Source organism: Paenibacillus xylanexedens (genome assembly GCF_007676705.1).
Classification (GTDB): Bacteria; Bacillota; Bacilli; order Paenibacillales; family Paenibacillaceae; genus Paenibacillus; species Paenibacillus xylanexedens_C.
Map to the genome: position 1 here is coordinate 115,344 of NZ_VEBF01000006.1, position 57,671 is coordinate 173,014.

The 57,671-nt window shown below is 47.6% G+C and carries 57 protein-coding genes and 2 riboswitches (2 of these 59 cut by a window edge); of the genes, 12 read left to right on the plus strand and 45 right to left on the minus strand.

All coding sequences use genetic code 11. The features are described 5' to 3' along the window. The 3 genes from FS628_RS24700 to FS628_RS24710 all read right to left on the minus strand — a co-directional run. Positions 1-21: the beginning of a rhamnogalacturonan lyase gene (locus FS628_RS24700; RefSeq protein WP_145325623.1), read on the minus strand. 1,857 nt of this gene lie to the left of the window's left edge; 21 of the gene's 1,878 nt are visible here — the first part of the coding sequence; it begins with the start codon at positions 19-21; the stop codon falls past the left edge of the window. Positions 22-313: 292 nt separating this feature from the next. Continuing rightward, positions 314-1,708, minus strand: a complete 1,395-nt coding sequence (locus FS628_RS24705) for a helix-turn-helix domain-containing protein (RefSeq protein ID WP_260871178.1) — start codon at positions 1,706-1,708, stop codon at positions 314-316. 243 nt (positions 1,709-1,951) lie between these two features. After that, positions 1,952-3,007: a lactonase family protein gene (locus FS628_RS24710; protein WP_145325624.1), complete on the minus strand. Its 1,056-nt coding sequence runs from the start codon at positions 3,005-3,007 to the stop codon at positions 1,952-1,954. A gap of 234 nt (positions 3,008-3,241) precedes the next feature. On the opposite strand from FS628_RS24710, the gene FS628_RS24715 reads away from it, so the two are divergent. Together FS628_RS24715 and FS628_RS24720 are read left to right on the plus strand one after the other, a co-directional pair. Beyond that, positions 3,242-4,102, plus strand: coding sequence for an AraC family transcriptional regulator (locus FS628_RS24715; protein WP_186327955.1), 861 nt, complete (start codon positions 3,242-3,244; stop codon positions 4,100-4,102). Positions 4,103-4,247: 145 nt separating this feature from the next. After that, positions 4,248-4,931, plus strand: a complete 684-nt coding sequence (locus FS628_RS24720) for an S-layer homology domain-containing protein (protein WP_145325626.1) — start codon at positions 4,248-4,250, stop codon at positions 4,929-4,931. A 133-nt stretch (positions 4,932-5,064) separates the two neighbouring features. Here the strand turns inward: FS628_RS24720 and FS628_RS24725 are convergent, their stop codons facing one another. Both FS628_RS24725 and FS628_RS24730 read right to left on the minus strand, forming a co-directional pair. Next, positions 5,065-5,691 (minus strand): nitroreductase family protein, encoded by a 627-nt coding sequence (locus tag FS628_RS24725; protein ID WP_145325627.1) that lies wholly within the window; start codon positions 5,689-5,691, stop codon positions 5,065-5,067. A gap of 279 nt (positions 5,692-5,970) precedes the next feature. Beyond that, complete coding sequence (locus tag FS628_RS24730; protein WP_145325628.1) at positions 5,971-6,435, minus strand: RrF2 family transcriptional regulator; 465 nt, start codon at positions 6,433-6,435, stop codon at positions 5,971-5,973. 430 nt (positions 6,436-6,865) lie between these two features. On the opposite strand from FS628_RS24730, the gene FS628_RS24735 reads away from it, so the two are divergent. Together FS628_RS24735 and FS628_RS24740 are read left to right on the plus strand one after the other, a co-directional pair. Then, entirely contained in the window at positions 6,866-7,597 is a 732-nt protein-coding gene (locus FS628_RS24735) for an MBL fold metallo-hydrolase (protein ID WP_145325629.1), read from the plus strand. After that, positions 7,594-8,166, plus strand: a complete 573-nt coding sequence (locus tag FS628_RS24740) for a TetR/AcrR family transcriptional regulator (protein ID WP_145325630.1) — start codon at positions 7,594-7,596, stop codon at positions 8,164-8,166. The genes FS628_RS24735 and FS628_RS24740 overlap by 4 nt, the downstream gene beginning before the upstream one ends. Before the next feature lie 224 nt (positions 8,167-8,390). On the opposite strand, the gene FS628_RS24745 is transcribed toward FS628_RS24740, so the two are convergent. From FS628_RS24745 to FS628_RS24755, 3 genes are read right to left on the minus strand one after another with little or no spacing between them, the layout of a single operon-like run. Further along, positions 8,391-9,521, minus strand: a complete 1,131-nt coding sequence (locus FS628_RS24745; RefSeq protein ID WP_145325631.1) for a hypothetical protein — start codon at positions 9,519-9,521, stop codon at positions 8,391-8,393. A 54-nt stretch (positions 9,522-9,575) separates the two neighbouring features. Then, positions 9,576-11,027, minus strand: a complete 1,452-nt coding sequence (locus FS628_RS24750; RefSeq protein WP_145325632.1) for a glycosyltransferase family 2 protein — start codon at positions 11,025-11,027, stop codon at positions 9,576-9,578. Then, positions 11,008-12,162 (minus strand): HEAT repeat domain-containing protein, encoded by a 1,155-nt coding sequence (locus FS628_RS24755; protein ID WP_145325633.1) that lies wholly within the window; start codon positions 12,160-12,162, stop codon positions 11,008-11,010. The genes FS628_RS24750 and FS628_RS24755 overlap by 20 nt, the downstream gene beginning before the upstream one ends. A gap of 217 nt (positions 12,163-12,379) precedes the next feature. On the opposite strand from FS628_RS24755, the gene FS628_RS24760 reads away from it, so the two are divergent. Continuing rightward, positions 12,380-12,865, plus strand: coding sequence for a CcdC family protein (locus FS628_RS24760; RefSeq protein WP_176873064.1), 486 nt, complete (start codon positions 12,380-12,382; stop codon positions 12,863-12,865). 125 nt (positions 12,866-12,990) lie between these two features. Here FS628_RS24760 and FS628_RS24765 read toward each other — a convergent pair whose 3' ends face one another. Together FS628_RS24765 and map are read right to left on the minus strand one after the other, a co-directional pair. Further along, entirely contained in the window at positions 12,991-14,004 is a 1,014-nt protein-coding gene (locus tag FS628_RS24765) for an NADP-dependent oxidoreductase (RefSeq protein ID WP_145325634.1), read from the minus strand. Positions 14,005-14,178: 174 nt separating this feature from the next. After that, positions 14,179-14,925, minus strand: coding sequence for a type I methionyl aminopeptidase (gene map, locus FS628_RS24770; protein ID WP_145325635.1), 747 nt, complete (start codon positions 14,923-14,925; stop codon positions 14,179-14,181). Between the two features lie 208 nt (positions 14,926-15,133). Here map and FS628_RS24775 point away from each other — a divergent pair, with 208 nt between their 5' ends. Beyond that, on the plus strand, positions 15,134-15,343 hold the full coding sequence (locus FS628_RS24775) for a hypothetical protein (protein ID WP_145325636.1): 210 nt from the start codon (positions 15,134-15,136) through the stop codon (positions 15,341-15,343). Between the two features lie 136 nt (positions 15,344-15,479). Here the strand turns inward: FS628_RS24775 and FS628_RS24780 are convergent, their stop codons facing one another. Both FS628_RS24780 and FS628_RS24785 read right to left on the minus strand, forming a co-directional pair. Next, positions 15,480-16,316, minus strand: coding sequence for a serine/threonine protein kinase (locus tag FS628_RS24780; protein ID WP_145325637.1), 837 nt, complete (start codon positions 16,314-16,316; stop codon positions 15,480-15,482). A gap of 123 nt (positions 16,317-16,439) precedes the next feature. After that, positions 16,440-17,126, minus strand: a complete 687-nt coding sequence (locus FS628_RS24785) for a hypothetical protein (protein ID WP_222125289.1) — start codon at positions 17,124-17,126, stop codon at positions 16,440-16,442. Between the two features lie 28 nt (positions 17,127-17,154). Between FS628_RS24785 and FS628_RS24790 the strand changes: the two genes are divergently transcribed. After that, a complete protein-coding gene (locus FS628_RS24790) occupies positions 17,155-17,352 on the plus strand; it encodes a hypothetical protein (RefSeq protein WP_145325639.1) in 198 nt (65 codons plus the stop codon). Between the two features lie 271 nt (positions 17,353-17,623). After that, a complete protein-coding gene (locus FS628_RS24795; RefSeq protein ID WP_145325640.1) occupies positions 17,624-18,577 on the plus strand; it encodes an L-lactate dehydrogenase in 954 nt (317 codons plus the stop codon). Between the two features lie 135 nt (positions 18,578-18,712). On the opposite strand, the gene FS628_RS24800 is transcribed toward FS628_RS24795, so the two are convergent. Next, positions 18,713-21,421 (minus strand): PAS domain-containing hybrid sensor histidine kinase/response regulator, encoded by a 2,709-nt coding sequence (locus tag FS628_RS24800; RefSeq protein ID WP_145325641.1) that lies wholly within the window; start codon positions 21,419-21,421, stop codon positions 18,713-18,715. A gap of 299 nt (positions 21,422-21,720) precedes the next feature. Between FS628_RS24800 and FS628_RS24805 the strand changes: the two genes are divergently transcribed. Next, complete coding sequence (locus FS628_RS24805) at positions 21,721-22,281, plus strand: acyltransferase (RefSeq protein ID WP_145325642.1); 561 nt, start codon at positions 21,721-21,723, stop codon at positions 22,279-22,281. Between the two features lie 95 nt (positions 22,282-22,376). Here FS628_RS24805 and FS628_RS24810 read toward each other — a convergent pair whose 3' ends face one another. From FS628_RS24810 to FS628_RS24830, 5 genes are all read right to left on the minus strand, one after another. Further along, a complete protein-coding gene (locus FS628_RS24810; RefSeq protein ID WP_145325643.1) occupies positions 22,377-23,111 on the minus strand; it encodes an ABC transporter permease in 735 nt (244 codons plus the stop codon). 1 nt (position 23,112) lies between these two features. Next, the gene (locus FS628_RS24815; protein WP_145325644.1) at positions 23,113-23,829 is read right to left on the minus strand and encodes an ABC transporter permease; all 717 of its coding nucleotides are present in this window, start codon (positions 23,827-23,829) and stop codon (positions 23,113-23,115) included. Beyond that, on the minus strand, positions 23,826-24,740 hold the full coding sequence (locus FS628_RS24820; RefSeq protein ID WP_145325645.1) for an ABC transporter ATP-binding protein: 915 nt from the start codon (positions 24,738-24,740) through the stop codon (positions 23,826-23,828). Before FS628_RS24820 ends, FS628_RS24815 begins: the two co-directional genes overlap by 4 nt. Before the next feature lie 71 nt (positions 24,741-24,811). Beyond that, on the minus strand, positions 24,812-26,329 hold the full coding sequence (locus FS628_RS24825; protein WP_260871179.1) for a sensor histidine kinase: 1,518 nt from the start codon (positions 26,327-26,329) through the stop codon (positions 24,812-24,814). Positions 26,330-26,373: 44 nt separating this feature from the next. Further along, positions 26,374-27,057 carry a response regulator transcription factor gene (locus tag FS628_RS24830; RefSeq protein ID WP_145325647.1) on the minus strand — a complete coding sequence of 228 codons (684 nt, stop codon included), beginning with the start codon at positions 27,055-27,057 and terminating at the stop codon, positions 26,374-26,376. A gap of 127 nt (positions 27,058-27,184) precedes the next feature. Here FS628_RS24830 and FS628_RS24835 point away from each other — a divergent pair, with 127 nt between their 5' ends. Further along, the gene (locus FS628_RS24835) at positions 27,185-28,951 is read left to right on the plus strand and encodes an alpha-glycosidase (protein ID WP_145325648.1); all 1,767 of its coding nucleotides are present in this window, start codon (positions 27,185-27,187) and stop codon (positions 28,949-28,951) included. 164 nt (positions 28,952-29,115) lie between these two features. On the opposite strand, the gene sdaAA is transcribed toward FS628_RS24835, so the two are convergent. The 27 genes from sdaAA to FS628_RS24970 all read right to left on the minus strand — a co-directional run bounded on the left by sdaAA (position 29,116) and on the right by FS628_RS24970 (position 57,170). Then, on the minus strand, positions 29,116-30,033 hold the full coding sequence (gene sdaAA / locus FS628_RS24840) for an L-serine ammonia-lyase, iron-sulfur-dependent, subunit alpha (protein ID WP_145325649.1): 918 nt from the start codon (positions 30,031-30,033) through the stop codon (positions 29,116-29,118). Beyond that, on the minus strand, positions 30,023-30,712 hold the full coding sequence (sdaAB, locus tag FS628_RS24845) for an L-serine ammonia-lyase, iron-sulfur-dependent subunit beta (RefSeq protein WP_145325650.1): 690 nt from the start codon (positions 30,710-30,712) through the stop codon (positions 30,023-30,025). The genes sdaAA and sdaAB overlap by 11 nt, the downstream gene beginning before the upstream one ends. 112 nt (positions 30,713-30,824) lie before the next feature. Continuing rightward, positions 30,825-30,959, minus strand: a riboswitch (glycine riboswitch). Between the two features lie 4 nt (positions 30,960-30,963). Then, positions 30,964-31,088, minus strand: a riboswitch (glycine riboswitch). Positions 31,089-31,248: 160 nt separating this feature from the next. Continuing rightward, positions 31,249-32,337, minus strand: a complete 1,089-nt coding sequence (locus FS628_RS24850) for a LolA family protein (protein WP_186327956.1) — start codon at positions 32,335-32,337, stop codon at positions 31,249-31,251. Between the two features lie 4 nt (positions 32,338-32,341). After that, complete coding sequence (locus tag FS628_RS24855; RefSeq protein WP_145325652.1) at positions 32,342-33,832, minus strand: sensor histidine kinase; 1,491 nt, start codon at positions 33,830-33,832, stop codon at positions 32,342-32,344. Beyond that, entirely contained in the window at positions 33,829-34,539 is a 711-nt protein-coding gene (locus FS628_RS24860; protein WP_145325653.1) for a response regulator transcription factor, read from the minus strand. The genes FS628_RS24855 and FS628_RS24860 overlap by 4 nt, the downstream gene beginning before the upstream one ends. Positions 34,540-34,731: 192 nt before the next feature. Continuing rightward, entirely contained in the window at positions 34,732-35,787 is a 1,056-nt protein-coding gene (locus FS628_RS24865; protein WP_186327957.1) for a phosphotransferase enzyme family protein, read from the minus strand. A 212-nt stretch (positions 35,788-35,999) separates the two neighbouring features. Beyond that, positions 36,000-36,755, minus strand: a complete 756-nt coding sequence (pstB, locus tag FS628_RS24870; RefSeq protein ID WP_145325655.1) for a phosphate ABC transporter ATP-binding protein PstB — start codon at positions 36,753-36,755, stop codon at positions 36,000-36,002. Positions 36,756-36,767: 12 nt separating this feature from the next. Then, the gene (gene pstA, locus FS628_RS24875; protein ID WP_145325763.1) at positions 36,768-37,655 is read right to left on the minus strand and encodes a phosphate ABC transporter permease PstA; all 888 of its coding nucleotides are present in this window, start codon (positions 37,653-37,655) and stop codon (positions 36,768-36,770) included. Positions 37,656-37,657: 2 nt separating this feature from the next. Next, positions 37,658-38,593, minus strand: a complete 936-nt coding sequence (pstC, locus tag FS628_RS24880; protein WP_017690972.1) for a phosphate ABC transporter permease subunit PstC — start codon at positions 38,591-38,593, stop codon at positions 37,658-37,660. A 115-nt stretch (positions 38,594-38,708) separates the two neighbouring features. Then, the gene (locus FS628_RS24885; protein ID WP_145325656.1) at positions 38,709-39,635 is read right to left on the minus strand and encodes a phosphate ABC transporter substrate-binding protein; all 927 of its coding nucleotides are present in this window, start codon (positions 39,633-39,635) and stop codon (positions 38,709-38,711) included. Positions 39,636-40,200: 565 nt separating this feature from the next. Then, positions 40,201-41,493 carry an arsenic transporter gene (locus FS628_RS24890; RefSeq protein ID WP_145325657.1) on the minus strand — a complete coding sequence of 431 codons (1,293 nt, stop codon included), beginning with the start codon at positions 41,491-41,493 and terminating at the stop codon, positions 40,201-40,203. Positions 41,494-41,669: 176 nt separating this feature from the next. Next, positions 41,670-43,766, minus strand: coding sequence for a methyl-accepting chemotaxis protein (locus FS628_RS24895; RefSeq protein ID WP_145325658.1), 2,097 nt, complete (start codon positions 43,764-43,766; stop codon positions 41,670-41,672). Positions 43,767-43,945: 179 nt separating this feature from the next. After that, a complete protein-coding gene (locus FS628_RS24900) occupies positions 43,946-45,001 on the minus strand; it encodes an EAL domain-containing protein (protein WP_145325659.1) in 1,056 nt (351 codons plus the stop codon). Positions 45,002-45,218: 217 nt separating this feature from the next. Next, positions 45,219-47,468, minus strand: a complete 2,250-nt coding sequence (locus FS628_RS24905; protein WP_145325660.1) for a bifunctional 2',3'-cyclic-nucleotide 2'-phosphodiesterase/3'-nucleotidase — start codon at positions 47,466-47,468, stop codon at positions 45,219-45,221. Between the two features lie 478 nt (positions 47,469-47,946). After that, positions 47,947-48,363, minus strand: a complete 417-nt coding sequence (locus FS628_RS24910; protein ID WP_145325661.1) for a pyridoxamine 5'-phosphate oxidase family protein — start codon at positions 48,361-48,363, stop codon at positions 47,947-47,949. 463 nt (positions 48,364-48,826) lie between these two features. After that, complete coding sequence (locus FS628_RS24915; RefSeq protein WP_145325662.1) at positions 48,827-49,285, minus strand: NUDIX domain-containing protein; 459 nt, start codon at positions 49,283-49,285, stop codon at positions 48,827-48,829. Positions 49,286-49,368: 83 nt separating this feature from the next. After that, on the minus strand, positions 49,369-50,142 hold the full coding sequence (locus FS628_RS24920; protein WP_145325663.1) for a LamB/YcsF family protein: 774 nt from the start codon (positions 50,140-50,142) through the stop codon (positions 49,369-49,371). Next, entirely contained in the window at positions 50,139-51,173 is a 1,035-nt protein-coding gene (locus tag FS628_RS24925; protein WP_145325664.1) for a biotin-dependent carboxyltransferase family protein, read from the minus strand. The genes FS628_RS24920 and FS628_RS24925 overlap by 4 nt, the downstream gene beginning before the upstream one ends. After that, on the minus strand, positions 51,170-51,886 hold the full coding sequence (pxpB, locus tag FS628_RS24930) for a 5-oxoprolinase subunit PxpB (protein ID WP_260871180.1): 717 nt from the start codon (positions 51,884-51,886) through the stop codon (positions 51,170-51,172). The genes FS628_RS24925 and pxpB overlap by 4 nt, the downstream gene beginning before the upstream one ends. A 42-nt stretch (positions 51,887-51,928) precedes the next feature. After that, positions 51,929-52,762 (minus strand): DUF2785 domain-containing protein, encoded by an 834-nt coding sequence (locus FS628_RS24935; protein WP_145325665.1) that lies wholly within the window; start codon positions 52,760-52,762, stop codon positions 51,929-51,931. Further along, positions 52,763-53,356, minus strand: a complete 594-nt coding sequence (locus FS628_RS24940) for a histidine phosphatase family protein (RefSeq protein ID WP_145325666.1) — start codon at positions 53,354-53,356, stop codon at positions 52,763-52,765. Further along, positions 53,353-53,943: a DUF1572 family protein gene (locus FS628_RS24945; RefSeq protein ID WP_145325667.1), complete on the minus strand. Its 591-nt coding sequence runs from the start codon at positions 53,941-53,943 to the stop codon at positions 53,353-53,355. The genes FS628_RS24940 and FS628_RS24945 overlap by 4 nt, the downstream gene beginning before the upstream one ends. A 69-nt stretch (positions 53,944-54,012) precedes the next feature. Next, a complete protein-coding gene (locus FS628_RS24950; protein ID WP_145325668.1) occupies positions 54,013-54,342 on the minus strand; it encodes a DUF952 domain-containing protein in 330 nt (109 codons plus the stop codon). A 51-nt stretch (positions 54,343-54,393) separates the two neighbouring features. Next, the gene (locus FS628_RS24955) at positions 54,394-54,951 is read right to left on the minus strand and encodes a GNAT family N-acetyltransferase (protein WP_145325669.1); all 558 of its coding nucleotides are present in this window, start codon (positions 54,949-54,951) and stop codon (positions 54,394-54,396) included. 31 nt (positions 54,952-54,982) lie between these two features. Further along, complete coding sequence (locus tag FS628_RS24960; RefSeq protein ID WP_145325670.1) at positions 54,983-55,387, minus strand: DUF2809 domain-containing protein; 405 nt, start codon at positions 55,385-55,387, stop codon at positions 54,983-54,985. 4 nt (positions 55,388-55,391) lie between these two features. Further along, on the minus strand, positions 55,392-55,943 hold the full coding sequence (locus FS628_RS24965; protein ID WP_145325671.1) for a GrpB family protein: 552 nt from the start codon (positions 55,941-55,943) through the stop codon (positions 55,392-55,394). 120 nt (positions 55,944-56,063) lie between these two features. Further along, positions 56,064-57,170 (minus strand): Ig-like domain-containing protein, encoded by a 1,107-nt coding sequence (locus FS628_RS24970; protein ID WP_145325672.1) that lies wholly within the window; start codon positions 57,168-57,170, stop codon positions 56,064-56,066. A gap of 180 nt (positions 57,171-57,350) precedes the next feature. Between FS628_RS24970 and FS628_RS24975 the strand changes: the two genes are divergently transcribed. Further along, positions 57,351-57,554 (plus strand): hypothetical protein, encoded by a 204-nt coding sequence (locus tag FS628_RS24975; RefSeq protein ID WP_076253873.1) that lies wholly within the window; start codon positions 57,351-57,353, stop codon positions 57,552-57,554. Positions 57,555-57,570: 16 nt separating this feature from the next. Then, positions 57,571-57,671 carry the beginning of a UbiD family decarboxylase gene (locus tag FS628_RS24980; RefSeq protein ID WP_145325673.1) on the plus strand. The gene runs 517 nt beyond the window's last position, so only the first 101 of its 618 coding nucleotides appear in the window; its start codon is at positions 57,571-57,573; the stop codon falls past the right edge of the window.

A 57,671-nucleotide genomic window follows, 5' to 3' on the forward strand; every position in this document is an offset into this window, starting at 1 on the left:
CAGTGATGATCGATTTCCCATAAACAATTGCCTCCCCAATTGTATTGGTAAGCCCGATGCCTTTTTAGCGCCATCTCTTATGTAAGCGCTTTAATATATTCATTTTAAATTAAACATATAATTCCATCTATAGGTCTAATTTAGTAATTAATGATTAGCACATAAAAAAGCCGAAGGATTTCTCCCTCGGCTCTAACTAACGTATATCATTTAAAACAAGATTGTATTGGTGCATATTTCCATTTCGACTGTTTAGCCTCCACCCCATCCATGTCCCATCAGCACTATAATCTCAGGATTTATGATGATGGAACTACATAGAAATAGAAGTAACGACCATTTTTTCTGCATTGATCCGATGCACCTCACTTGTAAGAGATTTGAATTTCTGTTTTGCAACTGAATCGGCCTGATCCCTGTATTGCTCAAACAAGGTCATACACGTGATGATATTCCGATCACTATTTATTTTAACTGAAAAATGCAAACCTTCCAAAATTAGATTGATTGCATCATGACGATGTTTTGTAAGATTATATACTCCTAAATCACTTAAAAACTGTGCGTAACTCTCACCCATAATTGAATGATTATACTCCCCGAATTCAGTCTTGTATCTACGTAGGGGGATATGATCAGAGAAGCGATCCAAAATGTGATCAATGTTAACGCCAAATTTATTTGCAGCTTGGACTATATATCGAAGGGCGATGAAAATTTCGTCTTTACGTCCCTCAATATAGTCTACATAATCGGGAATGACTTCAACTTCGCCAGACATTAAACGATAGAGATACGTATTAGCCACAGCCCACTCTTCAAACTGCTTCAATATACGACGGGATTCTTCATCATCCTCTTTCACCCATCTTTGTCCGTCAGCATATAATTTCACAAAGTCGAGTGCTCGGACATAGTCCCTGTGTTCCTCATATACAGTGGATTGAATTAACCAGGAGTACAATATATAAAAGTATATTGGTCGCTCTGTTCGTTTCAGCTCCTGATCCTTACGTTTCCGATTTTTAGATGCCTCATACTGTATTTGGGCTATATGAAGCATTTTGTTGGCAAGTTCGTTAACCTTGTTCCACTTATGCGCTGAGCCGAAAGAATGAATCAAATGTTTCAGCGCATCCAGTTGATACGACTCATCCAGTCGATCCACATAGGGCTCGAACAAGATAGCCATCCTTAGATTTTCCTCCAGGTTCTCACCTTGTCCAATTAAAAACATGCGATACTGACACATGGCAAGCCGTTCGGAATGCTGATATTTCTCAACCTCACTCACACTCTTATATAACAATGCCGCGGCAGACCACTGATTTCGTTCAAATAATTGTTCTGCCATCTCAAATAGTTCTGTCGCATAATCCAAGTCGTCCAGTAGCCGATGAAGAATCTGCTCAATGCAGTCCAGCCGATTCAGTTCGGCACTTCGGAGAATGAACGGTCTGATCCGCCGCATGGATACAGAATAAGCGAAACATTCTTCCACATAGTCGGCAAAAAAATGATCCGCTGCCACACCCATTCCTGATGAGATCGCTATTAGCTGGCTCACGGATATGGGACGATTCCCATGTAAAATACGACTAATTGTGCCTGTATTAATGCCAGATACTTCCGAGAATCGGGAGAGCGTCATGCTGTTCTTATCAATAAACTGGGTTAATTGCTCCCGAATTGAATTTGCAGGTTCCAAGGAAAGCACCACCCTTCGTGCAGCATCCAGATTTTAGGTTTCATCACCATATATTCTGATCATAATGAACGTTCGAACGATGGTCAATAAAAAAATGTGATAATTGCCACTATTTTCAAGTTAATGATATAAAAAGACTAAAAAAAAGCTGTAAAACCATGCGTTCCCCATGATTTCACAGCTTATAGATCACTTTTCAGATGTAATATTCTACTTACACTTCTCACTTCACCGTATTACAACTCATACCACAGGCGCAATACATACCGGACGAGGCAGTTCCAGCTTGAACCCGTTATGCGTCAGACGTCCGTCTTCTTCACTGATCTGGAAACCTACGAGGTTATTGCTGTCCTGGTTCGCCACCACCAGAATGCCACCTGGAAGCAGGTTGAAGTTACGCGGTGTCTGCCCAATCGTGGACGTCCATTCCACGGCTTCCAACTTACCGCTCTCCTGATCAATATGATAGAGCACGATGCTGTCAACTCCCCGATTCGATGCATACAGGAAACGACCACATGGAGATACACGGATGTCTGCAGCCGTACCCTCTCCTTTATGCCCTTCTGGAAGTGTCGAGATGTGCTGCAACGTAGTGAACTCACCTCTGCGCTCATCGTAAAGGAATGCGGTAACCGTGTTGTCCAACTCATTGATTACATAAGCCCACTTGGAGTTGGGATGGAACACAAGATGCCTTGGACCAGCCCCTGGCGGCTGATTCGTCTCACGATGCGTGACCAGACGTCCTTCTTCCAAGCGATACACAATAATCTGATCCAGACCGAGGTCACATACGACAGCATATTGTCCGGACGGATCTGGCTGGATGGAGTGTGCATGCGGCCCTTCCTGGCGTTCTTCGTTGGTTCCACTTCCCGTGTGCTCCACCCATGCACTCATCTCTCCGAGCGTCCCTTGATCGCCTACCGGGAATACATTGACACTGCCGCTGCTATAGTTGGATGTGAATACCCATTGACCATCCTTCGAGACAGACACATAACATGGGGAAGCCCCTCTGGTCTGCTTTCGATCCATCAGGTGCAGTTCACTCGTTGCCGCATCTCTCCGATAGACCAACACCTCTCCCTCGTCCGTCTCACTCGCCACATATAGACAGTTTCCATCGGGGCATAGCGCCAGATAAGAAGGATTGCTCACACCCTCCATGTGATTCACGATTCGCATCTCTCCTGTATCCGCATTCAACGCACATAGGAATATGCCTGGTTCTTCCGATGAAGCATACGTACCTGTATAGAAAAACGTTTCCTGAGTTGCGACTGGTTCCATATCTAATCTCTCCCTTATCCTGTATATTCATTGGTCTGATTCTTCCCACTGGTATGTACTTACCCAATTCACGGGCAACTGCTTCACTTCCTGTAACGTGGCTTTCTAAATTAGATCATAATCGGTGAGCGCTCTCTCATTCTGTCATTGACTCCCTTATTCCCTCTCACCATAATACAGAGTATGAGACCTAACAACAGACCACCCATACTTCGTAAATCAGACGGATTTCGTATGCAAAAACTCATTGTGCTTCCGGACCCGCTGCTGCAAGAAGCCGCAGCTTATCCCGTCACGTCCGGGTTATACGTTACGGATATCGGTTACTTTCACGAAGCAGAACATCATTACCGTGACCGTCCCGATGGTTGTGAATCACATATTCTGATGTACTGTGCCCAAGGCACAGGCTGGTATACGATAGATGGCGGCAGAACATATGAAGTCCGCCCGGGAAACCTCATCATATTGCCTGCACATGTTCCTCATATATATGGTGCCAACGCAGCTGAACCATGGAGCATCTTCTGGATTCATCTACGCGGGGAACATGCTTTATCCTACATAGAACCATTGCTAACCCATCATATTTCTAGTATGCCACCAGCCAAGGCTCAGAAATGGCTTGAGCTTTTCCATGAATGTTACGGCGCGTTAGAGACGGGTTACTCCATACAGACGATGACTTATGCCTCCCAGATTATTGGTTATATGCTCGGCATGCTCGCTTATGGGCCAGAAGCGACAGGAACAGATGGCGGGGTCGTCAGTAGCAAACGTGCGGCTGAACAATCTGTCCAGTATATGCTGGAGCATCTGGAGAACGGAATCACCCTCAAGGAACTGGCGGCACACGCGCGGCTGTCTGTCCCTCATTACTCGCAGTTGTTCAAGCAAGCTACCGGGCATTCGCCCATCGATTATTTTCTGCGGCTCAAGATCCAGCATTCCTGCCGCTATCTGGATTTTACCGATTGGACCGTGAAGCAGATCAGTTCCGAGCTTGGTTTCAAGGACCCCTACTACTTCTCCCGTCTGTTCAGCAAAATGATGGGACGTTCACCCACGGATTATCGAAATAAATCCAAAGGTTAGAGGCCATGACTTCACTTAACCCTTTCTGAATGATCATGAATTCAGTTGGAAAATTGCAGCAACCTTTTGTACAGAAAGGTCGTCTATAGGGACAAATAACTTTTATATAAAGGGATTATCCCTGGAAAAGTGAGGCGGACCTATCATGAAAAAAAATATGATTGCTACATTAACTGCGGGAGCTCTGCTCACGCTCTCTCTAAGTGCAGGACCAATGAACGCGGCGCCGGCCCAATTTACGGATATTCAAGGCGTGGCAGGAGCGAATAAAATCGAATCTCTTCATCAGGATGGATTCATCAAAGGCGTGAGCGACAGCTTGTTCAAGCCTGAACAGGAGTTGAATACCGCTCAGGGCATCCAATTGATTGCCGACGGACTGAATCTGAATCTGGACACCATTCGTTTTATCAAACAGCCGCTGCCAAGTGACCACTTCGCCAATGTAAAAGATGGCGTATGGTACAGTGATGCATTTATCCGCGCTCAATATAATGGAATTCAGATGTCACAGGATATTGATCCGTCCAAAGCGCTCACTCGTGAACAGTACACCCTGTTCCTGATGCAAGGCATTGAAGCCAAAGGCGGTCTGCCGATGATTAATATCAAACCTGTGGACATTACCGACGAACAGGAACTTACGCCGGAGTATCAAGGTGCCGTTCAGCGCTCTCTGGTTCTCAAAATCAATGCACTGGATGCCGACGGCAACTTCAATCCCAAACAAACGATTACTCGTGCCGAAGCAGCCGTTATGATGTATAACGCAATCGAGTATCTGGAATCTTTCCATGCACCGCAAATCCCGGAAACACCTGAGAAGTAACATTTCTATGAAAAAGCTGCCTCTTCGGTAGAACCCTCATATGCCAAACAGCCGCATCTTCCTTTAACAGGAATTTGCGGCTGTCTGTATTATACCTATACCACTGATGGAATCATCAGATTAGCTTTTTAACTTAGAAAGATCCTTTAACTACAACTTCGGACAACGGTAAACGTCCTGACGGGCGAGCTGGCTGTGCAGCTTTACCTACAGTAATCAAAAGCGTTGGCACAAATCGTGCAGGAATGTTGAATGTTTCGATCAGTTTTTGTGGATTATATCCACCGATTGGACATGTATCGTAACCCAGGGAGCGTGCAGCAAGCATAATATTTTGGGATGCAAAGGAAGCATTACGGATCGCTTCATCGCGAGCCGTTTGCGGGCTTTGGTAAGCACCGTTGATCTGCCCAACCAAAGCGTCGCGAATCTCAGCAGTCAATGCGCCAGCTTCCACAGCTTGATCATAGATCACCGTGTTACGGTTCGCTTCGAGATCTCCGAGAACAGCAATTGTAACGGAACTGTCTGTGATTTGACTTTGTCCATAAGCAACTGGCAGCAATTTAGCTTTGTCAGCTTCAGATTCAATCACAAGGAATCTCCAATGTTGCAGGTTCCATGAAGACGGTGCTTCCCCAGCCGCTGTCAAGATTGCGTTTAGATCAGCTTCAGGCAATTCAAAACCTTTTTCGTATTTTTTGACCGCATGACGTTCGCTAATAACGCGAAGTGTTTCATTTTTTTCAATGCCTGACATGTGTTCCACTCCCCAGACTCTATTTTGTTTGTTCTTCTTTTTTTACATTCGCAAGGCGATCTTGATACCAACTCTACCAAAGACTTGCCCTCCGAAAATAACATCAGCGCAGACGACCTCTCCTCATCTGTGTTCACGTTATGCCCGGAATCGCTTGAAACCATCAATGGATCTTTCACCGGAGCATACGCCCATTCCATAACCTGTCGATCACGAACCTGTCCACCATGCCTGACTAACCAAGGTCACATCAGAAAGGACCATTGGTTGTGGAATCCGTCAGGACTTCTCTTTGTCAGGCAATCCATCCAGCGACAAGTTACATGCTTTTCCATGACCTATACGCTGCTTCACATCCTCTATGGATATACGATCAAAATAGGCGCTTAGTGCCTCTTCGCCTCCGTCGTAAATGTCCCCCATCACGTCCTGCATATTGGAAGATACCACGCACGATGACCCGGACTCCCCTGAACACCAGTTCGGACCAAGTGAACCGCCAGCAACGAGTCTGTACAGTTCTCCAAGCTTAATCTCCTCACTTGGACGGCTAAGCAAGTACCCGCCATGAGCACCTTCCTTCGTTGTAAGGTAACCATGCTTGCGCAGAACACTAAGTACCTTGCGGACTCTGGCCGGATGCGTACCCACACTCTGGGACAAGTCTTCACTATTGGCCATACACTCATCTCTCATTGAGAGAAAAACAAGACAATGCACCGCAATGGTAAATTCACTGTTCATAACTTACTCCCTTCCCGGCATACTACACCGATGAACTTCAACCCAAGGTAAGTATAACTGTCATTATATGAATAACAGTTATGTTTGTCAACTTTCGCTCAGGATGGAATCGCACGTGTTTTTTCCTGGTATACCAATACTTACAGCCCTCTACAAAATCAAGACAAGATGGCACCTCCTATCGGCATTTCAATCTAAAAAGAACAAAAAAGTGAGCCTTTCGCTACGCGAAGGGCTCCAATAAGATAGACATATGAAAGGGCTTACGTGATTATTATAATCGGTAATCTTCAATTTGAAAACGCTTTTTTTGTAAAGTGCATCATTATTTAAAATTTTTTTTATTCGAACCAAATATATCACAGGTATTGCTAAAACTAATGGCATTAGTTATTATACTAATATCATTAGTTTTAAGGAGGGTTTATCGATGCGCATTACCCGAGAATTTGATGTCATTCAAGTTACATTCCTTCCAAGACTCTTCCCTGTGAACGTATATCTTGTTGAAGAGCAAGATGGATTAACCTTAATTGATGCCGGAATGCCCTTTAGTCTTAAGGGGATATTGGCAACTGCCCAGTCCCTTGGCAAACCCATCACCAAAATCATTCTAACTCACGCTCATGGCGACCATATCGGTGCACTGGACCTTCTCAAAGAGGCTCTCCCCCAAGCGGAAGTCTTCATCTCCGGACGGGATGCCCGGCTACTGGCGGGAGATCCTTCCCTGCTCCCAGGTGAGCCACAGACCCCGGTACGCGGCGGTGTACCCAAACCTCAAGCGGTTCGCACCCAGCCGGACCACTTGCTGGATGACGGCGACCGGATTGGTTCACTGGTTGCCGTTGCCTCACCAGGCCATACGCCGGGGCACATGGCCTTCATGGATACGCGCAGCCGCGTGCTCATCGCTGGCGACGCGTACCAGCTGCAAGGCGGCCTAGCTGTATCCGGCCGCGTGCGCCCGCTCTTCCCGTTCCCCGCGCTGGCGACGTGGAACCGCGAAGCGGCTCTGGCCAGCGCGAAGCGCCTGGCGGAGCTGGAACCGTCCGTGCTGGCTGTAGGCCACGGACGGATGCTGCGCCAGCCCGCGGCCGCCATGCGCGCGGCAGCCGCTGATGCACAGCAGCGGCTCGGCTTTGCCGGGGGGCAACTGTGAGCCCCCGGCAAGGGCTGGATCGCGGCGCTCTGCTCAGCGCCGCCGCCCAGCTTGCTGACAGCGACGGCTTCCAGGCGCTGACACTGGCCGCGTTGGCCCAGCGGCTGGATGTGCGCTCGCCGTCGCTCTACAACCACATCAGCGGACTTCCCGGGCTTCGCCAGGAAATGGCGCTGATGTCCGTGCAGCAGCTCAGCCGCGCATTAACCGCGGCTATTGCTGACCGCACTGGCGATGATGCCATTCAGGCCATCGCTGCGGCATACATTGGCTTCGTCCGCGAGCACCCTGGACTGTACGAAGCCTCATTTCATGCCCCGGACCGCGAGGAGCCACAGCTCGCCGCGGCCAGCACAGCCACGCTGGATTTGCTGCTGCACAGCTTGCAGCCCTACCCACTAACCGAAGCTGAAGCATTGCATGCCGTTCGTGGTTTGCGCAGCCTCTGCCATGGGTTTGCCTCCATTGAGGCACAAGGCGGCTTCGGCATGAACTTTGATCCAGACGAAAGTCTGCATCTGACTGTATCTGCATTCCTGCATGGGCTCCGGCATCTTCACCAGGAATAGCAAGGCATATTGCATCACGAAAAAGGACTGCAGATCCGCTGCAGTCCTTTTTTACTTTGCCATCCCAGATGTTGTATCTTCCTCACATTCAAATTGATATGTGATATCTATTATCCGTTTTCTGTTATTCGTCTTGCGTCTGTCGCCTGCCACTCACAACTACGTGTTTCTCTAATATGTACATCTCCCGTCCCCTCCATCGGAACGGTTTCTCTACAACCACCCTACGGCCATTGCTGCCTACCTTCCTCTACCTCCTGCAAAATATGCTTCATCACTGGCACGTACACCTTCCAGTAAAACATATCAGGAATCTCTTTCTGATCTGGCGTAAGCTTGGCCCGGATGACATCCCATCCTCGGATTCTGCGCCAGAAAGAGTAATGCTTCATCTCTCCGAAGGACCCTGCCATGTAATATGATCGATTATAGTCATCGGATCGGACAAGTGCAGCAACTTCCGCGGGTATCCCTGCATCCCCCAGCTTCTGCTTGCCTGTCTCCGTCAGATCAGTCTTATACCAGGCAAGTATGGAATTCTTCTCTTGCGGCACAATGATATCGAACCAGTCAGTGTAATGAATATCCTGCGTTATGCCGCTCCAATCTCTGCCTTCCGGTGTAAATGCAACCTGTATATTGCCTGTCTTTACATCCGGACCTTTCTCCAGCACCAAGACTCGTCCATCCACATGCGCCAGCAGAATGCCAGCCCCGTGATAAGACCATTTTTTCTTCTCTTGCTGCTCATAGTTCGTCCGAACCCACCGGGGTACTTCGCCCTTACTTTGCAGATTAGATACCGACTTCCCCTGCCATCCACTGCTGTCCACTCCCAAGATGGGATACAGCTGCTCCCTTGTCATCTTGGAAGCTGTATTCGCTAATGCGCTGTATTCGGCGACAACCGTTACACCTTTATAAGCCGCTTCGCGGATCTTCTGCACATCATATATCGTTAATCCTTCATAGATTGCATCCTGTCTCCGTTCATTCTTCGGTGTAAACAGGCTACTTCGATTCGCCGTCAGATAGATCAGATCCGTGTCCGTCACCTCATCAGGCAGCAATCGCTTCATCTGAATAAGTCCATCCTGAATGTCATAGCCGTAATAATCCTCTTCATACGAGTAGTGTTCTCCTGTATGCTGTACGATCTTCTGTTGATTCAGAAGCCAGACCAATCCCTTGTGTCCTTGATAGGACAAGTCCGGTCTGCTCTTGTCAATAATCATGATATTAAGCGGAACCGGGGCCTGGGATTGCCACATAATCCAGGGCACAACCAGCACCACCGATACCACTGTAAAACAAGCCAACGTCCACATCGTGACTGGCCTGTAACTTCTTTTCATGAAGCACCTTCCTCCTTGCTCTGTTCCAAGGTAATGTCAGGATCGGTCGATAGATCAGCCCAATCCATTGCTGCTGTTCTTCTCTTCTTCCTTCCTCAACCCCATAGCCTGTAACATTCCATATATACGGGACAGGTTGTTCAGCGGCCTGAACCAGAACGTCTCCGAACAGGCATACACAAGCAGATGTGTAACCTCTCGGGACGTATGCGACTTTCGTGAACACCACGCTTCCAACATCACTGCCCCTGCAGACAGCAGGGAACCATAAAGTGTCAGCAGCAGAGCGAGTATGATGCACAGGTTCATATCTACCAACTGTAGCCCTATGCCTGCAATGAACAGCAAGATCGCTCCTAGTTCCAGCACAGGTCCCAACAATTCGATAAAAATAAAATACGGGATGGACACCATCCCCATCCAGCCATAGGCCGGATTGAAGATCATGCCCCGTTGGGCCCATAAACTGCTCGCAAGCTGACTGTGCCAACCGATACGCTGTCTGCACAGTTGTCGCCATGTGCCGGGTATTTCTACCCTGCAGATTGGATCAGGTATGTATATAATACGCCCCCGTTCCCGAATCTGCTTCATATGTTTCTGTAACCGCATCACCAGTTCCATGTGAGCGGCCTGGTGATGGCGCTTGTAACCGCCGACTTCCATCACCCGGTTCTTTTTGAATACCCCGAATACTTCGGACGTAAATAACAGCACATTAATATTGTAACGAACGAGTCCCACGCCGCTAATTAGAAAAGCACGTACATATTCAATGGTCTGCATTACATACAACGTTCTGCCCATCCGTTCTGTACGATGGTCGGTAGAGTCCGCAGAATTCTTATGATTCGTATGGTTGGGAGCCGTGAGATCTACTCGTCCACTGCATGCAACGACTTCTTCTCCCGGGAGAGCATCCATAACGGGTTTCATAATCTTCATCAATGCATCCCGTTCCAGAATGGTATGGGGGCCAACGGAGGCGATATAAGGATACTGCGAGATATTCAGACCTACATTCAGGGAGTCCATTCGTCCTCCATACGCCTTGTCGATCACAATCAGACGATCATGCAGCCTGGATTGGTAGATACGTTGGATCTGACCTGTCTCCTGACCAAGTCCCGAATAATGAACTTTACTCTGAATGGGCATCAGATCATAGGTCTCCTTTAGACACCGCATTGTCCCATCCTCTGACCCATCATTAATGATAATGACTTCATAGATTGCATATTGGATATCCAGCAGGATGGCAATTCGATGTATAATCGTATCTTCGTTATTCCGCACTGGAACAAGCAGGGATACCGCCGGAGCCAGTTCTTTATCCAACATCTCATGATAGTGAAGCGGGTCCAGGTCTCTCCTGCGGATCAATGTCCGAGCTGCTGCAACCACCAGCACACTGCACATCATAATTGCTAGCACTAGATAGATAAATATTCCCTCGTAACACGCCAAAACAAAACTCCGCAGCATCTCAATCCATCTCTCGTCCATACTGCATCCTTTCCAGCATTTCTTCCGCTATCTGCCTTGCATATTTATCCGGATGATGTGCAACCGCATCCCGAAGTTCCACATGCCCCTGTTCGTACCGAGAAAGGGAGCTCGCCGCTTCCTGTCTGATCTGAAAAGAAGGATCACCCATCATCACCTTCAGACGGGGAATAAAAGCGTCCGCATGAACGCTGCCCATGAGCTGGGCCACTGTCAATCGTTCAGAGCGCTGCCGTTCCTCACCGTGTTCGTTCCATACCAGCAATAGCCCTCTCAGATGATCCTCATTCCCCCTGCCCACATGAGCCAGGGCCTGATATGAACGAGTACGCAGCTGCGAATCCTCTCCACGAATGAGTTTTTCCAGAAGAATGAACGCTCCATCCGTCTGGTCATCGCGAATACGAATGGCATGGATGATATTAGACTGGACCTGATAAGGTACATCCTTGAAATGATCCTTCAGACGGGCCCATGATGAATCGGTTAGCAACAACAGAATCTGCAGATACTGCGAGTCGGATAATACGTCCTGCTCACGCATCAATTCCTTAACAATTCTGAAATAACCAGTTCTGGCATATATACGCAGAATGATGAATCGTTCAAGTGGCGTACACGAGGTAACCCGCAGCATATCCTCTAATCTGGGCAGAAGCTCCATCATATGAAACTGTTCAATATATAACAAGGTATTAACCCGTTCACTCCACTTTCCCGTCTTCAGAACCGATCGGTATGAACTTCCAAAGACTTGCCAAGATAACAAGCGAATTCGCAGAATCTCATGTTCTTTCGCATCTTGCGCGAGCCGTTGCAACAACAACTGCTGTAACACCATCTGTTGATCTTTACTCATATTCAATAAGTCTACTTTAACTTCTCCTTGGCCCAGATACCGCTGTAGTACCGAATCTGCAGAAAGCATTTCCTGCATCCGTGCCGTTTTAACCTTTTCCCTGCGTCTGCCGCTATATTTCATCCATAAGATATGCCCATAGATAACCAGCAAAAAAATGAGTACACTTGCACATATAAGGCTGACCACATGTACTAACCAATCCGTATTACCCGCAAGCCATCCTCTATGATGTGAACCGATGAGCTTAATGAATATCCACTTTTGTCCAATCATTGCACGATTTCCCCTTAATCGAATAAACGGCCTTACAACGGGCACAATAATACAAAATTTTCAAATACACCCTGTGAATACATATCGGGTATATGATACACTATGCTTTCTATCGGCTTTCTGCGTTTGTGATATAATAGGAACTGAAAATTCCGGCAATTCGTACTGGTTTCCGGATCACCGGATAACATATTATTCCAGAAAGAGGGAGTTCTACGTGGCTCAAATCAGTCCGTACTACCTGCAAATCGGGGCAACCGTAGGTATGCTCGTCATGGCCCTGCTTGCCATCTTCATCCGCATGAAAGCCAGTCACAGACCGGTGACCATTCGCAAAATCCTTATTCCTCCGCTCGGCATGAGCACAGGATTTCTCATGTTTGTTGTACCGGAGACACATGTTCCTTTACTCTGGGCATTCATTGCATTTCTAGTGGGCTGGTTTCTGTTCTCGTATCCCCTCATTCGCAGTACACGGTTTGAACGAGTAGGTGAAGAGATTTTTGCCACGCGTTCCCGCAGCTTTGCTTTCATTCTGCTCGGATTGCTGGCTGTACGCCTGATCCTGCATGAAGTCATTCAGCGATATGTAAGCATTCCGCAAACAGGCGGATTATTCTTCCTGCTGGCCTTCGGCATGATTGTACGCTGGCGTGTATATATGTATAAACACTACAAAGAAGTGCTGGTGGCCGAACACTAGTCACATATACAGACCACGCACAGGTTCACAAAAAAAGACACATTCTGTTACACCATTGGTGTGCAGAACATGTCTTTTTTTGTTTTCAACCCGGTTGGAGATTGGAGATGTAGATCATTCGATATCTATTCAGGATCTGCAACTTTCACCAGCTGCTTGCCCAGGTTATCTCCTGAGAAGAGACCCATGAATGCTTCCGGTGTCTGTTCGAAACCGTCCACAATGTTCTCTTCGTACTGGATAAGACCTTCCTTAATCCATTTCGCCAACTTGGCGCGGCCTTCCTTGAAGGATTTGGTGTAATCACCCAGCAGGAAGCCTTTCATCAATGCTGTATTCGTTAACAGCAACGTCTGTGGACGCATGCCGATATCCGGCTTCTCCAGATTATAGGATGAGATCTGTCCGCATAACGGAATACGTGCATTCCGATTAATGTGGCGCAACACTGCATCTGAGATATCACCGCCCACATTGTCGAAGTAGACGTCCACGCCATCCGGGCAAGCCCGTTCGATAGCCGCTGACATATCCTGCTCCTTCTTGTAGTTCAAGACCACGTCGAAGCCCAGCTTTTCTTTCAGATACGCACACTTCTCGTCAGAGCCGGCAATGCCAACCACGCGTGCTCCTACAATTTTACCAATCTGACCTGCAATCATGCCTACCGCTCCGGCTGCTCCCGATACAACTACCGTTTCGCCGTCCTTGGGTTTGCCGATGTCTTCCATACCAAAATAAGCCGTCAGACCCGTCAGGCCCAGCGCACCCAGGTAAGCCGTGATTGGTGCTTCTTCGGTATCAATCAGCGAAAGATCAGCCGTATTCACTGCGGCATATTGCTGCCAGCCCCACATGCCGGATACGAGATCTCCTTTGCGCAGATTCGGTTCCGAGGATTCCACAACCTGCCCAATGGTCCCACCCTTGATCACTTCATTCAACGCGTACGGTGCAGCGTAAGATTTTGTATCTTTCATGCGGCCCCGCATGTATGGATCGACCGACAAATATAATGTACGTACCAGGACTTGCCCAGCTTCCGGTTCAGGAAGAGGTGTATCAATGAAGTTAAAATTCTCTCTGGTTGGGGCACCTTCGGGACGAGACGCAAGTACGATCTGTTTATTTACAGACACCAAAATTACCTCCTTGTTGCCAAGTGGACGCAAGGTTAACCCTTGTCAGCTGAAATCACTCACCACTGGCTCTGTGTTATCACTTCTTATTAGTTTAAACCGAAACAGGCGGATCACAAACGTGGGCCGCCTTGAAATATGCAAATATCGTCACATTGTAGCTGCTTTTAGCTATTATTGTGCTGTCAAAATCACAGGACCGTCTGCTGTAATCGCAATCGTATGTTCATACTGGGCAGACAGACTTCCATCCATAGTACGCGCAGTCCATCCATCCGAATCAAGCTTGCTGCGGTACGTACCGATATTCAGCATCGGTTCAATGGTAATCACCATGCCTTCCTTGAGACGTGGACCCCGATGTGGTGGACCATAGTGAGGGACTTGTGGTTCCTCATGCATCTTCTCCCCAATGCCGTGTCCAATAAACTCACGTACAACCGACAGACCTTCACCTTCTGCATACACCTGAATGGCATGGGAGATATCACCGATCCGGTTGCCAACCACAGCAAGTTCAATCCCTTTGTACAAGGAGGTTTTGGTCACATCCAACAGATGTTGTGCTTCCGGAGTCACTTCACCTACAGCATAAGACCAAGCCGAATCGGCCAGCCAGCCATTCAGATTAACCACCATGTCGATTGTGACGATATCGCCGTCTTTCAGTGCGTATTTCCCCGGGAACCCGTGACAGATCACATCATTAACCGACGCACATGTCGCATATTGGTATCCGTTGTATCCCTTTTGTTCCGGCGTAGCGCCATTTTTCTTCATAAAAGCCTCTGCAAACTGGTCGATCTCCTGTGTCGTAATACCTGGACGAATCATTTTCGCAATTTCTCTATGGCACGCGGCGAGAATTTCTCCGGCTTTTCTCATATATTCAATCTGTTCTTTGGTCTTCAACGTAATCATTACAACTACTCCTTGTCCGTTAAGATCTTATCCTGTCCTCTATTGTAACGCGAAATGCTCAAAATAAAAAATTCCATGTAATCATCAACATCCTATTATACGCCTGGCTCCTGTCCAATGAATATACTTTTCCATAAAAAACTCGAAACCCCTTCATATCTGGCCGCGTATATGCTTAAAACAGTTGAAATCGAAAGGGTGAAAGCTAATGTTCAAAAAGATTATTGGCAAACTTATTGATTCCAAATCTTCATCTCACCGCAAACGTTATAGCTCCTCAGACAGGCGCTCCTATAAACGTCACAGCAGTTCCTCAGGCAAGCGTTCCTACAAGCGCTATTCGTCTTCGGATGTGAAATATAGAGACAGCCGCAGTGGTTCTGGTTATTACAAAAACAGAAAATATAGCTCCAGCTAAGCTGCTGTCACTACTGTTTTTAATAACTAATGATCGTTCCAGCTCAGTGGAAGCTACCATAAATAAAAATGTAATAAAGGGGTGTTCTGTCAGCCATAAGTACAGCTGGAGAACACCCCTTTTGATTGTTTCTTTATTATGATCTTACTTTCTGCAACACGTAGCCCATCTCTGCCAGTAACTCCGTCGCTCCACCTTTATAACTCGGGCGAAGTCCAAGGAGTCGATCCAGCATGTGGTGTAACTCCGGCGTAAGGTCTAGTTCCTCCTGCCAGCTGGCTGGTTCTCGGCCCTTCTCTGGCTCATAGGCGGAATACAGCATAAAGAGAAGAAAGTGTCCGATGTCCTGCAGATCATGATCCGGTGTAGCCGGTTCATCTTCAGGCTCAGGTACTTCTCGCATACGTCGCTTCAGCTCCGGCAACAACGGCTCCCCCAAGCGTCTTGCCAAGCCAAAGTCAATCAGATGCACCATCCCTTCCCGTAAAATTACATTAGGAATACGCACATCTCCATGAATATATCCCTGCTCATGCACATGAGCCACCGGAGCCAGCAGTTGACCGGCCAGTTCCAGACATTCCCGCTCCGTATATTGGAGACCTTGCTCGAATATGCATTCTTCCAATGTCTGTCCACGAACATACTCGGTAACGATATAACTTCGTCTCCCCGATGTGAACATATCCAACAGATCAGGGATCGCCGGATGGTGCAGACGTTTCATCACGTCCGCCTCCCGCTCCAATAAGTGCGCAGAGAGTCTGCCTTTGCTGGGCTTGGACTCCTTCAACGCCACTTCCCTTCCGGTTCGGACGTCAATACACAGATAGGTTAGCCCATAGCTCCCCATACCCAGCAATTCCTGTATTGTATAACGATCGGCGATGGTCGTCCCTTCCCGCCGAGGACGGTCAGTCCATAGCCCGAGCAATCTTTGCCAACTTCGTCGCAGCTCCACAGATCCTCCCATGCCAGCTTCCTGATCCACTCAGTCTGTTTCTATACCAAGCAATCCGTAGCCAGTCTTCATGTTGTATGAAGCTTATTATATCAGGGCATTGCTGTAAAATCACGAAGGGCAAAAACCTGTCGCTCAAGCTTCCTTGTGTTTCTTGGGCAGAAGTCCGAACAACATGCGCAGTGATACTCCTTTTGGTTTGCGTTTTCTCTCCTGAAAGCTGCGCAGGTTGGTCACAAGTTCGCGATCCCGCTCTTCCTCCAGCTTCTCATTCATCCATAAGCGCTGTTTCTCCATCTGTTCCTGAAGCGCCATATGTGTCTCTGCCAGATGCTGAAGTGTCAGTTCCAGTTCATCGACCCGCTGTTGCAGCAGCTGTACTCGATCATCCTGTTGTTGTTCCACAGCACCATAAGTCACCTCACTTACCAGTTGTCCCAGACCCTCATAGGATCTCAGATTACCTGTTAATTCAGGTTGTTCAGGGAATACTGCTGACATCGATGTTGCTGCACATTCCGACTCTGACATACTCTCGATACTCACCACGGGTACATCTACTACAGGTACATCTACTTCGGGCAGATTTGGAGTCAATACAGTCACTACTGCATCAGCGAGGGGCAGATTATGCTCTCTGAGTTCAGTCATCAGACGTTCAATGCACTCGATATCATCGGATTTGAATAGTCTGGATTTGTTGGCGGACCGTTCAAACCGGTATCCCTGCTCTTCCAGTGCCGCCGCATATTTACGAAGAGTACTGGCACCTATGCCCAGGCTCTTGGCCGTTTCCGTCGTTGCTCCTGCTTCTTCAATCATCATTAATTCCCTCCCGGAATGAAGTCTTTTGAATAAGAACATTATGGCTTCAGCGTTCTTTTGGAACCGTCATCGGATCGGGGCAACCTGTCTCATGGATCAAGTATGCTTATCTTTTGCTTGTCCGTATGTATTCGTCAGCTTCTCGGCAGATCCCTTTGGCGGTTTTGTTCTGTTTCTGCGGATTCCTAAGAACTTTTGTCAGGTATATGATTCGCACAAATAACCCTTGATCCGACAATGAGCATGAATGCTGTCATGTCGAATGATACAGGTGCAAACGCCGTCAAATCATAGATTATGAATTATTCATGTCAATTTTGTTAACTCCATTGCTCCAATACGCTCCCGCGATAACGGAAATCATTGCTGTATAGCTTTTTCTTGTGTTATCTTATGTAACGTAGAAGTACATTCGAGCATAAAATAAAGGACTATACTTAACATAGGACGCTTAAGTAACGGATAAATATCTATGTAATGGGGGCTGAACAGCAGTGTTAGGCAAATCAGGTAAAGTAGCGGTGATTGGGGCGGGTCTTGTCGGTTCGAGTTGCGCGTATTCCATGATTAATCAATCGATATGCAGGGAAATTATGATGGTGGACCGGACGTATGACCGTGCTGTAGCACAGGCATTGGATTTTTCCCATTGTATGGACTTCACACATAACCGCACCAAGGTATATGCAGGCACGTACGCCGATTGCGGCAATATGGATGTTATTATCTTAACTGCCGGGGCGAATCCCAAGCCAGGACAGACACGGCTGGATATTCTGGAGGAAGCGGAATCGATTGCCAAAGACATCGTGGTCCCGATCATGAACAGTGGATTTAACGGGATTTTTGTCGTCGCTGCCAATCCGGTTGACATAGTAACTTATATGGTATGGAAATTATCTGGTCTTCCGCGTGAGCATGTCATCGGCACAGGGACGTCCATTGACTCTTCAAGGCTCAAAACGCTGCTGTCTGAAGTCTTCTCCATCGATCCACGCAGTGTGCACGGTTATGCTCTCGGGGAGCATGGAGAATCCCAGTTCGTGGCCTGGTCGCATGTGACCATCGGCGGTAAACCGATTATGCACATTATGGATCAGCACAAGGAGCGCTTCAAACATCTGGATCTGGACGATATTGCACGCAAAACAAAGGATGCCGGATGGGAGATCTTTACCCGTAAAGGTTCTACCCAATTCGGAATCGGCAATGCCCTCGCGCATATTACCCGCTCCATCCTCAATGACGAACACAAGATCATCGCTGTATCGGCTATTCTGGACGGAGAGTACGAGCAACACAACGTCTGCGTCGGTGTTCCCGCAATCATCGGTGGAAATGGCATTCAAGAGATTATCGAATTGAATCTGGATGCAACGGAACGTGAGAAGTTCAACAATTCCTGTGAAATCCTATCAGGTAACATCAATCGTCTGACACTGGCTTAACCCATTCGTATACAGCTCTCAACTTTATAGACTTCAGCTACTTCAATCCGTTCAACGCAAACACGCCAATAACACTCCATCTGGGGAGGGTTATTGGCGTGTTTGCACTTATATTTTTCACAGTTAGTCTGTTGTTCAACTCGGGGCAAGCTGGGGTTCATCCGTTGGTCCCCACTGCTGTAACACCCGCTTCAATTCACTCAGCATAACCGGTTTGCTAATAAAGTCACGCATGCCTATCTCCAAACAGGCTTCCTTTTCTTCACGTTTGGCATTGCCTGTCACTGCGATGATGGGCGGTATGCGATCCTGAGGAATTAGTCGGTGTAACAAGTCAGTCGCCTTAAGACCGTCCATGACAGGCATATGGATGTCCATCAGCACAATATCATAAGCATTCTGAGAGATGGCATCAATAGCTTCCACGCCGTTGGTACATACATCTGCATGGTAACCGAGCTTCTCCAGATATTCTCGCAGGATCTTCCGATTCACCGGATGATCCTCAGCCACGAGAATCCGCATGGCTACCTTGTCACTTTGGCGTGTACGATCATGATGGAATTGACTTGCTGTCTGTTCTGCCGAAGCGTCTACACTTGTCGCAGGAACAGCAAACCGGAAGGTGGAACCTTCTCCTTCCGTGCTCTCGACACTGATACTGCCACCCATAATTTCAACAAGTCGTTTCGAGATGACCAATCCCAAGCCTGTACCTCCATACTTGCGGTTAATCACCGGATGCAGCTGAGAGAACGACTGGAACAACTGATCCAGCTTGTCAGCCGGAATGCCGATGCCTGTATCTTGCACAGCAAAATCAAGCACGCTGTCTTCAGGCTTCCTGCCCTTGATGATATCCACGTTCACATCAATGCTTCCCCGGTCGGTGAACTTCAGCGCATTCCCAACCAGATTCACCAGAATCTGCCGGATACGCATGGAGTCCCCCACCATGAATTCAGGGATGCTTGGATTGAGACGAAATCGGATCTCCAGCTGTTTCTCATCTGCACGAGGTTTGAACAGTTCGGCAACCTGTTCCAGCATCTTGCGTAATGCAAATGGTTCGTAAGCCAGCGCCATTTTACCGGATTCCAGCTTACTAAAGTCCAAAATATCATTAAGGATGTTCAGCAGTGCATCGCCGCTGTCTTGAATAATCTCGGCATACTCACGCTGTTCTTCTGATAAATCAGTACCAATCAACAGCTCTGTCATACCCACGATCCCGTTCATCGGTGTCCGGATCTCATGGCTGACCATCGATAGAAACTCTGACTTGGCCTGAGCTGCCAGCTCAGCTGTCTCTTTGGCACGTACAATTTCACGTTCGCCAGTCATGTCATTGAATACGACTACCGCGCCCTGAATCTGTTCCTGTTCAATAATCGGCGTCACCTGATACTGCACCAGAAAACTGCTGCCATCTTTACGCCAGAACACATCTTCCTTGATTGACCGTCTCTGTCCATCCAACACGGTCAAGTGGATGGGGCACTCTTCTTTTGGGAAATGACTTCCGTCTGCACGGGTGTGATGGATAATGGGATGTGAGTTTTTGCCGATGAATTCTTTCGCCTCATAACCGAACATCGATGCTGCTGCAGGATTCATAAACATCGTGATTCCATCCGCATCCAAACCATATATTCCTTCCGTAACTGTGTTGAGAATCAGCTCATGTTGCTTGCTAAGCTCCTGAATCCGTTCCGTATATTCCTTACGCTCGGTAATATCGGACACGATTCCATAGACACCTACCACTTCTTTATCCACAATAATGGGCACATTCGTAACCGACACTTCGATCTTCCGACCACTTGAATTCACAATACGAGTCTCATAATATTGCGGATCGCCTTGCTTAACCTTGTCAAAATTCGTTTTACCGTACTGAACTTCACATTTATCCAGATTGGACAAAAACGATTTGCCAATAAGCTTATTGCGTGGAACATCCAGCATTTGGACCAGCTTGCTGTTCACCGCACTATATTCGCCCTCCAAATTCAATGAATACACGGCTGCCGGATTATGTTCGAACAGCGATCTGTATCGCTGACGACTTTCTCGAAGTCGTCTATCTGCATCTTTGTGCTGAGTAATATCCCTGCTGATGCTGACGATCTGCGTACTCTTGCCCCGTTCTCCAGCCACGGGCTTCGCCAATGTCTCCATCCAGATGTAGTGTCCCTTTTTGTGTAAGACACGCATCTTGCAACCATTACCAATCTTCGAAAGTTCCATAGGATCAGGATAATCTCCGGGATAACAATAATCCTTGAAGGACTTTCCTGTGACTTCCTCCGGCTTGTAACCAAGCAAGGTGTATACGGAAGGTGAGACGTATAACAGCACGCCATCCGTTGTACAAGTCGTAATGAGATCTTGCGCATGGTCAGCGAGTACCTGATATTTCTCCCGAGTCTCCTGCAGCTCACGTTCCACTTTCAAGATATCGGTAACATCTTTGGCAATGCCGTAGATACCGACAACTTCATTGTCCGCTGTAATTGGTATATAGGTAATCTGTGCCTGTTTCAGGGAACCATCTTTATGATAAAAAGTAATGGAATTACTGACTGAACGTCCAGCCAGTACCTCTTTAATATATTCTTTGCGTGAATTTTCACTGTCCGGAGGACAGATCTGATTAAGACTCATACGAATCAAATCATCCAGTGTATGCCCTGATATCCGCTCTACTGAGGGATTAGCATCCATATAGTTTCCATGGATGTCCATCACATATATGGCATCCGGGTGGTTGAAAAACAATGATTGGTAAGAACTTCCCTCAGAAATAATGCGTTTCAGGGTTTCCGTTTTATTAACATCCAAGGCTTACCCCTCTTTTCTCAGCCAACATCTTCTTCTAACAACAGAAATTAATCATTATCTGTAAAATAGGCCTACCTTCGAATAACCATGTAAGCCTGCCTAGAAACAGCTTTTTTTATTTTACCAGATTCTCGTCTCATTTTGCTTCCAATCGATGATTAAATTCACATAATGGTGATGAAATAGTTGGAATTTGAATTACGAATTAATATATTTCAGAAAATTAACGATACATTTTGTATCGAAAAGGCTATAATCGTTAAAAAGTGTTGTTGAACTAGGGAAAGGACGGATGAATCATGCTGCCCAACAGAGTTAAGGTTGCTTACGGCAAACTAAGAGGCTTGGCCGTTTTTGGTAAGATCCAGCCATCCATGGGTTTACTGCCACGAATCAGGGGTAAGGTGTATCTGAATAAATTTGGTGATTTGCAAGTGGGGAAGAGGCTTAACATCATAGGTAAACCTTGGGGAACCCAGCTAACTGTGATTAAGGGCGCACGATTAACCATTGGCGATGACGTCATGATCAATGCTGGTGTAGGAATTGCGGCTAACGTAGAGGTGACGATTGGCAATAACGTTATGATCGGCCCGCGAACAAGCATATTCGACAGTGCCTATCACCGGATCGACTCGCTGGACGACGGAAGTCAGACCGCCAAGCGGATTGTAATTCAGGATAATGCCTGGATTGGTACAGGGGCGCTCATACTTCCCGGCGTCACCATCGGCAGAAATGCAGTCGTGGCTGCAGGAAGCACAGTAACCAAAGATGTCCCCGAGAATACGCTTGTAGCTGGAGCACCAGCCAAGATCATTCGGGAGCTGACCATTCATGATGGGTGGGTCAGACATTAGTAAAAATCCTCCTGAAGCATACATACAATAGAGCTTTGCATGTTTTGCCTAAGAAGGATCTTGATCTTAAGATAAGCCGGTGTATAACCAATTATTCAAATTTCTTTTTTCGCAAAATACATCATCCCGATTCCAATGAAAATGACAGCACTGCCTCCAACGACCGCCAGCATCGTCATCAGTGGCACGTTGTAGGCTCCGAAGCCCCCGCCGTCCACGGGTGTCATCAGAATCATCGGTTGTGCCCATGGATAATACGGTCCATATGTCGCCGAGTTCACGATGAGAATATTCGGTACGGTCAGGGCAAAATTCAGTGCGAGCGGTGCAGCAAAACTGCTCCACACCAATGATACGAACATCTGCAGGGCAGCAAGTGGTACACAGGCCAATAATCCAAGCAGTAATTTGCCTGCCAAGAATCCCCAAGGGATTGGCTCCGTGATGCCATGAATCAACCCTGCCAGCAGAATGGACATTAATAACAATGCCTGCGTACCTGCCAGAAGCATAAGTACAATCGTCAGTTTGCCTGCATACACGCCTGAACGTGTGAGTGGCAACACCAGCATCTGCTTCCACCCTCCACCAGCATGCTCGAAACGACAGACAAAAGACGTGAACACGCCGGTCAGCATCGGCAACAAGAGCAATCCATGCAGGAAGACCATGGTGGTCATTAATACCTGCCAATTCCCCGACGGAGTGGACAACAGTCCGATCAGCAGCGCAATGAGTGGACTCAGCAGGATCAGGAGCCATATGGGGGATTTGCCCATTTTCAACCGTTCAGCGGACAGAATTCGGAAATACGTTGTCGCAAAACTCATATCAGGCCACATCCTTCCGGCTGAAATGCACCATACCCAGCAACAGAATCAAGAGTCCCAGACCTGCACCCATGCCTGCATACAGGTATGGATTGGGTCCATTCCAAGCCATCTGTGGCCAAGCTAGCGGAAAGTTCGGCGAGATACTGAGTGCGAACATGCCCGTTATTGCGAGAACGATGCCCAGTGTCACGGGAAGTGCCTGATTCTTGTTTACCATGGTGAGCCATAACTCCAGTGACAACACCGGAAGCGCACCAGCCAAAGGTAGCAACCCCAGCTTGATCGCATGCGTCCAAGGGATCTCACTGGCATGGAATCCGAGGATCAGACCCAGACCTATAATCCCTGCAGTTAGCAGCAAACAGGAGATCACCAGTAACAGACAGGCAAGCAGAAACTTGGCTAAATACACGGCTGGTCTGGGAATCGGCATCGCGAGCAGCTGTTTCCATGATCCCTGTTCATGCTCGACATTAGCGATCATGGAGCTGAGAATGGTTGCTCCCAGCATCAGTGACAACGGCACAAAGACAACCACATTGCCGAGCAATCCGCCCCACAGGTTATCTGCGTACTGCTCTTTCAGATAGTCCAGACGCAAACCGAAGTTAAGCGCCTGCATCGCGATCAATCCAAGAGGAGCCAGGAAAACGAGAAACCAGATTCCCTTCCCTCGAATCTTGAGCCAATCCGAAGACAATGCACGTCCCGTCATATGGATGCCCCCTCGCCAATGACCCGCATGAACAGATCTTCCAGAGACTGACGCTGTTCCTCTACACGATACACATCATGATCCTGCTCAATCAATCGGCGCACAAGCAGTGCAACCGAAGGGTTATCCATATAGGGGAATGTTAACGCAGAACCTTGTCGCTGACCGAATTGACCCTGCTCTCTGGCCAGCTTCATGGCCTCTTCCGGCTCGGAAACCGTTAACCGAATCGAGCTGCCCGTCTGACTATGCAGACTCGCAATAGTATCCTGAAGTACCATCTTGCCTTCACGGATAATGCCGACGCGGCTTGCCATCTGTTCGACCTCGCTCAGCAAATGGCTGGAAACGAGTACGGTAATCCCATGTTCCAGAGGCATACGCTTGATCAATTCCCGAATCTCCTGAATGCCCGCAGGATCAAGCCCATTCGTCGGCTCGTCCAGAATGAGCAGCTCCGGTTCACCCAGCAAGGCGCTGGCTATACCAAGGCGCTGCTTCATCCCAAGGGAGTATCCCTTTACCGAACGTTTGGCATCCTTGGTCAGATCTACAATGGACAGCACTTCAGCAATTCTCGATTTCGGTACATTGATAATCCGGCGCAGTGTTTCCAGGTTCTCCACCGCATTTAGATGTCCATAATAGGACGGATATTCGACCAGTGAACCAACACGGCGCAGAATGTCCATGCGATCCTTGCGGATGTCCTTGTCGAAGACACGGATCACGCCTTTGGTTGGTTTAATCAAGCCGAGAAGCATGCGAATCGTTGTGGTTTTACCGGCACCATTGGGACCGAGGAAGCCGTAGATATCTCCCTTTTTAATATGCAGATCAAGTTCACGTACCGCTGCACGGTCCCGGTATGTTTTCCATAGATTAGCCGTTTGAATAATATTTTCACTCACTGTATGATCACCTCAGAACTATCGTAACCGTCCAAGGTTAAAGCCAAGGTAGTCTCCAGTTTAAGTTAAGTTTAAAAAAACCACTCCCCTGGTTTGTGGCTTCCCGCACCACTGTAGATATATGTTCGGACACCCGCATCGGAACTGTCTACCCGCTTGCGCAGTCCCATCTCACGAATCAGCAGATCTACAATGGATAAGCCAAGACCTGTGCCTTTCGTGTCAGAATCCTGTTGCAGTCCAGGACCCCGATCCTGAACAACAATGGCCGTCTCGCCCTGAATCTCCTGTGTTGTTATGCCGATATACTTCCCGCTCGCGGCATGACGGATCACGTTCTGAAACAGATTATCGAGAATACGCCGCATACCCTGTTCATCCATTTGCCATATCAAAGGTTTCTCCGGCAGGTCGATATCAATCTCGAATTGTTCTTTCTCCCAGACGGGATACCATGAGGCCGCCGTCTCTCTGACAATACGAAGCATATCTTTCTCTTCCAGCTTCAGTGTATATTTCCCGCTCGTAAGCAAATTATAGGATAACATGTTGTCAATGAGGCCGCCGAGATCCTCCATCTTCGCTTCCATGCGCTGTAATGAGTGGATGCCTTGTTCGCTGAGGTCTTCTTTATGCAGTGCATGCATATGCCCTCGAATTACCGTTAACGGCGTGCGAAGGTCATGGGAAAGCCCGGCAATGAGACGTTTGCGCAATAGTTCTTCCTCACGTTCCCGGTGATGACTGTCAGTGAGTTGATGCACCATCTGATTGAATGAATCCTCCAGCTGACCAATCTCATCCGACTGACGAATGTCAACCGGAAGTGGAATGCCTACCTTGCCCGGGGTCATCATTGCCGTCTGCAACCGAATAAGCCTTTTGCGAATACGTGCGAAGAAGAGAATCGACATGATAATGAAGATCAGAAAGATGATGGTCATTACGATACCGAGATACAAGAGTTCCATCGGCCAGTTACTCTGTCTCATTTGTAAAAGCGACCGCGGAACTTCAATGATCATGAATCCCTGTCCTTTGTCCTGCTCATCTCCGCCAATATAGGCAACGACGGTCAGTGGATCGCGAAAGGAAGCTTCTTTCATGAATTGCACCGTATTGTTCACATTCCACAAGGCTGGAATATGAGTCTCGGTCGTTTGCCCGGAATCCAGTGACCATCTCAATGTCGTGTCTGTCAGGCCATCCGGCGATGTGGATTTCAGAAGCGTTACATCTTCACCCCCAAGAATAAAGACGGTTTCGCCGCTCGTATTCACACGATACATGGAAGATTTGGGATACGTGCCATGTAATTGATCCAATCGGGCCCTAATCTCTTCATCCGAAGCACCATCCAGGTTCTTCGCTTCACGCGACCAAAGGTTACTGATTCGGGTAACGTCACCGTAAGGTGCCTCTCGGTCGGTGTTCGTATTATTCACTACGACAATATAGATAACGGATATGATTGGAAGGACAACAGGCACAAATAATACAGCCGCCAGGATCAGGATGATGTATCGGGACATCAAAGACCGTCCAAATCGAAGCTTTCCCTGCCCGGTTTGCTTATAATTATGATCCATGCGCTGTTCTCCTTTCTTGATCTTCCGTGCTCTGAACCAGTGGATCATGGCTTCTTCACACGATATCCAACACCCCGAACTGTCTGAATAATAACAGGATTAGCCGGATCAAGCTCCAGCTTTTCGCGCAGATGTCGAATATGTACCATTAAGGTCTTGTCCCCATCCAGATATGGCTCGTTCCATACGGCTTCATAGATCTGCTCTTTGGTTCGAATCATGCCCATATGTCGTAACAGGTAGGCGAAGATATGGAATTGTTTGCCCGATAAAATAACCTCATCCCCCGTCTCCTCATTAACGATCCGGTTATCTTTCTCATAGATTGAGAGATGATCCAGCTTCAAGGCCGCATCGGATGAGATCGCAGTTCCTGCCTTCCGCAGCTGAACTTCAATTCGGGCAGCCAGTTCATCGGGGTGAAACGGCTTGGTCACGTAGTCATCGGCAAAATCAAGACCATGCAGCTTATCGTCAATAGACGTTCTCGCCGATAACATGACAATAGGAATAGCCGGATGTTCTTTTTTGAGTCGCTGTCCGACCGTGAATCCATCCAGCCCTGGCAGCATGACATCCAGAATAATCAATGAGCAGCCAACAGCAGCTTCAGCTGCACCTTCACCACTTCCGAGCCAGATCACCTCATAACCGCGCTCCTCCAGATCAGCCCTTACCCATGTTGCAATTTCCGTGTCATCTTCAATGTATAACAGTTTGGTTTTCATTCGCGCATTCGTTTCCTTTCTACACCAGTTGGGTTAATTATATCTTAATCATTAGCTTGCGTGATGTCATGTCATACCAGTCCACGAAGTACATAACATGTTTATATATAACGGGAGGGAACTTAATATGCTGCTCGAAGCCATCTATCATCAACCGAAGCGGAACTGGGCCTATGCCTACGATCAGGATACAATTCGCCTGCGTCTTCGTTCCAAAAAGAATGATCTGACCGAGGTATACGCACTGACCGGGGATAAGTATGCATGGGATGAAACCAAAGCCCTGGTTCCTTTAATCAAGTTTACGACAGACTCCATGTTCGATTATTACGAAGGTGAAGTGAAGCCTCCTTACCATCGACTGAAGTACTCTTTTCTATTAAAAGACGGAGACGAGCAGATCTGGATGACCGAGACGGACTTCCAGGAAGAAGAGCCTGACGATCCAGGTCGCATGTTCCAATTCCCCTACATACATGCCGGGGCCGTATTCACACCCCCTGAATGGGTGAAGGATGCGATATTCTATCAAATTTTCCCGGAACGATTTGCCAACGGCAACCCGGATATCAATCCGGACAATGTAGAACCCTGGGGCGGCGAGCCAACACCGTTCAATTTCTTCGGTGGTGATCTTCAAGGCGTAATCGACCATCTCGATTATCTCAGTGAGCTCGGCATCAATGCGATCTACTTCACCCCCATCTTCGAGGCAACAACCAACCATAAATATGATACAGAAGATTATCTGCGGGTAGATCGTCACTTTGGAGACGCAGATACCGTCAAACGACTGGTTGAGCTATGCCATGCGCGTAGAATTCGTGTACTGCTCGACGCCGTGTTCAACCATTCCGGGAAGACCTTCGCACCATTCGTCGATGTGCAGAAGAACGGAGAACAATCCAAATACAAGGACTGGTTCCATGTACACGAATTCCCGCTGGATGTGAAGGATGGCATTCCTACGTATGAGACATTCGGATTTGAAGCGCACATGCCGAAGCTGAATACGGAGAATTCCGAGGTGAAGGCCTATCTGCTGGAGGTTGCCGAGTACTGGATCAAGGAAGTGGGTGCGGACGGATGGCGGCTGGATGTTGCGGACGAAGTGGATGATGCATTCTGGCGTGAATTCCGTCGTGTAGTCAAAGCCGCTAATCCGGAAGCCTATATTCTGGGTGAAGTCTGGAATGAGTCCTCTGCCTGGCTGCAGGGCGATCAGTTCGATGCTTCCATGAACTATCCGTTTACCGATGCCGTGAATGCCTTTTTTGTGAAAAATACGATGCAGGCCGAACAGTTCGCGAACTCCATCGGGCGGCAGTTATCCCGCTATCCGCTTCAGGCCAGCGAAGTAGCATTCAACTTGCTGGACAGCCACGATACCCCGCGTCTGCTCACCCTGTGTGAGGGCGATCAGCGCAAGATGAAGCTGGCTGCGTTATTCCAGTTCAGTTATATGGGTGCTCCGTGCATCTATTACGGAGACGAGATTGGAATGGACGGCGAACACGATCCGGGTTGCCGGAAATGCATGGAATGGGACGAAGCGAAGCAGGACCGGGAGTTGCTCGACTTTTATCAGAAACTGATCTCACTACGTCATGCTCATCCCGCCCTGCGTGCGGAAGGCACCATTCGTTTCCTGCAGGCTCGCCCCGATGGCAGCCAACTGGTACTCGAACGGAAAGACGATGAGGAACGCATCCTGATCTTGTTCAATCGTTCAGAGGAGACAGCCATTGTCGAACTGGACGCAGGCGACGGGGAATGGACAGAGCTATTCGGCGGAAACCATCGTACTGCCAAGGATGATGGCGTGCTTGCCATTGAATTGCCTGCGTATGGATATGCTGTACTAAGTACGGCTGTGAGTCAGAGATCATCTTAATACACATACAACTATCAACACATTTTATGAAATACATCCTAGCTTCACCTCATCCCAAAACAAGCGTCCTGCATGACCTGGATTCAGGTTTGCGGACGCTTGTTTTGGGATTAGCCGTTATGCATATATCGCAGATTATTCTCTCGGCATAGCCTGTTGTCAGATTAAACCTGAGAATCAGGTGTTTCCGGCTCTGCACGCTTTGCCTTCGGTTTGGCCAGCTTTTGCATCATTTTGCGGCCCGTTGGTGTCTGGGCCAATCCGCCTTGGGCTGTCTCCCGGTGTCGACTCGGCATCGCACTGCCTACTTCCAGCATGACGTCGATGACTTCGTCTGACGGAATGGCACTACGCACACCGGCCAATGCCATGTCGGCCGCAGCCAATGCTGTGACGGCACCCAGTCCGTTACGGACGATGCACGGAATTTCGACGAGGCCTGCGACTGGATCGCAGATAAGGCCCAGTGTATTTTTTAACGCCAAGCCAACGGCATGAACGACCTGCTCCGGTGTACCTCCACGCAGTTCAACCATGGCACCCGCAGCCATACCAATCGCAGAACCGACTTCCGCCTGACAACCACCCTCAGCACCAGAGATAAATGAATTGTTCGCAATAACATAACCGATTGCCCCAGCACAGAACAACCCGTTAACCAAGTGTTCGTCCGTCCAGCCAAACCGCTCCTGTGAACTGATAAACACACCGGGAATAATGCCGCAGGAACCGGCTGTTGGTGTTGCCACGATGCGGCCCATGGAAGCATTCACTTCGGATACACACAGGGCATACGCCATCGCAAGTGCAGAAGCATCACCAGAGCAAGTCTCACCTTTGCGAATATACTCGGCCATTTTCTTACCGTCTCCACCCGTTAACCCACTGCGTGATGTGGTATCTTCTGTTAATCCCTTCTGTACCGCTTCCTTCATCACTTGATAATAGTCTGACATCTGCTGCACAACGTCCGCTTCGGGCGTATTCGTTTCTTGGACCTGCTCCTCAATCATCAGCTGAGCAATGGTTTTGGATTCCGCTGTACAGATCGTATTCAGTTCGTGCAAATGTTTAAACCGCATCCGAATCAACTCCTCTCTTCAAATCAATGACACGAATGTCCAGTACATGATCGAGCGAACGCAGACGCTTCAACATATCCGGATTAGGCACGCCGTCCATCTCCATTGCCGTCAGCGCTTCACCATCCCGAGCTTTCCGATCCACCTGCATATAACCGATGTTAACTCCCGATGAACTGATCGTAGATGTCACTGACGCAAGTACGCCTGCTTTGTCAGCATGCCGCAGAACGAGTGTAGGGAATTCACCACTGATCTGGACGCGAAAATCATTCATCGCATGTACCGATACGCTGCCGCCGCCAATGGAAGCCCCGATCAAGGAGCAGGCACGTTCTCCATGCCATAACTCAATTTTGACCGTGTTCGGATGAGGAGCAGGCAGGCCGCTTGTATAAAACTCAACCTCCATGCCCGCTTCTTCTGCGTATTGCTCTGCATCCGGGATACGCGGATCGTCTGTGACATAGTCCAGCAGACCGCCGATCAGTGCCAGATCCGTGCCGTGGCCCTGATACGTATCTGCAAATGAACCGTACAGCGTCAGTCGTGCCCGATCCGGCGTACAACCGAGCCACTGGCGAGCAATTCTCCCTAACCTTGCTGCTCCAGCTGTATGTGAACTTGAAGGCCCCGTCATCGACGGGCCAATAATTGAAAAAACATCTTTAAATCGCACCTTATAACCCTCCAATTGTATTCGTCATTTGCATCCAGATTCCATGCCACAATGTTCCTTTTTTACTGAATGATGACATCAAAAAGGGACAGAAGAAGGCCCCAGGCCCTCTCTCTGTCCTCGATACCTGAGAGTTTCATGATCAGCAGTGTCCAAGGACAAGGTGAATGCCTGCGATTACAGGCAAGGTCACCGGGCTAACTGATCATATACCCCTTGGGTGGCGCAGTTCGCGCACTCTCCAGAGTTGCGTCCAACGATGGTACATTTACCTGAGAGATTAACCACTGCGCCGGGTGCGCAGCAGCTTGCTCCTTCGGTGCCTGAACTCTAGCCATTTTACTCGGCTAACCCAGGTCTCTCCCGCTCGTTATCATCCGCTTATATTCACTTCCTCGTTCAACTCACATCGAACGTGTGTCTTATATATCAATTGGATCATACCTGGATCATATCTGGTACATATACTTACAGATTAATATGCTACATATTATATGTCAATAAAAGTGACGTATAATTATCATCTTTATCACTCATTAGGAATGATTAGGCAGCTTCAATCCCTTTATCCAAGCTTGAAGCTTCTCTTTCGTCCATCCTTCGTTTTCACCCATGATGGAGTACCGCAAGCCATTCTCACTCCATGATATGTTCCGAATGCTCTTCATATATGAACCCTCGGTGTTACGAACCTTAATCTTGGCTTCATCCGGCATTAGTGTATCGTCCACGTTTTCTTCCGGCATCTTGAATACCGTCAGGCTGACTTCTACCTTGTCGTCACGTACATAATACAAGGTTACTTCATCTCTGCTCAGCTCACCGCCCAATGTAGACATTTCGATCCGTGATAGTTCGAATTCTCCACTCATATCCTGTAGGAACGGCTGTTCTAACGCTTTTTCCGCTTCCTCTAGGGTCACTTCGGAATTCTGCATCATATCGTTCAAGTCCTTCACATCGACCTCCTTAGGGATGTCAATTACGAAAGTATCCTTTGTGAATTCAGGGTCATACTGAATCGGATCATAGACCATTTCTGATTTTCCATCCCCATACGCGCTGTTTACTTTGACAATCATCCACGTTTTGGGATCTACCCAATACTCTGAAGATATGGAGAATGCGCCTTCTTCTTTTGGTGTCAATTCAATATGAATGACGTCCTGTCCATGAAGTTTCTCCTGTCCCATCATATTCACATCATGCGTAGTACGTAACCGCTCTAGTTGATCGACCAATATTTGCTTCTGGGTTTGATTAGGTTGTTGTGACACGGATGATGCATCCATGGAATATGCTGCCCCTGTTTCTTTTTCATAAAGGATGATCTCCTTTCCGTTATTAACTGCGTAACTGACATTGCCATTCTCGGATGTTTCCGTGCGCTTTCGTCCAGTTTCACCATCTACCCATTCCTTAATTTGCATGGTGTTAGTCAGCTTGTCGTCCGCCCATATCTTCATGACACCTTCCGCATAATAGGAGGCAGGTTCTGTTTCTGCTGAGACAACCTTCTCGATCATCTGATCTCCTGACATAGCCAGCATATCCTTCTCCGCGCAACCTCCAAGCAGGGCGCCTGCAAGTAAAGCAGTTCCCAGCATCATCCATCCTTTTTTCATCATCTTACCCATCCTCTCTGCGTTTACATTCTCCATGTTCAGGCAATCGGCAAGCTGCCAGCGTTCCATATCCTTCGTATGACCACATGCGCATATCCCCCCCGTGCTTTATTGCAACTCGTTTGGCTATACTCAATCCCAATCCCGAACCACCTGCATACGTCTTCTCCTCCTGATTCTGGTGTTGAACATAGGGTTCGAAGATACGAATGAGCTGTTCTTCAGGAATAGCAGGACCTTCATTTTGTACTATGATCAATGTTGCCCCCGCCCTGTAGTTATCCAATTCATCTCCAAGCGAGGGAATAATCCATTCTGGGAGCTCCCCATCTGAAGCAATAACCCCTAGTCCCATTACACCGTTCGTTCTTGTGTGGCGCAGTGCATTATTTATCAGATTATCTGTCAGGCGCATCAGTTGTTCCGGATGAACTCGGTACAGTTGATCTGTGCGGACATCCATCTTCACGTCAATCTGACCACGCTCGGCAAGTCCCTCATAGCTCCCAAGCAGCATATCAAAAAACTCTTCACCTTCCACCTCAACCATGGCCATCTCCGATTCACTGGAACCAAGCGCCGTATACATCTCAAGTTCACTAATCATCTGTTTCATCCGCTCCACATTTCCGAGCAGCACATCCTGATATTCCTGCCTTTCAAGGCGTTTCAGTTGACGATCACCGTTAAGTACTTCCGTATAGGCACTAATGGACATCAACGGTGTTTTCAGATCATGGGATAACGAGGCGATCATGAGCTCTTTTTCTTTTTGCTCCCTTTCCACATCGGCCTGAGTATGTCTGATCTTGTCTTGCATTGCATCAAACTGTTGGAGCAAGATGCCCATTTCATCATGACGAACAGGTACCACATCCGTAGCAGCCTCTCCCCGTGCAAAAGCATCCATTCGTTCTATGAGATATTTCATCGGCCGAAAGAGCTTTCTGGATAGCAGCCACAGCACTGTTCCGTATAACAGGATAAAGAAAGCAGCAGCGAGACTCATGACCCAGGTTGTCCGCAAGGATATGCCTTCCAGCCATTCTCCACGCAGCATGACGATTTCGTAAATACCAACCAACTCACCTTTTTCCCATACGGGTTTTTTCAGTGAGAATGTGCGATGACGAATCTGTAAGTTGTACAAATTACGATACAGCTCTGCACCCCCAACGGTGTAAGCTCCAGTAGACCATGTACTCCCCCCTGATGTGTACACCCGAATCCCTGTTGGTAAATACAGATCAAAGTTCACCCGACCATTCTCCAATTCGGAGAGTGCAGCGAAAGCATCAGGCGATTGCAGCTGGTACAGTCCCGGGTCAGATAAAGCTAGTTCAATAGGAGCCAATTGTCCGGACAACTCTACATATTCCGTTACGGCACGCTGATCATTGTAATAGTTATACAGGGAGTACAGCGCCCACCCAGCAACGACAGGCAGCAGCATTACAATGAGGAAGGCAAGCATTAACCAGTACTTCAACTTCATTCCTCAGGCTCCCCCACGAACCGGTAGCCACTGCCCCACACCGTCTGAATCCAGCGTGGATGATGGGGCTCGTCACCAAGCTTGGCCCGAAGGCTCTTCACATGAACTGTGACTGTACTCGAGTTCCCCGCCTCTGGCTGACTCCAGACATGTTCATACAGTTCCGCCTTGGTAAACACCCGGCCCGGATGAGAAGCAAGCAGTATGAGCAAAGCCCATTCCTTGTTGGTTAGTGCCACATGTTCTCCATGAAGCTGTGCGCGCTGATTCAAATAATCAATCGATAACCCATCGTTATACTGCCGATCTGTCGAATCCGGCTCTACGCCCTGATATCTGCGGTACCTATTCAGATGAGATTTAATGCGAGCTGTAAGTTCCGTTAGACTGAAGGGCTTCGTAATATAATCGTCAGCACCCAGCCCAAGCCCCCTGACTTTGCTCTCTTCCTCGATTCGAGCACTCATCATGAGCAGCGGAACATCGCTGATCAGTCTAATGTTTTTGCATACCGTGAACCCATCCATTTCCGGCAGCATCAGATCCAACAAGACTAATTGATAGGTTCCCTCCCTAAAGTCTTCCCAGCTCTCCAAACCGCTTGATGCCCAAGTTACCCCATAACCCTCATGACGTAGATGATCTCTCAAAATACGGGCAATCTCCGGATCATCCTCCACCAGCAATATATTCTCGCTGTCTCTCATCGCTGCTTCATCCTCCCATGAATATATTGTAGCTAAGAAAAGTTGACTCTCCTCAGAGTTTATACTTTCTTCATAAATGTCCATTACGATCGTTATCTAATGCATGCAAAAAGAGCACCCCGATTGTTCAGGACGCCCAGGTAATATTCACAATCTTAATCCTAAGTTATAGCTCCTAGAAAAGGAAACACCTCATAACTCATAGAAGATGCTCTCGTTCTGAACATAGGGTCTACAATACTTGCTGCACAGCTTCGGCATGCGGTCTTTCATCCATTCGTGTCTCGATTCATTTGCCATCTGAAAGGCATAATAACCCAGTGTAAAAATCAACATGAATCCTTCCATTAACCGGATATCCCGATCCGTTAGCGGTGCACTCTGCTTCGTGTAACCAGATAGAAACTGTTCACGCTCTTCCCGATTGAACATAAGTGCTGCCCCTCCGGCATCAAAAAGATAATAACCATACCCGTATAGACAAAAATCAATCATAGATATGCCCTGATCTGTTATCAGCAGATTATTGCGGGTAATATCCCCATGAATGACTCCCCATGTCTCCGCATGCTGCGGGTACGTTGCCAGTTGTTCATTAATGTTCTCGAACGTTTCTCGAAGCAGATCAAAGTCTTCCGTTGTAAAAATCCCCAGTCTGACGCCTTCCTTCAGTTGCTCCAGCATCACATTATTTTCTTGGATGCTTCCGTAGGCTGGGCGAACAGCCATCTGAGCTGTTTGCCTTTGCCCGCTGTCCCCTTGATGAACTCCACTACTCATCCCGGCGCTTTCATCCGTACCCCTGGCCTCTTCAGATGTTTCTATTACACGACCCAATTGATGAAGCGTCTGCAGTTGAACACCCAGGTCATATATCTGCTCTGTTGTCAGGCGCTCTCCCTGCTGGATGTCCCTGCCCTCAATCCACTCCAGTACCGTACAACAGATCTCTTTCCCTTCCTCACTTCTCCATACCGTGACCCATTCACCTGATACATTGCGTACCGGATGTTGCACGCGTAATGCTGTCGTTGCGTTTAATTCGTAGAGCAGGTCCATCTCTGCTTCCAGTGCAGGAAGCGTATGTTGAATCCCAGACATACTTGCATATGCGGCTTGATGTATACGCAGCAGATACTTCTGCCCGCTTGCTTCATCCACGACATGGTACGTCAGATTCTCGTTGTGACGAATATAGGAAACGACAGGTTTTTCAATTGTGTAGTTTTGTATGATATCAGCTGCCATGTGGTCGTAAGACATCTTATCCGTAGTGATTATTAACATCTCCTTCGAAGTTATGTAAACGTTCTCTTCATACTAAATATCGTAGCATAATGTTTAACCCGCATACAGAAAATTCCACTAAATAAATTAAAAAAAGCACAACCCCCGAACAACTGTCCAGGCATTGTGCTTTCTTTTATCTCTATTACTCTATGTTACACTCCATGATCCAATTAACCGAAACGTCCCATAATGTATTCTTGCGTTAGGCGATTGTCCGGGTTTGTGAAAATGTGCTCTGTATCCCCGTGCTCAACCATGCTTCCCAGATAGAAATAAGCCGTGTAATCCGAGATGCGTGCCGCTTGCTGCATGTTATGGGTAACAATGACGATCCGCAGATCTTTCTTAAGCTCGGTAATCAATTCCTCAACCTTACCCGTGGATACTGGATCAAGGGCAGATGCCGGCTCATCGAGCAGCAGAATCTGCGGTTCAACAGACAAAGCGCGAGCGATACATAGACGCTGCTGTTGACCGCCAGAGAGAGACAGAGCAGACTCATGCAGTCTGTCTTTCACTTCATCCCAGAGCGCAGCACGGCGCAAGCTTTTTTCCACAATTTCATCCAGTGCCTTCTTACTCTTCGTACCGCGGTAGCGGGGGCCAAACGCGATATTGTTGTAGATGGACTTATGAAAAGGATTCGGCTTCTGCCACACCATGCCAATCTTCTGGCGAAGCTTGATTACATCGGTTCCAGGCTCATTCAGATCGTTACCGTCCATCCAGATATGTCCCTCTGTGCGGGAACCGGCAATCTCGTCGTTCATCCGGTTAAGTGACCGGAGGAACGTGGATTTACCGCAACCAGACGGCCCAATAAGAGCTGTTACGCTTGCTTCAGGAAACGTCAGACTGATCTGTTTGACCGCCTGGAAATGTCCATAATATATGCTTAACTGTTCCGTACCAAAAGGTATGGCCATGTTGGTTCCTCCTTATTTCGAAGCTGTCATGCGGCGGAATACAACCCGACCGATCCAGCGTGCACTTAGATTGAACGCTAGCACGAGAATGACAAGCACGGCGGATGCCCCTGCTGCCACTTCTTTGGAATCTGGCCCAATGCCTTCACTATTTACTTTCCAGATATGGACAGCAAGTGTCTCTGCCGGACGGAAAGGATTAAGCGGTGATCTTGGACTCGTCGGATTCCAATCCGTGAAGTCCAATGGTGGACTACTCATACCTGCGGTGAACATCAGCGCGGCTGCTTCACCGAAGATCCGGCCGGAAGCCAGGATCGTACCCGTGATCAAGCTCGGCAATGCTACAGGCAGCAGAATGGAAGTGATAATCTTCCATTTGGACAGTCCAAGCGCCAGACCTGCTTCCTTCTGTTCCTTCGGAACGGCCCGGAAAGCCTGCTCCGTTGTCCTTACCATCAGTGGCAGGTTAAAGATCGCCAGAGCCAAGGCACCCGAGATCAGGGAGAAACCAAGACCAAATGTATTTACAAGCAATAAGAGACCAAACAAACCGATAACAATGGAAGGGAATGATGACAATACTTCAACGACCAGACGAATGAAGCTGGTAATCTTGCCTGGTTTGGCGTATTCCGCCATGTAAATCCCGCCGCCCCATCCGAGTGGAATGGTAACAATCAAGGTCAGGATTAGCAAGAATACGGAGTTGAAGAGCTGCGGACCAATCCCGCCGCCACCCTTAAGCAACTGTGGTGCGCTTGTCAGGAAGTTCCAGCTAATATGCCCAATGCCTCTATACATGATGAATCCAAGCAGACCGAGCAATAGAATAACAATGAACAGGGCCAATACAACGATGACGGATGTTGCAATTTTATCTACCGTTTTCGCCTTCATTTTCATACCCGGTTTCTCCTTTCAAGCAGGCGAACCAGAATGACGAAGACAAATGTCATCACCAACAGGACAAGCGCCATACTCCACAGTGCATTGTTATGAACAGAACCCATCGTGGTGTTACCCATGCTGAGTGTAATTACACTCGTTAATGTTGAAGCCGATTCGAGCAAGGATGTAGGAACATGCGGCGCATTACCGATAACCATCTGCACAGCAAGAGCCTCACCAAATGCACGTGCCATACCCAAAACGACACCTGTCAACAGAGCTGGCAAAGTTGTTGGAATAATGACACGGTAGATGGTTTGCCAGCGAGTGGCACCCAGTGCGTACGAGGATTCACGTAATCCTTTTGGCAACGCGGACAATGCATCTGCCATAATACTTGTCACCGTAGGCAGAATCATTACAGCGAGAACAAGACATCCGGCTGCAATCCCGACACCTGTTCCACCAAAGATACTGCGCAGCAAGGGTACGATGACACTCAGACCGATAAACCCGTACACAACGGACGGAATTCCAGACAAGAGCTCAATCGCAGGTTGCAATATCTTTTTGCCTTTACCCGGAACAATCTCTGTCATGAATAGTGCTGCACACAAGCCAAGTGGACTTGCGATCAATGCTGCAAGCAAGGTTGTAATGAAAGAACCTGTAATGAACGGCAATGCCCCATAAAAAGCAGGCTCTCCAGTTGGATTCCACGTTTTTCCACCAAGAAATTCACTTATGCTTATTCCATTTTGGAAAAATGTTGATAGTCCCTTGGATGCTACAAAATAAACAATGGAAAACATGACAACGATCAGGAAAACGACACAAATCGACGTATAGATCCGTCCCGTCCACTCTTCCCAATAATGTTTCTCTTTTAAGGGCCGGCGCGGTTTCAACTTGTTATTCATTACCGTTCCCCCTTCGGTCTGTTCCATAACAACCATCCTTCTATAGTAGAATTAATGCAAAATATGGGATTATTTTAGAGCAAACCGCGTAAAGAGGCGGGACCTAAGTCCGCCTCTTTCGCCGTATGCGCAAGTTCAAAGATTACTCAACCACATTACCTGCTGCATCGCGTTTTACTTTCATACCTGACATTGGAATGTATCCAAGTTCTGTCACGTCATTTTGTTGAATTTCGTCACTCAAGATGTAGTCCAGGAATGCTTGTGTTGCTGCATCTGGCTTACCTTTCGTGTACATGTGCTCGTAAGCCCATACTGGATAAGTTCCTGCTTCTACGTTCTCAACCGTTGCTTCTACACCTTCGTATTTCAACACTTGCAAGCTGTCATCCAAGTAAGACAAGGCAAGGTAACCAATAGCACCTGGCGTTTCAGCTACCAGTTTTTTTACGTTACCAGAAGAATCTTCTTGAATCGAACCTTGGATATCATCCATTTTTGCACCCAATGCATACTTCTCGAAAGTTGCACGAGTACCTGAACTACTTGGACGGTTTACAATAACGATTTCTTGATCCGCACCACCAACGTCTTTCCAGTTCGTTACTTTACCGGAGAAGATGTCGACCAGTTGTTGCTTCGTCAAATCTTCTACACCTGCATCTTTGTTGCTAACTGGCGCCATAGCTACTACTGCTACCTGATGGTCAACCAATTCTTTTACTTTGGCTTCGTCCTCCAGTTTCTCTTCTGCGAATACATCAGAGTTACCGATTGTAGCTTGTCCGTCAGATACTTGTGTCAAACCAGTACCACTACCGCCACCTTGAACTTGAACCGTTACGTTCTTATATTCATCAACTGCCATAAATTTCTGTCCAGCTTGTTCTACCAGAGGTAGCAATGCTGTCGATCCGACTGCCAGAATGTTACCGCTAAGCTCAGTAGCAGCTTCTCCTGATCCATTGCTTGCGGCACCCTCTGTACCAGCGTCATTTTTCGATCCGCATGCTGCGAGTACCAGTACGAACGTTAAGGTCATCAAAATAAACGGCAACTTTTTAAACATGTTTTGTTTTCCTCCCCCAATGTAGTGATGGCGTTTTGTGAATTTGTTTGTTCACCATCAACTCTTTACTCATTGTAGTTTCAGTATGTCATCTTAAAATCAGTGTTTTGTAAACGCAATGTTAAAAATGTCGGCAGCATATTGAAATATTTGGAATTTTCTTGGCGCTGAAGTGGCCGCTTCGGGTACGGACGTTGTTTCAATCGCTGTTATCCCCGGATCTATATGATTTACTATTCCCAAGGAATACATCCGGGGATAAAGGCGAACGCTTCGCTTTTCCACAATCGTTCCGTTCCCTTCGCTGTGTCAGCGCTCGTTGGATCTCAGGCATTTCAATCTCCTGCCTGGGAAGTAGGCAAAGAAGGCCAGCCCTACAATGGGCTGGCCTTATGTAAATGCTTAGGTGCTTAATAGAGAAACAGAATTCATTTCTTCTATATAAGGTACAAAATTAAGAAACAAAAAAACTGCCTCGCTGCCAGTGCTTAGCACCAGCTGTGAGAGCAGCCTTTTTACAATACATTGAATGTTTAAGATGTTCCTAATGTAAAATCTAATTTTACTAACCCAGAATCCATAACCACAATGCCAATCCAGCCAGGGTAATTAACAATGTAGGAATCGTCAGGATGATACCTGCCTTGAAATAATATCCCCATGTTATCTTCACACCTTTGCGGGACAACACATGTAGCCACAACAATGTGGCAAGTGATCCAATCGGGGTCATTTTGGGACCCAGATCGGAACCAATGACATTGGCATAGATCAATGCCTCTTGAACGATACCTTCGGCGTGCGCACCCTGGATGGCTAGCAAGTTAATCAACACGGTCGGCAGGTTGTTCATCACCGATGACAATACGGCAGCGATGATGCCCATCCCGAGCGAAGCAGCCAGCAGACCATGCTCCGCTATGGCATCCAGCCAGCGGCTCAGATGATCTGTTAACCCTGCATTACGCAGTCCATATACGACGATGTACATGCCGACTGAGAACACTACAATTGACCATGGCGCTTCCTTGATTACCCGTTTCAGATCAACAGCCTCACTCTTGCGTGCCAGTAAGGCGAACAGCAACGCAACGGAGCCAACGATAACCGACACGGGAATCGGCAGAAACTCACTGGATGCATAGGCCACCAGTAACAGCCCCAACATGAACCAGGCGATCCGGAACATCCGCGGATCACGTATTGCTTCCTTCGGGTCACGCGCCGCAGAGATATCGTAACGACGAGGAATGCTTTTGCGATAGAACAAGAACAGCATTCCCGTACTCGCTACGATCGAGAATAGATTCGGAACAACCATGCGCACCGCATATTCCACAAAGGTAATACCAAAGAAATCAGCAGACACAATGTTAACCAGATTGCTGACCACCAGCGGCAACGATGTAGTATCTGCGATAAATCCACTCGCCATCACAAAAGCCAGCACCATACGCTCATCAAACTTCAATGCACGCACCATCGCGAGCACAATTGGCGTCAGAATCAGTGCTGCACCGTCATTTGCGAATAAGGCAGACACTGCGGCCCCTAGCAAAATGGAGTAGAAGAACAGTATGCGACCATCTCCTCCAGCCAGTCTCGCCATGTGAAGGGCAGCCCATTCGAAGAAACCTGTCTCGTCAAGAATAAGAGAAATCATAATAATGCCGACAAAGGCCAGCGTAGCATTCCATACAATGGATGCCACATCCGAGGCATCGTTCAAGCTCACGACTCCACACAGCAGGGCAAGCAATGCCCCACCCGAGGCAGTCCAACCGATACCCAACCCTCGAGGTTGCCAGATCACCAAGGTGATCGTTACTGCAAAAATCAATATTGCTACGTATACCATAGAGCCTCCTGCTGTACCCTGTCTCAATATATTCTGTCGTTCATTCAATCATTATATTGAAAGATTACACCCCACGATGTGCGGAAGAACCAGACGATATATTTATACAGGGCTGCAGGAGCAATGTCTATCTTTATTTTTTTATATAAACTGTAGTAGGTTTCGCTGTCCCCATATCAGGATTTATCGCTACCCTTATCCTTCGGTGTATCCTCTACCATCTTGAACATGCCGAGCAGTCCTTGTAATTGTTCTGCCATGCTGTTCAGATGTGCTGAGGATGATGCAATCTCTTCTACCGATGCCAGTTGTTCTTGCGAAGATGCAGACACGGATTCTGTATTCGCAGCCGATTCCTGGGTCACATTGGAAATGTCGCTCATCGCCTTGGCAACGTGGGATGCACCGTTCTCCAGCTGCTTCGTTGTTTCGGACAAATCATCCAATGTATGAACAGCATCTTCCACCGCCTCCCGAATCTGGGCAAACGATTGTCCTGATGTATTCACAGCCTCAATGCCTTCTCCCACCCGAGTCTGAGCCGCGTTCATGGCGATAAGAGCAGCATCCATGTCCTGACGGATATTGTGTACCAGCTCACCGATCTGCCCTGCCGAGCTACCGGATTCTTCTGCAAGTTTACGCACTTCTCCAGCAACGACAGCAAACCCACGACCCGCATCCCCCGCTCTTGCCGCTTCAATGGAAGCATTCAATGCGAGCAAGTTGGTTTGTTTGGAGATTGATGCGATAACATCAACCATACTGCCAATCTCAACCGAACGAGCATTTAGAGACTGGACTACCCTTCCGAGCTGTTCCACCGTTTCCTGAATACTGTTCATCTGCACAACTGCCTGTCCTGCTGCCTCATTCCCCGAAAAAGCCGCTCCGGACGTATTACGCATATTCGCTGTGATCGATTGCACACGCTCCGACATCATCCGAACATCTTCTGCCATTCGGCTCATCTGTCCAGATCCGTCTCTCACACTATTCACCTGCTGCTCTGCACCTTCAGCCAGTTCCTGAATGGCTAGCGTTGAATGTTCAATCGCTTTGGTCGTTTGTTCTGCACTAGCAGTCAATTCTTGTGAAGAAGCAGATACTTGCTCTGTCGTCTCCTGTACACCGAGAATCATCATCCGCAGGTTATCAACCATACGCTCGAAATACTTCGCCAGATCACCGACTTCATCTTTACGACCCGTTTCCATTTTCACGGTCAGATCACCTTTACTTACAGCTCTGGCTGATTCCTGCAGACGCTTGATTGGACGCAGCATGGAACGTGTGAACCAGATAATAAAGATGAGCGTAAGGAACGTGGCCGCAAGAATAACTATAAATGTAGCCATCCGAATATCCTTACTCGCATCAGTTATTTCACTCTTGAACATCGTGCCGGCAATTTTCCAGCCTGTTGCTTCATTTGTTGAGAAAATCACCATCTTCGGCTGATCGTCGAACACGTAATCGAATTGACCTTCTGGACCTTCATACATCTCATCCAGCAAGCCACTCGTTTCCGGCGTACCTGCATCTACTACAGGGGATACGACATAATTTTTGTTCGCATCCATAATAATGACGTAGCCTTCTTTACCCACCTTAATGGATGCCTGCTCTTGCAGTTCTGTCAGATCCAGAGACAAACCGACCACACCGGATTGGTCCTTTAATGTTTTGGAGATAAATACAACGGCAACGCCGTCCGTATTAACGGATACAGCTGACACGACGGGTGCACCTGGCTTCTCCATCGCAAGTTTGTACCACTCCCGCTCCCTTGGATCATAATTGGCCTCTTGAGCATTTCCAGTCTTGGCCTTACCACGCACCATAACTCCCTCTTGGGTTCCTACAAAGATGTTCAGAGCATCGGAATGCAAGCCCAGATATTGCTCCAGTTTCACCTGAACCTCAGGACTATCGTTCTCTCCTTTAATGAGGGTTGAATCAATAGCATCCGCAAAATAGTTAATGTCATGGATCTTGTAATTCACTTGGCTTTCTACAATGGTATTGGCCGTGTTCACACTTTGCTGGGCGCTGTCTACTAATTGTCCTTGTACGCCATCTTCAGCCATCGTTAGTGTGATCAAGCCTATGGCCAGACTTGGCAGGAGCAGAACTGCCAGGAAAGAGACCAATAGTTTGTTCCTTATATTCCAGACGAAACCTTTCTTTTTATTCTTCTTTTTATTTTTATTTTGTTTGGGTTTGGCGGGTTTTGCTGATTTCACTATTTTATTATCCTGAGCTTCACTCATTGCTTTCTCCCCCTCTAAATGTAAAAATGGCCTCTTTCTTTGTATGTATGGATCAATCTACAAGGCTTATCTTATATATCGGCTAATGGAGAGTATTTATTTGAGAGAAAAAAGTGCAGACACACCAAACAAGCCACTTCTGATCAGAAGTGACTTGTACACTGTACAGGTTGCTGTTTTTATTCAATGAAACTAGGCAGAGTGTTGGAATGCGGGCCATCTGGGGGTTGTGCCGAAGGTTTACCGAAATAGTAGCCTTGTGCAAGCTCAATACCTATAGAACGGCAGAATTCAAACTCTTCCATTCGCTCGATCCCCTCTGCAAGTACTTGACCTCCAAATCGACTCGACATCTCAACAATATGAAGAATTTTCTGTTGTTTGGTCGAATCCTGATCGCAACGGTCAATAAGACTTCGATCTATTTTGACAAAATCCGGCTCTAACCGATTCATCAACTCTATTGTCGAATATCCAGCACCTACATCATCCAGTGCAACGGACATTCCACGGGATCGATACACCTCAAAGATATGCTGCAAGATGGACATATGCTGAATCTGCTCTGTTTCCACGACTTCAAACACAAAATCTTTAGGGTCAAGCGAAAGACGTTCAATCGCTTCAAACGTATGTGTCAGACAATATTCGGGGTTATATATGGAGGAAGGCAGGAAATTCACGAAGCGTTTAACACCTTGCGGCAGAAAATGGGCACTGGTCTCAATGGCAGTAATACGCGCAGTTCGATCCAGAAAAGAATGTAACCCAGTCGCTCGCGCAACTTCAAATAATTCATAGGAACTGAAGGATTTTCCATGATCAGACGGACGAAGTAAAAACTCATAGCCAATAATTTGCTCCGATGCATCAACGATGGGCTGCATATGACTGCTGAATTGATGCTCCAAAATAACGGTAACCAAATCGGCATGTTTGAAACGAGATTGCTGCATGCTTAGACTGATCCAGCTTTCATTGCTGGCCTTTTCGTATAAAGGCATAATCTGAACGGTTAGGGAGTGAGTTAACGTTGGCTCCATTTGCACAATCTCCTCGATCAAGCTCTGAACCGCCTCAAGATTCGAGAAATGCATCCACATCATGTCATCCGATGTTTCGATATGTCTTCCCGGCGTTTGCAGCGCTTCCAGCAAAGCGGGGGAATTGGGACGCAGGTACAAGGTACCTTGACCCTCTATAGGATAGATTGGACTGCAGCCACTGCAATTCATGTAGGACCCCCCTTGCCAATTTATGATTCCACGTTCATTAATGTTCACTTGTATATACCCAAAGTTTGTAAATATTATATCATGGGTCTTGAAATTAATCTCTACTGTTTTGATGACTTCCTCTATGACGGTTATTTGGAACAGATATATTCAAATTTGCAGAAAAAAAGACCGACAGTCTGATGACTGTCGGTCTCCTCTTCACCGCTTATTAAACTTATGAAGCGGGAATCACGATTTTCTGTCCAACTTTCAGGTTGTGCACATTTGAGATTTGGTTAGCTGTCGCTAGCTTACGCCAGTCCACACCATATTTCAAACCGATGCGGTACAGGTTATCTCCTTTTTTCACTACGTATACAACCTTGTTGTTGGTTGCCGGTTTCTCAGGTTGTGGCTTAGGTGTCGGCGTTGGCGTTGGTTTAGGCGTTGGAGCTGGCTCCGTACCAGTTTCAGGTGTTGTCGTTGCTTCACCTGTCAATTTCAAGCCATACTCCGCAAATCCTTCTTTGTTCGTACCGATGAACGACATCGCTGGATTCGCTTCAACCAGCTCTTTCGCATCCGGGGAAGAAGCAAACACAACTTCAAGATCGTTTAGCGCTGCTGCAGTTACACCAGCAGATGGTTTGATTGGTGCCAGGGACCAGTTGCCGTCCGCTGCTGGATTAATCGTTTTATTCTCACGAATGTAGTCGATGATCACTTGACGGTTCTCATCCGGTGCAGCCAGAACGATTCGTTTGCCGTCCGGGTTAGCCAGTTTGGATGAAGAAGCACGGTAGTTATTCGTCGCTACAATGAATTTTTGTGCCGGGTCAACCGGTTTGCCGTTAAAGCTCAGATCCTTGATCCGACTTGCGGATGCATTAACGATCACAGCCTTGCTATCGTATTTGGCTGGCTGGGTTACATCAATCTGATACGTTACGCCATCGATAACATCGAAGTTGTACGTTGGGAAATCATTGTTGATCAGTTGTTGTTGTCCACCTTTAGCCGGGTCGATCTGATTAAATTGGCCTGCAGACCATTCCAGCCATTCTTTCAGTTCTGCGCCATTAACCATTACAGCATGTACCGTATTTGGATACACGTACAGGTCTGCTACGTTTTTGATCGCAATGGTTCCTGTAGGAATATTCGTGTAATACGAAGCGCCTGAACGTCCACCTGCTTTGAATGGAGCACCTGCGGATAATACAGGAATTTTCTCATATTCCGTACCTTGCATATGTTTTTCAACATACCATTTCTGTGCATTCGTTACGATCTGAATGGATGGATCATCCTGAACCAGCGCGAAGAAGCTGTTGATTGGTGCAGTCGTTTCGCCCACCGGACCACGTACATACTCCAATGTGCCTTCATGCTCTTCGTGAACCGCATCAATGATGTCCTGATCCGCTTCTACCAGTGGCTTTTTGCCTTCTGTGTCATAGATTGGGCGTGCTTCCGTTTTGGAATCCACCACTTTCCATTTACCATCCACTTGTTCTAGATCCAGATCAATAATTCCCAGGTGATCCCCCCAGAATCCTGGCTCTACAGCAGGAACGCCATTAATGGTGCCCTTCTCCAGGTCTACCCCTTTTTTGCCGGCAAAATCAGCACTTGGGAACACTTTGTGGGCATGTCCAAACAAAATTGCATTAATGCCTTCAACTTGGCTCAGATACAATACGGAGTTCTCCATCAGATCCGTTTGAGGAATTTCCTCAAATCCGGAGTGAGGAATAGCTACAATAATGTCTGCACCTTTTGCTTTCATCTCAGGAATGAATTTTTTCGCAGTAGCGATAATATCTTTGGCGATTACTTTGCTTTCAAGATTAGCGCTGTCCCACTGCATGATTTGTGGCGGCACGAATCCGATCACACCCACTTTGATCGTATGTTCCTTGCCAGTCTCATCCGTTACTTTTTTGTCCAAAATCTCATAAGGTGTGAAATAGTTCTTGTCGTTCGTCTCATCATCATCACCATCGTCTACATAGACATTGGCATTAATGTAAGGGAAGTTCGCTCCCTCCAGCGTCATGTCCAGGAAGTCCAGACCATAGTTGAATTCATGGTTACCGATGTTACCTGCATCATAATCGAGCAGATTCATCGCTTTATATACAGGGTGAGTCTCACCCTTTTTCAGTGGATCAATCTTCGCAGAGTAGTCTCCCAGCGGATTTCCCTGAATCAGATCCCCGTTATCAAACAGCAGGCTGTTCTTCGCCTCGTCACGGGCTTTCTTAATCAGTGTAGCTGTTTTGGCGAGTCCATACTGGTCTGTCTCTTTGTCGGAATAGTAGTCATAGTTAACCAGGTTGGTATGAATGTCTGTGGTTTCCATGATCCGCAGCTTCACTTTGGCAGCATCCGCAGCCGATACAGGTACCGGAAATACCGCAAGCACGTTTAATGCAACCAAAGCGGCAGTCAGGCTTGATAATACTTTTTTACTCGTTTTCAAAATAACCCCTCCCGGTTATGTACATTGAATCATGCATGAATGGGCAAACGAACAGGCGCAGAAAAAAGATAGATTTCATGGGTTGTGCGTACTGATGCTCAGATGACATGCATCGGAACTCCAGGTAAGTTTATCTCACATGAACATCTATTTATGTCTGTGCTTGTCGTTTACATTCCAAATCATAACGCAATGTTAGGCCATTGAAAAGCATTATTTTTTACATTACCCGCACATACCGGGCCGAGTTTACAATATCATGCGTGATTTCGACAATTTCTTCAATATTTTAGTAGGTATATAGTGCTTATTTGTTTCAAAATACGTATATTACATACGCCTTACATCGATGTCCAATTCAGTATTATTCATCCATAACAAAAACCGTGAAGCCTTCATGGCTTTCACGGTTGGATTGAACTCTGCGCGTAGTTACGCATACGGACGCTACTTCGCAAAGGTTATTTTCATATTCGAATTATTGTTCCCACACGAGGTGCTCGTGGTCTTTCCCTGTGTATTCAATACGAGCCGGTGTGATGTCCAGAATGACATAGTTCGGATCGTTAGGTCCATCGAACCATGCCTTCAGTTCGTCGTTCCATACTTGCTCACGCAAGCCCTCGTTCTTCGTCACTTCACAGGTTCCTTCGATCTCAACTACTTCCTTGGAGCCACCAGCCTCATAACCGAGCAGAAGGCTAACATTCGGATTATTCTCCAGCTCTTCTACTTTGTGTGTGCGGCGGTTCGTTGCCAGATGAATGTTCAGTCCATCGTTGAAAAGCGCCATATAACGGGATTTTGGTTTACCGTTCTCCACAGTGGAGAAGCTGCAAAAAGGGTTGTTTTCCAATGCTTTTACAATGTTTTGTTCCAATTCAGTCTGGTTCATGGGAAGTGCTCCTTTCGGTTTTTGGGGGAATGTTGGAAGGACTGTGTAGGCGGCCGTTCCGGGTACGGATCGTTCTTTGGATCGCTGTTATCCCCAGATTTTTTTGATTCCCTTTTCTCAAAGGGAAAATCCGGTGATAAAGGCGAACGCTTCGCTTCCTCAGAATCGATTCCGTCCCCTCCACTACGTCTACCGTTCTTCCAATTTGAGGAGTGGGTAAGCTAAAGTTCAAACAGAAACCTGTACTTAACTTTGCAGGTTTCGCTTCTTTAGGTTTTATCCGCTCCGTTGCTGTGTATAAGTACAGTCAACTTACGTTAGGTGTAATAAGCCTGTACTTATAGTGTACCCACCTCACCTATGGTGAATCCATGAACCGATACGCAAACGTGACAATATTGGAAAAGCTGATTATAAAAATGTTTACATAAAGAAGTTAGCACGATATTTCTTCTTGGCTGATTTAATTCAGATCTCCCAGATAGATTGAGGAAGTGCCCGATGTAAGCAGCAACTCACCAATGGTTTTTGGATATAAACGAATCTGGGACAGCTCTCCAAGTGCAATCCATTCCACGGCGACTTGGTTGTCGTCTGGATTAGAGCCTTCAAAAATAGTTGCCTCCGGATCCTTCAGGCTGCATGCAAAATAAAATTCAACCTGGTGGATATCTGCATCCCACTCGGCGAATTCATGATTTTTTCCGATATATTCACGGATATGTAACAGCTCTCCTACGTTCACGGCCTGACCAATCTCCTCCAGACATTCACGCGCGACCGCATCCTTGAGTTCTTCACCCTTCTCCTGCCCCCCACCTGGGAACACATAAGCGGTACCATATTGATCTTCCAGCCGGATGACCAGCAATCGTGCATCCTGCACAATGACGGCCTTCGCCGAGTTGCGTATGGGTTTCATTCTGTTCTTCACTCCTTGTCATTCCAAGTTTCACAGTTCAATTTAACAAAACAATCTGTAAGCTGTCGTTCTGCTGTAGAGGTTTATCCAGCTGTTTGCGCGGACAGCCTAACCCCTTCCGATTCCAGTACCCGACGAATCTCTTGCGCAAATGCGAGAGCGTTCGAACCGTCACCGTGGATACATACCGTCTCTGCCTTAATGGGAACCAGTGTACCATCCGTGGATACAACCACGCCTTCTTTCACCATCCGAAGCACTTGAGCAATCGCTTGTCCCGATTCTTCAATGAGGGCTCCGGCATGGCTGCGAGGAGTTAACTTTCCATCCGCCCCATAGGTTCGATCTGCGAACACTTCACTCACACTACGCAGACCGATGCGATTCGCAGCGTTAATCAGCTCACTACCCGCGAGGCCATACAGATACAGTTCGGGCTGTACTTGATAGATCGCCTCCGCGATGGCTTCAGCAAGCTTCGCATCTTCTGCGGCCATATTGTATAAGGCACCGTGCGGTTTCACGTGATGCATGCGCCCTCCACTTGCACGGACAAAGGCATCCAGCGCACCCATCTGATATACCACCATGTCATATGCTTCCCTTGGCGTAATCTCCATTCGTCTTCTGCCAAACCCTTGCAAATCCGGCAACCCGGGATGGGCTCCAATCGCAACCTGATGCAACAACGCCCTCTCCACGGTCAGCCGCATCGTGGCCGGGTCTCCTGCATGAAACCCGCAGGCAATATTGGCTGACGTAATCAAGGGTAGAATAGCCTCATCCGATAGAGTGCGATATATACCATAACTTTCGCCCAGATCACAATTGATATCCAAGGTATTCGAGGTATTCATTGAGCGCTCTCCATTTCTGCGATTCTTCTGCGTATCAGCTTGTCGATGAGCTGCATGTTGCATTCCTGTTCGTTATACAACTGCCGGGCTTGATCATACGTAATCTGTTTAAAAGCAATTCGTGTTCCTGGCTTGGCTTGAGCCAGGATTGGCATATCCACCCGTGCTACCTGTGCAATCACAGGATAACCTCCAATCGTCTGATGGTCTGCCATCAAGATGATTGGCTGTCCATCCGGCGGCACCTGCACCGTGCCATAGGTAACAGCTTCAGACAACCGCTCCAGTGGTTGATCCAGCGCCAGCCTTGAGCCTTGCAATCGATAACCCATCCGATCCGATTGCGGAGAAATGACGTATTTTTCGCCATAGAATTGCTCCAGACTTTCTTGGCTGAACAGCAAACTGTCCTTGCTCTGCATTAAGCGAATAACAGATCTGCCATCATAGTCAGGTCTTTCCCGCTCAGACAAGAACCACGCAGGCACCAATATTCGGTGGTCCCGTTCATTCTCCTCTGCCTTCTTCTCCATACGCTGCATCCATACTCGCGCTTCAACAGAAGGTTCCCCCGTAGGCAACAAATCCCCCACGCATAAGGCTCGTCCCTCCACACCGCCAAGACCTGTCTTGAGATCTGTACTTCGACTACCCATGACTTCTGGTACAGCTATTCCGCCCGCAATCGCCAGATAACCGCGCAAGCCATGACGACATTGGCCAAACTTCAGTACGCTTCCTGCCCGCACCAGCACAGGACGCCATAACGGTACAGGCTGATGATCCACGGTTGCCGTCAGATCGGCCCCACATAATGAGATAAGCCGACTCTCATGAAACCGAAGCCTAGGCCCCGTCATCGTCATCTCCAGCACTGCCGCATGACGGGAGTTGCCCACAAGCATATTGGCTGCTCTGGCTGCAAAGGTGTCCATGACCCCGCCAGGATGAATACCATACCGGCGATAGCCAGTTCTGCCTTCATCCTGAACGGTAGATAACAGACCAGGGCGAATCACTTCAATACTCATCCTTCGCCCTCCTTCCGCTTCAACGCCAGATAGTCCTGCATCGTAATCTGTTCAAATCGAACCCGATCACCTGCTGCCAGCAAACTCGGCACATGCTCATCCGGACGAAACAACCGGAGTGGCGTTCTTCCAATACATTGCCATCCACCGGGTGTATCCACCGGATAGATTCCCGTCTGTTTGCCACCAATACCTACTGTACCGGCCTCTACCCGAAGCCTTGGCGTTGCCCGTCTGGGTGTAGCAATCCGATCGGATAACCCGCCGAGATAAGGAAAACCCGGTGCGAATCCAATCATGTGTACCAGATAGTCCCCGGATGTATGAATCGCAATAACTTCCTCTGCGGTCAGTCCATGTTCACTCGCAACATAGTCCAGATCAGGCCCCCAGTCGCCACCGTAACATACGGGAATTGTGACCGTTCTGGGCTTGTCTTGTACGGATTCCTTCATTTGATTCAACTGTTGAAGTAGAATCTGGCATAACTGAGGGTAAGAGGAGATAAACGGATCATAAAACAGCGTGACTGACGTGTATGAAGGTACCCATTCGATCATCGCAGGCAACGTGGACTTTTCCAACAAAGCACATACGGACATCACCCTGTGGTGTACAACTTCAGACAAGTCATCCCCGCAATCGATAATAATGGCTGTTTCACCCAGCGGGGATAGCATATGCTTCGTCCATGAATACGACTGTTTGGTCACGTCATCTCCCCCTTTTCCCACATCCACATATCTAATGTCCCATTACTTCTCTCTTTCTAATACCTTCAATATCGTAGACCGAACTGCTGGAAACGGCTCAGCTACTTCCCTCCGGATCGCAAAATAGAGTGTCTGCAAAAACAGACGCACATTCAGGCTCATCTGACTGCTTTCCAGAAGTGATCTGTTCTCTGCCTTATCTCCTGGATGAAGGGAATCGATCCACACCGTAATATCCTTTTGCTCCAACAGATTGCGACGAAGAATGGTAATTACAGCATGCGCTATTCGCTGATCCTCATCATGGATGTAAACCACAGTGGATTCCGTTATTTTTACAGCGAATGCATGCAGAAGTTCCAGCAGATCCGTTCGCTCCAGAAATGGCGATTGTGCCAGATCTTCAACTGCATCAGCCGCGTGTGCCGGAGCATGCGCCCAACCCTTATCATCGACGTAGCCGCGAACATCTTTTTCATGTTCCAGATATGTAGTCAAACGATGGTGAATCCCCCCGATATCCTCCTTGTTCAGGAAGGGTCGCTGACGATCCACATTCAGAATTGGAGGCAGTAACAACACGGAGAACGTCCGTGTAAACACACTGTCTGTTCCCTGCTCTCCGATCCCGTAGAAAAGGTGTTGATCGTCCAGCGCCAACTGCAACACATGCCGGAGCTGGTCTTCCGAAAATACACCCTGTCCAATCCAGGTCGCAAACGTAACATAAATCAATTCATCTCGCAGAACAGGGTCAGGACTGCCAATATGATTCATCATATGCAGCGCCATTTCGTAAGGCTGTTCCTCGTTATCAATGGAATGATTAGCCGACTGGATATGCTGTAATTTTTGCTTTAATGTCGGAGCATTCATCTATCGTGACTCCCCAGACGAATCCAAGTGCGTGCTGCAATTGTACAGTTCGCATTGCCAGACATTCTCTTTCTTGGCGATCCGGGTAATGGATGTGTTGGACAGCTTCACGCTGATATCCAGTTCAGGCACCAGACCTCGCAGTGTATTCCGCAGGACAGCTCCGTGACTGACAACGATCACTCTACCATCGGGGTGCTGCTGTACAATATCCTCAAGCACCGCACTGCCTCGAACAGTCCCTGCATCCGCAAGCTCCCGTCCCAGATCCAGGGTACTCCAGTCCACTCCCCACTTGGCTATACGTTCTGCTTCCGTCGTTCCTTCGACCTGACCCCCGTCCATCTCGCGAAGCCTAGGGTCCAGATGAATCTCCTGAATGCCCAAGCGGTCACCGATGATGCGAGCCGTCTCACTTGCACGCTCCAAGTCACTTGCATAGATGGCATCCCAGGATTCCTCGGCCAGTCTCGCAGCAAGTAATACCGCCTGTTCCCTTCCATCCTGATCCAGCGGATTATCCGTCTGGCCCTGAGATCGTTTTTCCTTATTCCACGCCGTGCTTCCATGGCGAATCAATGCGATTTGGGTCATTGTAATTCCTCACCTTTTTCTATATGAAGTACATCTTCTGTAAAATGTTTTCGTGCTTTCGGTTTGGCAAATTTGCCACCATTATATTGAGCAGACCCGTTCCTCGGAATCGAAAGACTGTCCCACGCTGTTTCTTTAAGCATTTTGGCGGCAAATACAATCTGTCCTATGTGATACGGATAATGTGCCAATTGCCGAATAATAGCCTCCATGACGGTGTGTCCTTCATTGCGAATGTATATGATATGAGACAATTGTTCCGGGGTAAACGAACGAATGGCTTCGAGTAGACAATTCCAGCCTTCTTCCCATTTGGAGAGCAACTCTTCCCGGGAAGAAATATCATTCACGAATTCGGCATCCCGTTCACGCCATGGTTTCTCTCCATCTGTTGTCAGTACATCCGTCCAGCGGGACAACATATTGCCCCATAAATGTTTTACGATAACAGCAATGCTGTTCGCGTCTTCATTCCAGGATTGAAACAACTGCTCGGGCTCCAGTTGTGCCATGGCTTTTTCTCCGAGCTGCTTATAATACAAAAATTGTTTCTCGGCTGTCTCCAGAAAAACCTCATTCATATCCATCCGTTAACCGCCCTTCGGAAAAGTATGATAACCCCTGATCACGTTCAGACAGATACGTCACATGTTACTTTATTCCGGGAATGAGAACGTACCGTCTGCATTCGGTTCAAATGGAATGACTTTACGCACCGCATCCAGATTGAGCTCTCCATAGATATGTGGGTATAGTTCATTCAATTCGTAGAGATCCTCATATACCAGTTCTGGCTTCAACGCCTTCTCATCAATACTGAGCAATAACAGATCTGTGCGACCTGCATAATATTGCCCGGCTACCCATGGAATCTGTTCTTTGGTGGAACAATGAATGAATCCGTCCGTCTCCAGGCTATCTGGTGCATACTCACTCCCCTTTGATACTTGCTCCCACAAAGAACGGGAAATAATACTGTAGATCATGGTTCCGCCTCCTTCAATTTCTGCGATGTACCCTATGCGTCATTGGAAGTATTATAGATCATCCCGGATACGGGAGTACACTTTTTGATCCGTAAATACACCTTTGATCTTCAACTGTTTGCGTAGCAAACCTTCGTACGACATGCCCAGCTTCTCCATGACACGTGCAGAGCCTATGTTGCCTGCATTACATTTCCCCTCCAGCCGATTGCAGTCCAGTTCCTGTAAGCAATAATCCACGATGGGTTGCATCGCTTCTGCTGCCAGACCCTTGCCCCAGTGACTGCTGGCTATTGCGTACCCCAGTTCAGCACTCTGCATGGGTTCGTTGAGATGAAAAATGCCACCTCTCCCGATCAAGGTCCCTGTTTCCTTCAAAACAAAAGCCCAGATATGTATCGTTTTCCGTTCATAATTATCCAGTACCCGCTGAATATATTGAATTGAATCCTCCACCGTCTCATGGCAGTTCCACAAGCTTTGCTGACTCACTCGCGGATCAGAGGCAAACGCATAATATTCATCAAGATCATCCATCGCAAGGCGTCTCAGCTTTAACCGCTGTGTTTCGAATTGTGGCGATTCAGCAAAAAGTTTTTCTACATTCATTCAGAGTACCTCCCTGATTCACTTGAGTTCATCATCCATCCATCTTATTTCTCAGGAAATAACGATCTATTACAACCATGCACAGAATACCGACCGTATATCGAATCAGATCGATCACCAGAAAACCATGTCCTAAAACAAGAGCACCCCATACGGTTGAACGTATCTCAATCAGCCAAGGCGTCTGAAACAATTGCGAGAACTCAATCAGCCAGCTGAACACACAGCTAAAACACATCGCCCATACCAAGCTGCGATGAGGCCACACCATGCGTACTCCGAAATAAATCATGCCCGCCCATAATGCATCTCCGAAATGTTCATGCACCCAATCCGGCAATCGTTCACCCAAGTGTCTGGATGCGAGTCCTGCCGCCATGGTCATCATGACTGCGAAGAAATAGATCAGCCTGTCTCTGATAAGTACGCTTTTCAATCAATCACACGCCTTCATCAAGCACTTGTAAAATAAATTGCGTTTTGGCAGCAGTATACGATTCCCTGTCTTCCTTATTCTCGTCAGCCAGCTTCGCCTTCAGGACAGCGTAAGCTTCCACCAGATCTGGACGTTTTCTCAGCACATCCCGAAAGCGGATTTGGCGATCCCAACGTTCCTCTCCCGGGCGCATCAGATGAAGGTGTGCAGCTCTCTTCCCATCCTTAACCCTGACCCAAAATCGTCTATATTCCCGGCCATCCAATTCAGGCGGAACATAGTTCCAGCCTAACGGATTCAGCTGATCCGCAATCAGATCCATGTCATCCCAAGACTGTACCTCTGCCATTAGATCAATAATGGGTTTGGCGGGTAACCCTGGAATGGATGTGCTTCCGATATGTTCGAATTGATGGATATTAAACTGCTGTAAAAGGTGTTTGAGTTGCTGAATTTCTTCCCGAGCCTGCGTACTCCAATTGGGGTTAGCCGGAGCAATCTCTACCTGCTCTGTGGCCCAGGCAGGCCAGTTTTCCGGTTGCAATGGATCTGTCATTCCCAAGCTCACTCCTTGATGTTCGTTGGATTTCTATATCCAAAAAGGAGCGTATATCTACGCCCCTAGTTGTCTGTTACCTTGATGATATTGATGATTTTAACGGTGTCTTGCACTGATTTATTTTACTGTAACAGGGATCGTCACTTTTTTGTTGCCCCATTTGGCCGTTATGGATGTTTTACCTTTGCCTACAGCCACAATCTTGCCATTCGTTACTGTGGCTACGCCTGGCTTCGTGCTACTCCACACCGCACTGTTGGTCACAACAGTGGTCTTGCCTGTATCATACTGGGCCATCACACTCAGCGTTGTACTTCCCTGCGGGGACAAGACCAATTTTTTCTGGCCTGTAATCAACTTTTTGAGCAAAGGCACAACGGTAACCTCTGCCTTTATTGTCTGATTTTGATAAGTTCCTGTCAAGGTCGCTTGTCCTTCCGTCAGCGTCTTAACGGCTCCATTTTTCACGATAGCTACATTCGTGTTGGAAGAGGTCCATATGATTTGTTTCGAAAGGTTGATCGTTTTGCCATTCGCGTAGGTCCCGATGACCTTCAACGCTTTGGACTTCTTAATATTCAGCTGCATAGTTGCAGGGGTAACCTCTACTTTGGTGATCACATCCGTTACGGCAACAGGAACTTTCACTGTCTCTGAGCCGTATTTGCCTTGCAGCATTACTCTGCCTGGTGTGTTGCCCTTAATTTTCCCATTTTCCAACACAGCCGAGTTACTTGATACCGACCACACAATCTCAGACGTCACATCCTCTTCCTTGCCGTTCGCACGGACAATGCTTACTTTGGGAAGAGTACTTTCGCTACCTTTAACAAAACTATAGGATTTCGGTGAAGCTTTGATGCTTTTGATCTTCTCCTGCACCTGGACAACCAACTGGGCTTTTGCCCCGTCTACCTGTGCAAAAATGGTTGCTTCGCCCGCGGCCACAGCCTTGACTTTACCTTTTACCATCGTCGCAACTGCTGCATTGCTGGTGGACCATGTGACACCTTCGGTAACATCCTGTTTGTTATCAAAACCTTCTACGGTTGCCATCACCTGAAGCCTAGCTGTCTCGGATACACTCAACTTCTGCGGGCTACTATTGGTAATTTCAATCGATGTCACATCACCCGTTGCCGCCAAGGCTAACGAAGGAACCATTACGGCTAACGCGATTATTAGAGCAAGCGTGCCTCGAAGAGCCAGTTTGATTCTACTCATTTCTATCCCCATCTCCCATAATCCAATATTTTACTTCTATTATATTATATCGGATACGCATTGCACAAAGTTGAATAACGTAAGTGGGAGTCTTGGAACAATTCATAAATTTCATTGTATAATATGGGAAGGTCGCGTAATACTGTTTTAATAAACCTAAAAGATGGGGGTGGGATATGTATGATCGAAAAGAATTTGCTTGATATGGTTTCACCTAAAAATAACCGTAAACGTATGAAAGCTATCGTCACTTCGACATCCACCAAGATTCGTCCTGAAGACGAAATGGTTCTATTGATGAAAACAGCCCGCAATCGCTTCAAAAAAGCCCTTGAATCTGGACAAATCGAAATCATTAACGAGCGTGAATGGAAGCTGCGTTAAAGAATATAGGTGAACCATGGAACGTATTCAAACACCAGAAATGCAGGAAAGAATTAAATGGGCTAAACGAAAATTGAAGGAACTTGCAGCTGATGTGACCAAAAGTGATTTAAAAGA

Excerpts from the sequence above, each read along its gene's own strand:
- FS628_RS24710 (WP_145325624.1), bottom strand. The coding sequence starts at position 3,007 with ATGGAACCAGTCGCAACTCAGGAAACGTTTTTCTATACAGGTACGTAT.
- FS628_RS24715 (WP_186327955.1), top strand. The coding sequence starts at position 3,242 with ATGCAAAAACTCATTGTGCTTCCGGACCCGCTGCTGCAAGAAGCCGCA.
- FS628_RS24720 (WP_145325626.1), top strand. The coding sequence starts at position 4,248 with ATGAAAAAAAATATGATTGCTACATTAACTGCGGGAGCTCTGCTCACG.
- FS628_RS24725 (WP_145325627.1), bottom strand. The coding sequence starts at position 5,691 with ATGTCAGGCATTGAAAAAAATGAAACACTTCGCGTTATTAGCGAACGT.
- FS628_RS24730 (WP_145325628.1), bottom strand. The coding sequence starts at position 6,435 with ATGAACAGTGAATTTACCATTGCGGTGCATTGTCTTGTTTTTCTCTCA.
- FS628_RS24735 (WP_145325629.1), top strand. The coding sequence starts at position 6,866 with ATGCGCATTACCCGAGAATTTGATGTCATTCAAGTTACATTCCTTCCA.
- FS628_RS24745 (WP_145325631.1), bottom strand. The coding sequence starts at position 9,521 with ATGAAAAGAAGTTACAGGCCAGTCACGATGTGGACGTTGGCTTGTTTT.
- FS628_RS24750 (WP_145325632.1), bottom strand. The coding sequence starts at position 11,027 with ATGGACGAGAGATGGATTGAGATGCTGCGGAGTTTTGTTTTGGCGTGT.
- FS628_RS24755 (WP_145325633.1), bottom strand. The coding sequence starts at position 12,162 with ATGATTGGACAAAAGTGGATATTCATTAAGCTCATCGGTTCACATCAT.
- map (WP_145325635.1), bottom strand. The coding sequence starts at position 14,925 with ATGATTACGTTGAAGACCAAAGAACAGATTGAATATATGAGAAAAGCC.
- FS628_RS24775 (WP_145325636.1), top strand. The coding sequence starts at position 15,134 with ATGTTCAAAAAGATTATTGGCAAACTTATTGATTCCAAATCTTCATCT.
- FS628_RS24780 (WP_145325637.1), bottom strand. The coding sequence starts at position 16,316 with ATGGGAGGATCTGTGGAGCTGCGACGAAGTTGGCAAAGATTGCTCGGG.
- FS628_RS24785 (WP_222125289.1), bottom strand. The coding sequence starts at position 17,126 with ATGATTGAAGAAGCAGGAGCAACGACGGAAACGGCCAAGAGCCTGGGC.
- FS628_RS24805 (WP_145325642.1), top strand. The coding sequence starts at position 21,721 with ATGCTGCCCAACAGAGTTAAGGTTGCTTACGGCAAACTAAGAGGCTTG.
- FS628_RS24810 (WP_145325643.1), bottom strand. The coding sequence starts at position 23,111 with ATGAGTTTTGCGACAACGTATTTCCGAATTCTGTCCGCTGAACGGTTG.
- FS628_RS24815 (WP_145325644.1), bottom strand. The coding sequence starts at position 23,829 with ATGACGGGACGTGCATTGTCTTCGGATTGGCTCAAGATTCGAGGGAAG.
- FS628_RS24825 (WP_260871179.1), bottom strand. The coding sequence starts at position 26,329 with ATGGATCATAATTATAAGCAAACCGGGCAGGGAAAGCTTCGATTTGGA.
- FS628_RS24830 (WP_145325647.1), bottom strand. The coding sequence starts at position 27,057 with ATGAAAACCAAACTGTTATACATTGAAGATGACACGGAAATTGCAACA.
- FS628_RS24835 (WP_145325648.1), top strand. The coding sequence starts at position 27,185 with ATGCTGCTCGAAGCCATCTATCATCAACCGAAGCGGAACTGGGCCTAT.
- sdaAA (WP_145325649.1), bottom strand. The coding sequence starts at position 30,033 with ATGCGGTTTAAACATTTGCACGAACTGAATACGATCTGTACAGCGGAA.
- FS628_RS24850 (WP_186327956.1), bottom strand. The coding sequence starts at position 32,337 with ATGAAAAAAGGATGGATGATGCTGGGAACTGCTTTACTTGCAGGCGCC.
- FS628_RS24855 (WP_145325652.1), bottom strand. The coding sequence starts at position 33,832 with ATGAAGTTGAAGTACTGGTTAATGCTTGCCTTCCTCATTGTAATGCTG.
- FS628_RS24860 (WP_145325653.1), bottom strand. The coding sequence starts at position 34,539 with ATGAGAGACAGCGAGAATATATTGCTGGTGGAGGATGATCCGGAGATT.
- FS628_RS24865 (WP_186327957.1), bottom strand. The coding sequence starts at position 35,787 with ATGGCAGCTGATATCATACAAAACTACACAATTGAAAAACCTGTCGTT.
- pstB (WP_145325655.1), bottom strand. The coding sequence starts at position 36,755 with ATGGCCATACCTTTTGGTACGGAACAGTTAAGCATATATTATGGACAT.
- pstA (WP_145325763.1), bottom strand. The coding sequence starts at position 37,655 with ATGAAGGCGAAAACGGTAGATAAAATTGCAACATCCGTCATCGTTGTA.
- pstC (WP_017690972.1), bottom strand. The coding sequence starts at position 38,593 with ATGGAACAGACCGAAGGGGGAACGGTAATGAATAACAAGTTGAAACCG.
- FS628_RS24885 (WP_145325656.1), bottom strand. The coding sequence starts at position 39,635 with ATGTTTAAAAAGTTGCCGTTTATTTTGATGACCTTAACGTTCGTACTG.
- FS628_RS24890 (WP_145325657.1), bottom strand. The coding sequence starts at position 41,493 with ATGGTATACGTAGCAATATTGATTTTTGCAGTAACGATCACCTTGGTG.
- FS628_RS24895 (WP_145325658.1), bottom strand. The coding sequence starts at position 43,766 with ATGAGTGAAGCTCAGGATAATAAAATAGTGAAATCAGCAAAACCCGCC.
- FS628_RS24900 (WP_145325659.1), bottom strand. The coding sequence starts at position 45,001 with ATGAATTGCAGTGGCTGCAGTCCAATCTATCCTATAGAGGGTCAAGGT.
- FS628_RS24910 (WP_145325661.1), bottom strand. The coding sequence starts at position 48,363 with ATGAACCAGACTGAATTGGAACAAAACATTGTAAAAGCATTGGAAAAC.
- FS628_RS24915 (WP_145325662.1), bottom strand. The coding sequence starts at position 49,285 with ATGAAACCCATACGCAACTCGGCGAAGGCCGTCATTGTGCAGGATGCA.
- FS628_RS24920 (WP_145325663.1), bottom strand. The coding sequence starts at position 50,142 with ATGAATACCTCGAATACCTTGGATATCAATTGTGATCTGGGCGAAAGT.
- FS628_RS24925 (WP_145325664.1), bottom strand. The coding sequence starts at position 51,173 with ATGAGTATTGAAGTGATTCGCCCTGGTCTGTTATCTACCGTTCAGGAT.
- FS628_RS24935 (WP_145325665.1), bottom strand. The coding sequence starts at position 52,762 with ATGAATGCTCCGACATTAAAGCAAAAATTACAGCATATCCAGTCGGCT.
- FS628_RS24940 (WP_145325666.1), bottom strand. The coding sequence starts at position 53,356 with ATGACCCAAATCGCATTGATTCGCCATGGAAGCACGGCGTGGAATAAG.
- FS628_RS24945 (WP_145325667.1), bottom strand. The coding sequence starts at position 53,943 with ATGGATATGAATGAGGTTTTTCTGGAGACAGCCGAGAAACAATTTTTG.
- FS628_RS24950 (WP_145325668.1), bottom strand. The coding sequence starts at position 54,342 with ATGATCTACAGTATTATTTCCCGTTCTTTGTGGGAGCAAGTATCAAAG.
- FS628_RS24955 (WP_145325669.1), bottom strand. The coding sequence starts at position 54,951 with ATGAATGTAGAAAAACTTTTTGCTGAATCGCCACAATTCGAAACACAG.
- FS628_RS24965 (WP_145325671.1), bottom strand. The coding sequence starts at position 55,943 with ATGACAGATCCATTGCAACCGGAAAACTGGCCTGCCTGGGCCACAGAG.
- FS628_RS24970 (WP_145325672.1), bottom strand. The coding sequence starts at position 57,170 with ATGAGTAGAATCAAACTGGCTCTTCGAGGCACGCTTGCTCTAATAATC.
- FS628_RS24975 (WP_076253873.1), top strand. The coding sequence starts at position 57,351 with ATGATCGAAAAGAATTTGCTTGATATGGTTTCACCTAAAAATAACCGT.